Below are 57,457 nucleotides of genomic sequence, written 5' to 3' on the forward strand. Positions count from 1 at the left end.
CGCACTAGTAACTATTAAGCCTTCACGATATTTTTGTAATAATTCTTTGTTAATACAAGGACGAGAAAAAATCCCCTTACCTTGGACACCTTGCAGGTGAGAAATGGTAGTTAATTTAACTAAATTTTTGTAACCTTTAGTATTTTTGGCTAAAACAACTTGATGATATTTAGGACGACGTTCTTGTTTTTCGATATCGCCGTTAATGATGTACATCTCGTTGCCAATGATAGGCTTAATATTCTTACTGCGGCAAATTTTCAGCAATTCTACAGCACCATACATTACACCATGATCTGTGACAGCGATCGCACTCATTCCCAACGCGATCGCTCTGTCAATCAAATCTGGTAGCTGACTTGCACCATCGAGCAAGCTGTAATCACTGTGTATATGTAAAGGTACGAAGGACATAGTATTTGCTGTATTAGTCATTAGGTTTTTTGTCAACCCTACACCCCTAAACCCCTACACCCTTATAACGCAAAAAGCCACGTTAGACGAGGCTTAGTTTGCAAATTATGTAGTTATTGTAGCCAATCTTGAGAATTTAATGCTGTTGTGGGCCTTTAGCATCGCATTCTTTATACCAGCACCGTTCTAAAAGTCCAATCCGCCAGATATAGGCAAAACGACGGGGATTTAGTTCTAATTTAGAATCACGGCTAAATAATGGTTGGTTAAGATAAGGCCATAGAGGAAATTTAATTTTTTCGTGTTTATCAGTCATAGTAAGGAACAAAGTAGTATAAAAACTGTTTAGCAATAGTTAATCCTGGGAAAAAATACTGCTTAATACGGATTTTCTTGTTAAAGATGCCATGATCTACATTCAATTGTCCTGGTGGCAATTGCGGAATTTTACGTAAAAATTTCTGTCACATTTGCAAGACTCATAATGAAACTGAAAGTTCCCCAGATGAGTAGTTATACTCGCATCAGTTATCAGTTATTAGGCCTATACTTCTCTACGTTTCCTGCGGGACGCTTACGCGCAGCGTATCGTAAACAGAGGCTGCGCCTTCAGCGTTAGCGTTAGCGTGTCGGAGGCTCTAGCTATGCCGCAGGCTTTACGACAGGCTCAGTAACAGGTGTGGTGTTTCACAAGCGTGATTTTACTCAACACTGTTCACTGTGGACAAATTAATATTGCTCTAATTTTTCCGAATCAGACAATACAGACACAATAGTTATATAAACTCTTAAAAAAATTTACAAAACTATATTTTAGTTAAAGCATTGCTTCAGGAATATCAGGCGATCGCCAACAGTAATAAATTAGATTAATTACTGAGATACAAGTATTTTTGTTTGCAAATCAAGTATAGAGATACTACTTGATTTTCAGGATATATATAATTATGATCACAGTCTTGATCTAGGAAAGCAAGAGCTTCAACATTAAAGTTTGTTATCTAAATAAATCTATTTTTTAATGCAAGTAAGTCGGTGCAATAAAACCAAACTATGTGAAGAAAAGTAAATAAGGCTCAAACTCTTTCTCCCCCTGCTCCCTGCTCCCTGCTCCCTGCCCCCTGCCCCCTGCCTTATTCCAACAATAATTATTTACGCCGACCTACTTATATCAGTTGACGGTTAACTGTTAACCGTCAACAAGTTTATTTACAGCAATTGAAAACGCGCTTGGAAGAAGCGGAGATATTTAGGCTCATAAATCATTTGCATTCCACCGAGGCGATCGCGATTGTAATACACCTCGTCTACTGCTTCAGCTGTTAAATCCATGTGAGCTTGGGTATAAACACGGCGGGGAATTGTCAGGCGCACGAGTTCTAAATCAGGATAATAATGGTCGCCTGTATCTTTATTGCGTCCGGCGGAAACAATACCTCGTTCCATTGCCCGAATACCAGCTTCTAGATATAACTCTGCGGCTAGTCGTTGGGCGGGAAATTGGTCTTGGGGGATGTGGGGTAAAAAGCGTTTGGCATCTAAATAAATTGCATGACCACCTATTGGCATCACAATGGGAATATTCCAATCTAAGAGCTTCTGTCCAAGATATTCAACTTGTCCAATACGGGCGCGGATGTGATCATCTTTTACTGATTCTTCAATACCTCTAGCCATAGCTTCCATATCGCGTCCAGCCATACCACCATAGGTATGTAAGCCTTCGTAGATGACTACGCGGTTACGGGCTTCTTCATAGATATCAGGATCGTTGACTGCTAGCCAACCACCAATATTAACTAGAGCATCTTTTTTGCCGCTCATTGTGCAACCGTCGGTGTAAGAGCAGAACTCCCGTAAGATAGTTGCAATGGATTGATCTTGATAATCAGGTTCTCGCTGTTGGATAAAGTAAGCATTTTCTACTGCACGGGTAGCATCTAAAATTACCCGAATGCCATTGTTTTGAGCTATTTGGAACACTTCCCGCATATTAGCCATAGAAACCGGCTGTCCCCCAGCCATATTCACAGTGCCAGCCACACTAATGTAAGGAATGCGTCCCGCACCAACTTGTCGAATTAAGTCTGTGAGTTTTTCTAAGTCAACATTTCCCTTGAAAGGATGCAAAGATTTAGGATCATGGGCTTCATCAATAATCACATCGATAAATGTACCGCCTGCTAATTCTTGATGTAGCTTAGTTGTGGTGAAATACATATTACCGGGTATATAGTCACCCGGTCTGATGAGAATTTGAGACAGAATGTTTTCTGCACCCCGTCCTTGATGGGTGGGGACAATATACCGATAACCGTAATATTTCTGAATATTTGCTTCTAAGTGATAAAAGTTTTTACTACCAGCGTAGGCTTCATCACCCATCATCATCCCTGCCCACTGGTAGTCACTCATGGCAGATGTGCCACTATCAGTGAGTAAATCTATGTAGACATCTTCCGAACGTAATAGAAAAGTATTGTAACCAGCTTCTGCGATCGCTTGCTCGCGTTCAGCACGAGAAGTCATTTTTAATGGTTCAATTACTTTAATTTTGTATGGTTCTGCCCAGGAACGGCGACGGCGCGGTGAATTGTGCTTAACTTCATTCATAGATTACCCCTGATTGGAACTGGCTACTTTTTGCATACTATTGTGGTAGCTAGAATCTCCAGTGGCAATATTGTTACAAATATTAGGCAACGGTCAGAGAAATCTATGGGTTAAAAATAAAACTTAAATCCAAAACAAACCCAGGTAATACATCTTCACCAGAAAGCTGTGGCGGTTGCTCTACAGAAAAATTAATGGTTTCTACCTCAACACCAGGGCGATAAATTTCTACTAACGGCGTTTGGGGGTCAATCAACCAACCCAAGCAAACGCCATTATCCCTATACTCTTGCATTTTTGCCCGTAATGTGTTTAAAGAATCAGTTGCAGAGCGCAACTCAATTACAAAATCTGGACACAGTGGGGGAAAGCGTCGCCTTTGTTCACTAGTCAAAGCCTCCCAGCGTTCTGTTTTCACCCAAGCAACATCCGGCGAACGAAAAGCACCATTAGGTAAACGAAACTCAGTTGAGGAGTCAAATACTTTACCCAGTTTTGTTTGACGATTCCACAAACCAACTTGTAGATTCAGATCCGAATTTCTAATCCCGCTTTCACCGCCAGTTGGGGGCATAATGATTAATTCTCCTGCTGCTGTAAGTTCTATGCGCCATTCATCATTGGCTATGCACAGTTGATAAAACTGCTCATCTGTCAGACCTACGGCTGGGGGAATGTTGAGAGTAAAAGTTTCCATAGGTATTTTGCCAATAGGGTTTATTTTATATTTTGGCAATAACACACCAGTATTTTACAAATCAAAGATGAATCCTCATATATTTGGATTCCTTTGAGAAATCTGGATCTCGTGCTTCTCAGTTATGATCAAAACAGAACCAACTCCAGCACAGATCATAATTATTCGCTGAAATTGGTGTAGGTCAACTATGGTTATGGCAGTTGTGGCAATTAATACCCTGATTTCATTAATTTTGCTATACGTAGCTTGGCAACTATGGCGATTAAGACAAAAAATAGCATTTATAGGCGATCGCCTCACAGACTACGAACGCTGTACCTATGACCTACTATATAAAGCACCAGCCAGCATCTACCTAGGACAAAACAGCATTCAGCAGTTACGCCAAAGTAACCAAGCTCTACAAGCCCAAATTCAACAAATCAGACAAATTATCAGCATACTTTTACTCATACAACGAACTTGGCAGCGATATTTTCGTAGAATAGATTTCAACTCTAGAAAATAAGATGTCAAGTACGGTCACAATAGATTAATTAGATAAAGCCATTTAGGTCTTACAAGTACAGCAAACCCACCTAAAATGGGTTTAAGGAGAAAAATAGTAAAAATGTCTAACAACCGTTCTGGAGTATTTATTGGCGGATTGATGCTAGGAGCTACTATCGGTGCTTTAGCAGGATTGCTGACAGCTCCACGCACAGGACGCGAAACTCGTAAACTTTTGAAAAAATCTGCGGATGCAATTCCTGAATTAGCGGAAGATTTATCAACAAGTGTCCAAATCCAAGCCGACCGTCTTTCTACCAACGCCTTACGCAACTGGGACGACACTTTAGAGAGACTGCGAGAAGCTATAGCGGCTGGTATAGATGCTAGTCAACGTGAAACTCAAGTTTTAAAACGTCAACCAGCTACCCCAAATTCAGACTCTGTTAGCCAAGAATTGGAACGCTCATAATTCTGACATTCAAATAATATAGATAGAAGTTGCCGTTGCCATGAAGCATAAGAGTAGAGGAGACAAGGTAGACAAGGTAGACAAGGTAGAAATATTTACTCCCATACCCCATTCCCCATGCCCAATGCCCAATGCCCAATGCCCCATGCCCTAATATTTTTGAATTTTGAATTTTGAATTTTGAATTATCGTGATTGACCCCCTGTTTTGGTTGGGATTTTCTATTCTTTTAGTCGCCGTTAGTCTGACGGCTGTTTTAGTAACGGCAATACCAGCGTTGCAAGAATTAGCAAGAGCGGCTCGTAGTGCCGAAAAACTATTTGATATGCTCTCGCGGGAATTGCCCCCTACCTTAGAAGCCATCCGCGCTACAGGCGTAGAAATTACGGATTTGACTGATGATGTGAGTCAAGGTATCAAAAGTGCATCTCAAGTTGTCAAACAAGTAGATCAAAGTCTAGATAGTGCCAAAAAACAAGCCCAAAACCTACAAGTAAGTACACGTAGTATTGTGGTGGGAGTAAAAACTGCTTGGAAAACTTTCACCCGTCAAAAAATCGCCAAGCGCACAATTGAACGTTTATCAATATCTGAACAATCTTCCCTATCACTCAGGGAAAGAGAAACACTCAAGTCAGAAACCCGCCGCCAGAAAGTAGAAACCTACCGCATTCATGAGAGCTACAATGCTGTTTCTACTAACCAGAACAATCTTGAGGATGAAGAATACTAACAGGCTAGTACCGCTACGCGGAAGTCAAAACTATCTCTGGTCTGTGCGTTCGCGCCAGTGTCCCACTCAACACTCATTACTCATTACTCATTACTCATTACTCATTACTCACAAAGAAGCTTTGCTTTCTTCCCCAAGATTAGAGTAAAGTAAACAAGTGTAACAAAACATCACTTTTCTCATATTCTTTTAAAGCAACTTGTTCACCCCTACTGTTGATATTTGTATAAAAACGTCCATGCAGTCTTGTTTTTGGCGAAAAGTCTTAGTATCTATTACAGTATTTTTCTTAGCTGGGTCACTCTGGGTTATGCACTCCCCCCCAGCGTTGGCTTACGACAACCCGGAATTGTTGCCTGATTATTTCACACCAGTTGTAGACTTAGCTAAATCTCTTCCTGACCCCCAAGAAAAAAAGTTAGTCGAAGAAATTGAGCAATTTGAGACTGATACTGGTTGGAAATTGCGGGTATTGACTCAGTATGACCGCACTCCTGGTAGAGCAGTAATTAATTACTGGGGTTTGGATGATAAAAGTATTTTGTTAGTTGCTGACTCCCGTGGTGGGAACATTCTCAGCTTTAGTGTGGGCGATGCAGTTTATGAACTTCTCCCCCGTACTTTCTGGATAGAACTACAAACTCGTTTTGGGAATTTGTATTTTGTGCGGGAAGAAGGAGAAGACCAAGCAATTTTACAAGCTTTAGATTCAGTCAAAGGCTGTTTACTTAAGGGGGGTTGTACCGTTGTTCCAGGGCTACCCAGGGAACAGTGGATTTTAACTTTAATTACCTCGGTTATTGGTGGGATTATTTGTGGATTTGCTGCCCAACCTCGCACTGAAGGGCAAGTGTTTGCTTGGCAATGGGCGTTAATTTTCTCGCCTTTGTGGGGTATCTTATTTATTGCTTTCGGTATTGGCCCCGTAGTAACACGTACTAGTGATTGGTTGCCTTTAGTGAGAAATATTTCCGGTTTTCTGATTGGGGCTTTGGTTGCTTATCTGTCGCCTGTTTTCAGTCGTCCATCTTCTAGTGCGGAGTCTTGAGAGTAATGAGTAATGAGTAATGAGTAATGAGTAATGAGTAATGAGTAAGTAATTCTTTAATACTTCTCTACGTTCCCTGCGGGACGCTTACGCGTAGCTTGCTTTTCCAGAGGAGTACGCGGAGCGTGTCGTAGATAGGGGCTGCGCCTTAAGGGCAGCTATGGCACAGGCTTTACAGCAAGGTCAGTACAAGTTTTAAATTTTGAATTGATTAGTCAAGCTCTATTTTAAGCGATCGCACTAGCTGATAAGCTGAAGGCTAGTCTCTCAGAATTAAATCGCAATGGAATGGCACGTGACTGATGCTCAAAGTCTAGCAATCATTGATAGTGAAATTGGTGATCATGTTTTCTCGCCGGCAGAATATGAAATTGTGCGGCGGGTAATCTATGCTACGGCTGACTTTGAGTATAAATCTTTAATTCGATTTTCTGAGCGGGCTTTGCAAGCTGGGGCGGCGGCATTAGCAGCACGTACTCCTATTGTGGTGGATGTGCTAATGGTGCAAACAGGTATTAGTTACCCAATTCAAAATACTTTTGCTAACCCAGTTTATTGCAGTACAGATACCTCCACCCGTCCCCAAATCGAAAAAACTCGTGCAGCTTGGGGTATTGAAACTCTGGCTAAACGGTATCCAGAGGGTATATTTATTGTTGGTCAAGCTCAAACAGCATTCACAACACTAGTAGATTTAATCGAAGCCGAGGAAATTCACCCCGCTTTGTTAATTGCTACTCCAGTCGGATTTGTAGATGTAGATCATGCTAAAAGACGGTTGCAAGATTCCCTAGTTCCCAACATCACCATTGATAGCTGTAAAGGTAATGCAGTGGTGGCAGCTGCGATCGCTGACGGGTTGATAGACTTAGCATGGCAGGCCTATGGGCAGAATAGTCAGTAGTAGAGAAGGCGGGGGGCAGGGGGCAGGGGGCAGAGAGCAAGGGGAGACAAGGGAGACAAGGGAGACAAGGGGAAGAATTTTAGATTTTAGATTTTGCGGAAAGTCTGTAGCTTGCTACTCTCCGAGAACGCTACGCGAACCCGCAGGGTGCGGAGGTTTCCTCCGTACAGAACTTTCCAAGACGGATTTTAGATTGAAATCCAATCCAAAATTGAATTGCCCAATGCCCAATGCCCATTTTGGAATTTTTAGATACCTGCTCCATCTAAAAATTGCTGTATTGCTTTATCTCTAAGGCTACATATAGGGGCAGAATTTAGTTGTAAGGTTTCACCATCCTTAACTACATAACTGATTAACACAGGAGTTTTATCAGTAGATGGTTGACGCTGTAGGGTTTGGATTTGTTCTTCCAAAGCTTCAATTCTATTGACTAAAGCGCGAATTACTTCCGCTTCTGAGTCTGGTAAGTTGTTGTGTTCTAGAGGTGCAACCCGCACTCCTGAACGATAGACAATACGGCCGGGTATACCTACCACAGTGCAATCTGAAGGTACATCTCGCAACACAACAGACCCAGCACCAATGCGGACATTATTACCGATGAGAATATTGCCTAATACCTTAGCACCAGCCCCAACAACGACATTTTCGCCCAAGGTGGGGTGACGTTTACCGCTTTCTTTACCAGTTCCCCCCAAGGTGACACCTTGATAAATCAGGGCATAATCACCGATAATAGCTGTCTCCCCAATCACTACTCCCATACCGTGGTCAATAAATACACCCTGTCCGATGGTTGCGCCTGGGTGAATTTCGATACCAGTCAAAAACCGAGCTAGATGAGAAATCAGACGAGGGAGAAAAGGCAGGCCAATACTGTGCAGCCCGTGGGCAACCCGATGAAACATCAGGGCTTGTAAACCGGGGTAACAAAACAAGACCTCTAGCCAGTTACGAGCAGCCGGGTCACGTTCAAAGATGATACGAAAATCAGCACGTAGTCTAGACAGCATCGAGATAGTACCCTCGGAAAGTACAACAAGCTACCCTCCTATCATATCGTTCTAGATGTCTACTCTTATCAAGTTTTTGGGTATGGGGCATTGGGCATGGGGCATGGGGCATTGGGCATTGGGCTAACTATTTCTCCCTTGTCTCCCTTGTCTTCCTTCTCTCCCTTGTCTCCCTTGTCTTCCTTCTCTCCCTTGTCTCCCCTTGCTCCCTGCCCCCTGCCCCCTACCCCTAATCCCCACCCCCTTGCCCTAAAGAGGGCGATCGCGTCACAATAAGAAATAAAATTGCTTAATTTCTCTTCACAATGGCGTTAACGCAGTTTAATCAAACAACTTCTTCTCCGTATCTACTGCCAGAATTACCAAGGTATAATTATGATTTGGTGATTGTCGGTGGTGGAATTGTCGGCTTAACTTTGGCGGCGGCTTTAAAAGATTCTGGCTTAAATATTCTGCTCATTGAGGCTAAAGTCACATCAATGGGTGTCAGCAAAGGTCAAGCTTATGCAGTGCATATGCTCTCAGCACTGATATATAAAGGTATTGGCATTTGGGACGAAATTCTGCCGAAAATCGCTAAATATCGCCAAGTCCGGTTATCTGATGCTGATTATCCTGATGTGGTGGAGTTTGAAACCCAAGATATCAGTCAAGACATACCAGAATTAGGTTATGTGGCAGAACATCAAGCACTGCTCGAACCTCTACAAAAGTTTGTGCAGAATTGCGAAAATGTGACTTATCTTTGTCCGGCTGAGGTGGTGAGTACCAAATATCAGCAGAATGAGGTAGTAATTAATATTAAAATTGGTGAGCGAGTCAAAATAGTTAAGAGTAAATTATTGGTAGCGGCGGATGGTTCACGATCGCCAATTCGTCAAGCGGCTGGGATTAAAACTCACGGTTGGAAGTATTGGCAATCTTGCATTGTGGCTTTTGTCAAACCGGAAAAACCCCACAACGATACAGCCTACGAAAGATTTTGGCCGAGTGGCCCCTTTGCGATTTTACCCTTACCAGGCAACCGTTGCCGCATCGTCTGGACAGCACCCCATGCTGAAGCTCAAGCTTTGTGTGCTTTAAATGATGAACAATTTTTACAAGAACTCAGCCGCCGATTTGGGGAGCAGATGGGCAAGTTAGAATTATTAGGCGATCGCTTCGTATTTCAAGTACAACTAATGCAGAGCGATCGTTATGTCCTTCCCCGCTTGGCTTTAGTAGGTGATGCTGCCCACAATTGTCATCCCGTCGGCGGACAAGGGCTAAATTTAGGTATTCGTGATGTAGCAGCTTTAGCCCAAGTTATCCAAACAGCTCATCAAGCCGGGGAAGATATCGGTAATCTCAAGGTACTCAAGCGTTACGAAGGTTGGCGACAAAAAGAAAATCTGACAATCTTAGGCTTTACTGATTTGTTAGATCGAATGTTTTCCAATCAGTTTCCGCCGGTGGTGTTTGCGCGTCGTTTGGGTTTATGGTTGATGCAGCGTGTACCGGTGCTGAAAGTCTTTATGCTCAAATTAATGATTGGGTTAAAGGGTAAGACTCCAGAGTTAGCAAGACGTTAAACTGAGATTTTGAGAAATATGACCGATCAAGAACTGTTAAACCGAATCAGTGTTAACCCTAAAGTCATGGTTGGGAAACCTGTCATTAAAGGAACACGCCTTACAGTTGAATACATTCTAAATCTCTTAGCACATGGCACAACAGTAACAGAGATTTTGGCAGAATATGAAGGCTTAGTGGAAGCAGACATCAGAGCTTGTCTTTTATTTGCATCTCGCACGCTTGAAAGTTCTGCTTTTATGCCACTACCTATGGAGGTATAGTCATCCATTTTGATCTTTGAATTGATTTTTGTAGGCTCAAAGGAGGAATACTAAAAGTAGGAGTGCCATAGCATAGATGCGGTTTTTAGTAGATGAAAATACGGGTGTAGCAGTCGCGCGTTGGCTACGTAGTCAAGGACACGAGGTTTTTTCAGTTTATGAGGAAGCGCGAGGAATTGATGATGAGCAAATTATTCAAAAAGCAGCTGATGAAAACTGGATATTAATCACAAGCGACAAAGATTTCGGTGAAAAAGTTTATCGAGAACAGCGATCACATCGAGGTATTATTTTGCTGCGTCTTGAAAATCAACACTCCCCTAACAAAATTGATACTTTACAACGACTGTTAGAAAAATATTCTGAGCAACTATCCGACAACTTTGTTGTAGTAACTGAACAAGGAGTTCGATTTGCCAGATGACAATCCTGATCTCTAACTGAATTAACATGACATACAGAGGATAAATATCAGCAGGAAATTCTCAAATTATGGCTTATACAACAAGTTACAATTACATCTCACAAGGTAGGTAGAAACCCCACCTCTTCTGGGTAGCTGTCTTTAATTTTGAATTTTGAATTTTGAATTTTGAATTGATTCATCCCTTGGGCGATCGCTATCATCGACAAATTGCGCTAACATCGATAATCTGACAGATTTTTCCTAAAATAAGAAATCTCTAGTGAAGAGGTGATTACACTCATGGCAAGTAATGCTAGAGTTTCAGGAAATTCATCGGCACTGTTCAGCGAGTACCCATGCTGAAGAAACTACAACAAAAACATATTACTTTGATTGCTGGCGCAGCACTATTTGCCTTTTCTGCTGGGGCAATGGTGTCAGCACCGCAGATTGGTAAATCTTTGGGGCAATGGCTCAATCTTTCCCAAACTCAGGTAGATTCATCTGATGCCAGTAAACTCAAGTCATCTGTGTTTCCGTTAATATCACAATCTCCAGCAGAAAGAGCTAGCAAATTAGCAGAGATTGCCCAAAATGGCCAAGCACTCGACAAACAACGGGCGCGCTACTTGTTGGCGAGTGATTATATAGAGACAAAACAGGGACAAAAAGCTCTGGAACTTTTACAAGGACTAGAAAAAGATTACCCTGTGCTTGCACCTTACATTTTACTTAAACAAGCGCAAGTAGAAGATTTGGTAGGTGCAGATGGTAAAGCTTCTGACTTGAGACAAAAGGTACTTAAACAATATCCCCAGGAAGCGGCGGCGGTGAAAGCTAAGTACCTAATTGCTCAACCACAACTACATGATAAAGCGATCGCGCAATTTCCTTCTCATCCTCTCACCTGGGAAATTATTAGGAAGCGTTTGCAAGAAAATCCCAATCAGCCCAAATTACAGTTAATTTTGGCTCAATATGCCTCTCATCAGCCGGGAATTGTGGGAGTATTAGATCAGCTCGTCAAACAACCGAATCTCAAAGCGGCAGACTGGGATCTAATTGGGACTGCATACTGGGAAAATAATCAATTTACCAAGGCGGCAAGTGCTTACGCTAATGCCCCCAAAACTGCCCGTAACCTTTACCGTCAGGCGCGGGGATTGCAAGTAGGGGGAAAGGATAGAGAAAAAGCGATCGCCGTCTATAATCAACTCATACAGCAATTCCCGGAAGCAGAGGAAACCGGGGTAGGGTTATTACGTCTGGCGGAAATGGCTAATCCTAAAAAGAATGCTATACCCTATCTTGACCGCGTAATCGTCAAGTTTCCCAGGGAAGCCAGTCAAGCCTTAGTTAAAAAAGCCGAAATTCTCGAATCTCTTGGGGATGAGAAATCAGCCCAACAAACTTGGCAGCAATTGCTGAGTCAGTATGGTAAGTCTGATGAAGCCGCAGAATATCGTTGGAAGATTGCCCAAGCTAAAGCTAAAGCTCAAGATTATGCCACAGCCTGGAAATGGGCTACACCAATTGTTACCGAAAACCCCAACAGTATTTTAGCTCCCAGAGCCGGGTTTTGGGTGGGTAAATGGGCTAATAAACTCGGTAAAGAACAAGAAGCCAAAGCCGCCTATGAGTATGTAGTTGGTAATTTTCCTTACTCTTATTATGCTTGGCGATCAGCGAATATGTTGGGGTTGAATGTGGGTGACTTTACTAATGTTCGCCAACTCCAGCCAGAAATTGTTCCCCGGCAACGTCCCGTTCCTACAGCCGGTTCAGACACCTTTAAGGAACTGTATCTATTGGGACAAGATAGGGATGCTTGGTTGCAATGGGAAACAGAATATGTGAATAAACAACAGCCAACAGTGGGCGAACAATTTACCGAAGGGTTGATGCGACTTGCACGGGGCGAAAATCTCTCCGGGATTAATTTCATTTCTAAATTAGAAGACAGAGAAACCCCAGAAGAACAAGCCCAGTATCAGGAATTGAGTAAACAGATTATCTACTGGCAAGCCCGTTATCCCTTTCCCTATATGCAAATCATAGAGAAATGGTCATCACAACGGCAACTCAATCCTTTATTGGTGACAGCCTTGATGCGTCAAGAGTCACGGTTTGAGCCAAAAATTAAATCTGTAGCTGGGGCAACGGGTTTAATGCAGGTGATGCCCGATACAGGTAAATGGATAGCGTCAAAAATTCAAGTAGATAACAAAACCCTGAATTTAGAAAACCCCAATGATAATATTATGCTGGGGACATGGTATTTAAATTATACCCATGAGCGATATAACAATAATTCCATGTTAGCGATCGCTAGTTACAATGCAGGCCCCGGCAACGTTTCCCGATGGTTGCAAACTCTCCCCAATCAAGATCCAGATGAGTTTGTGGAAACTATTCCTTTTAATGAAACTAGAGATTACGTCCGCCAAGTATTTGGTAACTACTGGAATTATCTGCGACTTTATAACCCAGAGATTTCCCAACTGGTGGCTAGATATTCAGCCCAGCATCCCAAGCTACCGGGGGCTGGGGAGTAGGTAGGGGTGTAGGGGTGTAGGGGTTTAGGGGTGTAGGGGTTTAGGGGTGTAGGGGTTTAGGGGTGTAGGGGTTTAGGGGTTTAGGGGTTTAGGGGTGTAGGGGTAGTGAAACGATGATTCTCTTGTTAGTCTGAGAGTCATTACTCACTGCTTGGTAACAACCTACACTTGTGGGGGTGAGAATCTACCCGAATCAGCTAATTTTTTGGTTAATGTTACGCGAAGGAAGAAAAATCTAAATTGGGTGGTATATCTTGAATACGTCCTGGCCCGATCGCTTGTAATGCTTCTCTTAAAGAAATATCACCTGTGTATAATGCCCGTCCGACAATTACCCCTGTCACTCCTTGGGGTTCTAAGGCTAACAAACTTAATAAATCAGTGACAGAACTCACTCCCCCAGAGGCAATGACTGGAATAGAAATTGCCCCTGCGAGTTCCCGCAATGCTTCCAAATTTGGCCCTTCTAAAGTGCCATCACGGTGAATGTCAGTGTAAATAATGGCGGCTGCACCGAGTTCTTGCATTTGTACAGCCAGTTGGGTAGCTAAAACCTGTGAAGTTTCTAACCAACCACGAGTTGCTACTAGTCCGTTACGGGCATCAATACCAATAATAATTTTTTCGGGAAACTGTTGACAAAGTGTTTGTACTAACTGCGGTTGTTCTACGGCGACAGTACCAAGAATTGCCCATTGTACACCGAGGTTAAACACTTGTTGCACACTAGCTTCGTCACGTAAACCGCCACCAATTTCAATTGGTACAGAAATAGCTTGAGCGATCGCTTCTATTGCTGCTAGGTTTACTACTTTACCAGCTTTTGCGCCATCTAAATCTACGATATGCAATCTAGTTGCACCTTGATCTGCCCATTGTTTAGCCACATCAACAGGATTCTCGCTAAAAACCTGTGAGCGATCGTAGTCTCCCTGATATAGTCGCACACAGCGACCATCTAATAAATCAATAGCTGGAATTACATCCATATAAATCTTCCCTGGTTAATTAATTATTGGGCATGGGGCATGGGGCATTGGGAATTGGGCATTGGGCATTGGGTAATTAGGAATAAATTCTCTCCCTTGTCTCCCTTGTCTCCCTTGTCTCCCTTGTCTCCCTTGTCTCCCTTGTCTCCCTTGTCTCCCTTGTCTCCCCCTGCACCCTGCCCCCTGCCCCCTGCCCCCTACACCCCTACCTACTCCCCAGTCCCCTGTCCCTGTAACTGCTTAACTGCTTGCCGAAAACCCAGCACAATCAAAATATTAGAAAGTGTCAAAAAAACTTCCGCGCCACCGTGTAGCCAATCTATGTTAGCTAAAGCCTCGTGGTAATGGATTTTGGCATAAATCCCGGCTGGAATTGTCACCGCGACAAAAACCAGAGTGCCGTAAAATCCATACAATGCTAAACGGGGTAGTTGTTGACTGCGGGTGATAAACCACAAGAAACCCAAGTAAGGAAACAGTGAGAGTGCAAAAAGGGTGTCTTTAGATATCATCGCTCTGATTTAATAGATTTTGACTCAAAAGAATTATTAGCTGTCTTGGTAAGTCGTGAAGAACGCCAAATCCACACCGCCGCAGCGCAAAGGGTAAAATTACCAACTACAGTCATGGTAGCTTGCAAGGTTACTAACCATTCTAGCGATTGGGGATTATCGAAATAATGCCATGTACAAGCACACATGGCACTAACTAAAGCCGGTAACATCCCTAGAGATAACCCGAACCAACTGCGGTTGCCCGTGAGTTCGCCATAAGTCCAGATTAACCAAATCGCGGCCATCCACTCAATAACACTAGAAATATGAATAATCCAAGTCGGAATTGAAAGAGCGTGCATAGAAGTTCAAAATTCAAAATACTCTTAGAGGGGGGTAGGGGGCAGGGGGCAGGGGGCAGGGGGCAGGGGGCAGGGGTGTAGGGGTGTAGGGGTGTAGGGGTGTAGGGGAAATAAGTTTTACCTTGTCTACCTTGTCTACCTTGTCTACCTTGTCTCCTTCATTTACCCATACCTCCTTTCATCTTCCCATAGGCTAATTAAAGTTTTTGTAGCAAGATGACTGAGATTGCATCAATTGTTGAGAAAAAGTTGATAACCTTAAATCCAACGGCCAAAATTTGCAATGGGAAAGATGCGATCGCTATTATCTGGGTATTACGGTAAAGGGAACGGTGGTGATGAAGCTTTATTAGCCACACTTGTGCAAATGCTACCATCTCATGTGACACCTGTGGTGCTTTCTGGTAATCCAGAGGAAACCCGCGATCGCTATAATGTAGAAGCCTACAATCGCATGGCTATTGTTCCTGTGCTGCAAGCTTTACGCTCCTGTGATGCTTTGATTTGGGGTGGTGGTAGTTTAATTCAGGATGTCACCAGTACCATCAGCCCTTTTTATTATGGGGGATTGATGGGGTTAGCTCAGAAAATGGGCTTAAAAACTATTGCTTGGGGGCAGGGTATTGGCCCTTTAGTACGTCCCCAAACCCGGTGGCTGGCAAAGCATAATTTTGCTGGTTGTACTCAAGTTAGTGTACGCGATCGCGCCAGTTCTGCTTTATTATCTGATTGGCAGATTCCCCATATTCTCGCACCTGATCCCGTTTGGGCTTTAGCATCTCACCCTGTACCAGAACTTGAGGATTTACCTACCCCTAGAGTTGCTGTAACTTTGAGGCAACATCCCCAATTAACTCCCACCCGCCTGCATAATTTAACTCGTGCTTTGGTGGATTTCCAAAAAGCAACTCAGGCTTTCATTTTATTGCTGCCATTTCAAAAAAGCGAAGATTTAGGCATTGCTCAAGCCATACAGCCACACCTTGCAGATGTCAGCCAAATTTTATGCTTTGAAGATCCACAAAAATTAAAAGGTGTGTTTCGTGGTGTAGAGATGGCAATTGGAATGCGACTGCACAGTTTAATTATGGCTGCTGCCGAAGGATGTCGCTGTTTTGCCCTCAGTTATGATCCCAAGGTAAATCATCTCATGGAAGATTTGTCAATACCTGGCTGGGATTTAGCAACTTTACCAGATGATTTCAGTTTCATTAGTCAAACGTGGGTCAAATATTACACAAATGGTCAGCAGCTTTCAACAACAAAAATTCAATCTTTAATAGATGGCGCATTGAAGCATCGTGATTTGTTGCATCAAACCTTGTCTTAATAATTCGTAATACCCGTAGGGTATTACGAATTACGTAAAGCCTGCGGCATAGCTGCGCTTAGAGCGTAGCGGGGCGTACCCCTCTGGGGAAGGAAGCTACGCGTTAGCGTCTGTCTTCGACACGCTGCGCGAACGGAGAGAAGTCCATTACGAATTACGAATTACGAATTACGAATTATTCAATCTGAATTGTCTCAGGGCCAGTAGCTTTACCATTATGAGATTGAGTCATAGAACTGTTAGCTCCGGCTTGTTTATCTAACCAGCTTTTAACAGGATCATCTGCAAGGTTGAGCCGTAGCAAGCCAGAGAAGAATCCCCCAAAAAATGAAGCGGGGTGTTGACTCAGTTGCTTAAGTATTGGTGACAATTCATCTATAAACATTTCAGAGTCTCCTGCAATTTTTGCGAAAATTAGTATTTATTTACTAATCGTAACGTGTAAATTTGGGCATGGGGCATGGGGCATTGGGCATTGGGCATTGGGCATTGGGCATTGGGTATTGGGCATGGGAGTAAATATTTCTCCCTTGTCTCCCCCTGCCCCCTGCACCCTGCCCCCAGTCCCCAGTCCCCAGTCCCTTAATTCGGACTTTGTTCAGGCATCATGCACTTATCAGAGTCACAGCCTGCGGGGCCGACTTCCATTAAATCGCCGAAGTCGTAACGACTTAAGACGGTGTAGAAATCATCGGTTTTGCGGCGTGCGGCTACGGCTTGCAGCATTTGTTCGTACTCCTGTTTAGAGATTGGCTCAAATGGCAAACGGGGGAAGGTTTGATGATCATCAAATCTCGCCAGTAGTGCCGCACTCATGTAACCTTCATCATTGTGAATTGCTTCCCAAATGCGAGTTCCTAATGCTTCTACTTCGTGTTCTCTTAACTCGATGGTGGCAGAGGTGTTGTGAGTAACGTAGAATTTCTGTACTTGCATATAGAAATCCATTTGCGCGATCGCATTAAATTTGCTGATATCAATGACATCAGCACCAGGTAAATCAGCCCAAGATACAGCCACAGGGATTTCCACTAGCCATTCAGTGACTCTAGGATCAAAGGGATCATTAAGCAAATTCCCCTGCTCATCTTTGTCTGACTGGGAAGGAATAATACTGTAACCATATTCCAGACAAGCCAACGCCACAGGATCATTTTTCCGGCAAGTGATGCGGCGGATAAAGCGTTGGGCTTTGGGGGGATGCCATCCGGGACTTGCACCAGTTAACAGGGATTTTGTGCCACTGGGTTGTACTGTTGTGCAACGATTCGGGCGTTTGAGATGATGGCGATCGCAATAATCCCACACCACACGCTGCACAATTTCTTTCCAAGAAGTTAAGTATTCTGCTTCCCGATGTTTAAACGCCAATCCTTGGGGTGTTTCTGGTCTGCCAGCTTCCCACCACCGCAACCAATCCACACCAAAAGCATGGACAAAGAAATCAAATAAACCGGTGAAAGAAACCCCAACAATTGGGTCTAATTCCCGACTATATTGATAGCGTGGTTCTTGGAATTGATGATTTAAAAGTGACGCTACAGATAACGCCCCAGCCGTGAAAGCTTCCTCTTGTTCTTTATGGTTAAATGGATCAATTTGATTCAGGTGAATTTCTGATAGATTACAGTTACCAGTTAAAGTATTACCGAAAACACCTTTATGGTACTCCGGCTCATTAAAGCAGTAAGTATCATGTAATCCTGGTAATTGTTCAACACTTTTGACAACTTGCCATTTACCTTTATATTTGGCATTTGTGCCTTTGCTGACATCCAAACGCTGACAAGGAATTTCACCACATTCAGTTATTTGCAAGTAGTACAAATCTCTACTTCTGATGCCATAATTTGTGACTGACCCTTTATGCGCGCAAAGATTCACAGATGAACGAATACCGCATTTAGTTAGTAATAGCTGAACTCGATATGCTCGCTCATAATCAGAAATATATATTCTGATGCCGTTACTACTTGTATTTGAGCCATCTGTATCTGCTAAACCAGCGATAAAATGCAATATGGCTTGTCTGTTCCAACTAGCAATTACATTAAGTGCTTCTGGGTTAGTTTTTAGGCTTTTTAAGAATCCTCCAGAGAAACCTAAATCTGTGACATCTGTGAACGCAGGTGAATAACCATAATCTCTAATAGGAGATTTATTGCCTGCGAGATTCAAAGCGACTTTATCTTGATACAGCCTAATCTTGGCATGATTTTTTTGATCTGTTGTGCCATCTCCTACAGCTAGCCCTAAAGTGTAGGCATAATTGCGATCGATATCTAAACCGTCTTCATACTGAATTTTGAATGGTTCAGTGTGGATAGCATAACGACTGGTATCCATCAAATCTTTAGTTTGGACTTCTTTATAACTCTTGCTGAATCTATCTTTGACAAAGAAGCGGTGATACTCAGTTGCATCTAAATATGAACCGTCTCCGAAGCGCACACGATAGAGAATCCGAGAACTACCAGTTTTAAATGGTTGCACTTGACTCCAGTTTTTACCGTTCCAAATGCTAATTTGACATCCCACTACATCCTGAATTTTGTGCATTCCATCTTGAGTGATCAGTAAGGTATCACCACTTACGCAGTGAAAATCACTACCCAAGATTTCTCCGCATGGATTTAGACCAAACCTTGCTATACGGTGTTCTAGCTCTTTTGCATCAATTTCAGGGTGTCGTTTTTGTAACCAGTCTTTAGCTGTTCCCTGTTCGTAAGCTTTGATGAAATCAGCTTTCAAAGCTTGTGTAGTTAACAAATCACAGTTAGCTCTAGCAACAGCTTCACCAGCCCACTGAATTGCACCCTCACCACTGTAATATTGCTTACGTACAGCATTAATACATTCTTCTAGGGTTGGCTTACGGTGAAATACCCTGGTGTGGTTGGCCATGCGTAAAGCATCGCGCTCAGGATCTATACGCCAGTTGCCATTTTCATCTTGTTGCCAGAGGTTATCTTTGGCAGTTGCACCTTGTTCATCATCAGATATGAACTGGCGCATTCCGGCACTGTTATGCGTTAAGTATCCATCACAGTAGAAACAGTGGGCTTCTTCCACTTCAATATCATAAGTTTGGACATGATCGTAACTGCCCAAACCTTTAACAGTGACAGGAATATCGAGAGAAATATCCGCCTCAGCAATGTAACGTTCATAATTGGCATCTACAGTCCGAGAACCTTGAAAACCCATCTCCCGCATTTCGCTGTAGGTGTAAGCTTCCCGCATGATTGCACCAGGAACGGTGAAACCATACATCTTCAAACCTTGGCGTAGTTCACCTTTAGCTGAGTGGGGTGCAATGAGGCTGTTGTAACGCTCCTTGAGTGCGGGAATTGTCAAGTTGTACTTAACTTGCCAACTGGAATTTTGTGGATAAGTTGTAGTAAGTCTGCCAGCAATACCCAAGCTGGATAGAACTACACTTACTTGTCTGATAAATAACCGATAAACTGAGGTCACTAAATGAGGAGGTCGGTTATTGACACCGCCATCGCTGTCCATTAAACCCGCCAGATAAGCGGCTCGGATATCTACAGCACCTTGCAAAATGAAGCTAGGCACTGTTAAGGGAACATTGGGCTGTTTGATGTAACGATGGAAATACTCAGCTAGGCGAATAGATGAACAGATGGATTTGGCGGTGTTTTCGCCTTTGGTGACGCTGTGAACAGCACTCAAGCCAAATAAAGCTAAAGCAGCTTCAATTTTGGCTTGTATTCTACTTGTGAGTTCTGCATCCAAGCTGTTCATTGACCACTCAACACGACCATAGGGTTTATCGTATTTATTGCGACCAAGAGCTACATAACCATCACCATGAGTAAACCCAATGAGCCAAGCTACCTCCGCAGTGAGTTCGGGAACAACGAAAGTTTTAGCTGTGCGACTTTGAGAGGGTCGAGATTCAGTAAAATCAGGCGGTAAGTGAGTAACTGTACCTGGTAAAACTTGCTTGTTGTGCAGTAGGCGATCGCCTGCTACTAAACTATTAAAGTATTTCCAAACAATGCCCCCCTTAGCATCTGCTAGCACTGCTTGGCGATGGTTTAATGTTGCTCTGGGGTATGTAGCATTGGTTTCAAGTTCGTAGACATCTTGCCAGCCTTGGTCAAATTTATCTACAACTCGCCGAAATCCTAAAGGTGTTTGTACCAAGTCACCCACTTGTACATCCCGAATGGGAACTAAACCTTGGGATGTATGAACTAAAGCATCTTGTGGGAGACAACGGCGGATATTGCCTGCAACAATTGTTACAGCAGCTTCGTCAATCAACAGACAGCATTCAACAGAAGTTAATTGTCTACCGACAGCTTTGTTGAGAATGGCGGCACAACGCTGATATAGTCCAGGTAATTTCACAGGATTCGCTACACCACCGAAACCTTTGAGGGTTTCCCCAGCTTGGCGGACATCGCTGACATCAACTATTACTTGTACTTCATCCGTAAATCTTTCATCAGTTGATAACTCTAATAAGGTTTGGTAAGATCCCACCCAACCTTCCCGGCTATCTCCAACATGGATAGTAACTGTGTTCCCTTCTATATGGGTTTGTGTATATTCACGACGTAATTCTTTAGTTGTATCCCCAACATTTCCCTGCACAGTCACATGGAGACGGTTACGGATAGGAGGCAGTTGATTAATATACTGCGGTTCTATGACTGCCCCCGTACCACAGCCCATCATGGCGAGGTTCATCATTAACCCGAAGGCGTTCCAGTCTCGCAGGTTGGTGGAGGTACAGTTATACGCACCGGAGAAGTTTTTGGGCTTAGAGATCCAATCTGTGCCACCTACCCAAAGCCAACGCCCACTGGGTAAGGCTTGCAATTTGCGCTGGGTTTTTTCTAAAATGGCGGCTTCTTCTGGTGTGAGTTTACCTAACTCGATTAAACCTTGGATAGTGCGATCGCACACTTCATCCCAAGTTTCTCTCAAACCCGCCTCTGTGCGACGGCTATAAGTTCTAAAAAATACAGGATTGGCGGCTGGTGCAGTTTCGGGAAACTTTGCACCCTGACGTTTAATTTCCAGCTCTCGAACCATATCAAAAGTGTTGTTGCTTGTGAACAGATTACGACTATACGCCAAGTCGATAGAGGAAAAAAGCTTGAAAATTTTTCCACTTTACGCTATGCAATGACTGTACAAATTGCCACATATATTTATGATGTATAATGGCTTTTCCTACTCAGAAAGTTTTTATACTGAGTAGCAATTCTTGACAGTATTTAAGTCGTAGAATCATGGGCATGGAGAAAATTTAGCTTGTCTCAGAGAGCAATTCCAGTCAAAAATTAGGACACTTACCAAAGTAGATTGAACCCAAAGATTGCCAAGTGTTGCACTTTGCGCTTAATCTTGGTTTGGATAAATTGCAACAAAACTTCATCATGTCCCTAGCTCCTTGGAGAACTCCTTTAGCCCATGCTCTCCACCGCAACCGTAGCCTTGTATACGCCCGTTATCTGCAATTAGCCACAGTTAAAGCTAACGGTCATCCTGCTAATCGTACCGTAGTCTTTCGTGGTTTTTTAGCAGATACCAACCTGCTAAAATTTATTACTGATAGCCGTAGCGATAAAATCGAGGAAATACAACACCAACCCTGGGCAGAAGTTTGTTGGTATTTTCCTAAAACCAGAGAACAATTTCGCATCACTGGTAAATTAACTGTAGTTGGTAGTGATCAATCTCATCCTCATCTGCAAGTAGCCCGAATTGCTATGTGGGAAGAATTAAGCGATGCGGCGCGTTTACAATTTGCTTGGCCACATCCTCGCCAACCTAAAGCAGAACCAGCAGTTTTTGAGCCACCACCACCTGATCCTCGTCAACCACTAGCTAATTTTTGCTTATTATTACTAGATCCTGTAAAAGTAGACCATTTAGAATTACGTGGTGAACCCCAAAATCGTCATTTCTATAATTGTGATGCAAATCAAGTATGGTCTACCAAAGACATTAATCCATAGTCTTTTTCCTACATCCTTACAGCCTTACCCCATTTTTCTACCTAAATTACCTAAATGTATGAACTGTTACACTCATTTATTGAGCAAATTTTTCCCCAATGCCAAATTGACTTAAAACCGGTTGAACCTCTTTTAGAGTCAAGAAAAGTTCATCAAGAAGAATTTTTATTTCGAGAGGGTGAAATTTGTGATTTCGTTGGGTTGACACTCAAAGGTTGTTTGAGAACCTTCTTCTTCAGAGAAGACAAAGAACTGACATTATTTTTTCACCCTGAGCAACACACATGGGGCGACTATGAGAGTTTACGAAGACGACAACCAGCTTGTTTTTCATGTCAGGCGATCGCGGACTCGGAGGTACTCATCATCAATAAACAAGTGATTGAGATGTTAGAAAATTTACCAGATGGTCAGAAATTACTCAGGCTGGTTGTGGAAGATTTGGCTTTTCAATTGCGGGATCAGTTGCTTTCCCTATATCGAGATTCCCCTGAGCAGCGTTATCTTAATTTCTTGAAAACCGAGCCAAAACTCTTACAGCGCATTCCACAATATTATCTGGCCTCCCATCTTGGCATTGAGCCAGAATCCCTGAGTCGCTTGAAGCGAAGAGTTTTTCACAAGAGAATCTCTTAACCCAAGTCAATGCAAATTCTGAGTCTGCATAGTAGAGTCACAAAAAGACACTTTTATTGCAGAGAAACATTATGTTACTAGAACAGAACAAGGTAATTGTGCTGAAATTCTATCAAGCTTTTGACCAACAAGATATTGAGCAAGCACAAGCATTGATGTCTCCCGATATTGTCAGCCGAGGGTTGAATGCAGTCCCCCTCAAAGGCACAGATGCGGTTATCCAGTATGGCAGGATGATGTTTACTGCCATACTGGATGGTTGCCATACCTTTGAAGAAGTGATTGCTGAAGGCGATAAAGTGGTTACTCGCGGAGTCTTCATTGGCACACATCACGGAGAGTTGATGGGTATTCCATCCACAGGTAAACAAGTCAAATTTTCAGTTGTTCACAGCGATCGCGTTGTCAACGGTAAGATTGTAGAACATTGGGGGCAAGGTGACACTTTTGCCTTGATGCAACAGTTGGGTGTAATTAAATACCCAATGATGTAACTGATAGGTGGAACAGCTAACAATACGGTTTAGTTGAGAGTTATTGCTGTAGATGATTGATCTTTGAAGACACGATTTATCACGTTTCTACTAGCTATGTGGAAATATATTGCAGTCACTCACCACATTTGTAGTGATGATTTCCACGTCCAGAGCTTCACTTCAAATGATAATCAGACTATGATTTGAGAAAATATTATGATGTCTGCATATGTCGGAACTACTACGGAATGTTATCGAAAAATTAGGCATTAATATTGAACTTTTATTACAAAACTTAGATCCTTTAGCTAATATTAGAAGTCTCGATAACTTAGAAAGACAGATTATTTGTTATGCTTTATTAGCCTATTCTCGTCCACAAATAGCTCAACAGTTAAATTTATCTGAACAACAAATTAAAGACAAACTGACTCATTATATTTATCCAAAACTAGCTGAGTTAATGGGTGTTGAGCAAACAGAAATAGCTGGAAATTGGGTAAAGATTATCAATTTTTTACTTGACCCTCATCAAGTTTATAAACTGCATCCCAATCCACAACTCAACAGCGATAATTTTCAAGCTAGCTTTGGTAGGCAATCTTTCCTTTATCCACCTAATCAAGAAATTGTTAAACTCCAAACAGAAGCAACAAAGTTTTACCAACTAGGGCTTTACTATCAAGCATTGCAATATTTTTTGATGGCGTGGCGTAAAGAAATAGAGCTTTATGGTAATGGGAATCCAGAACTGTTAATTTATATCAATAATTCTCTGATTGAAGATAAAAGAAATATTTTAGAGAACAAAAATATTAAAATCTACACCGTAGCAGTAGTTTGCCCATTTTATCATAACCAAGGTAACGTAGCAGCCGAAATATTAAGAGGAGTAGCCCAAATACAATTGCAGGTGAATTGGGGAAGTTTTAAAAGCCTTGGTATAGGTAAAGAAATAGATTTAAGTAGTATTCAACCGCATATAGTTTCTACTCTCATTTCTAGTCAAATATTATTACAAGTGTTAATTGTTAATGACCCCAATAATTTATATACTCCTTATAATCAAACAGCAGAGAAGTTGGCGGAACTAGCACCAAATTTAAACTTAATGGCTATCATCGGTCATTATTCTAGTGAAATGACTAAAAATGCTTTTCAATTTTATGCACAGAGAGGTTTAGTCTTAGTTAATGCTAGTAGCACATCTAATGAATTAGCTGATTTATCTGTTGTATCGTTTTATAGATTAACTACTCCCGATGAAAGTAGTGCTAAAAGCTTGGTTGATTATTTAGGTGAGAAAATTGCTGTTCACGAAAAATCAAAAATTGCGATTATATATAATCAAAATAGTCTTTATTGTCAGTCTTATAAACATAGCATTAAAAAATATCTAGAAGCATATCAAGATAAGTTACTATTTCTAGAAGAATGTGGATATATCAATGAATCTTACTATAAATTTCAAAAATATATAGAAAAAATTCAAGCAGCAGGGGTTGATATAATTATTATCATTCCTGATGGTGGTCTTGAACCTAATTCTTTAAATAATGCTGGATTAATAAGTAGATTAAATCTGAATAAATGTCTGATAGCTGGAACGGCTACATTTTATCAGGAAACTGTTTTGCATTGGATTCATGAGCAAAGCCAGTATCAAAATATTAATCAAAATCATCCGCAAATTGTCGCTTGTATTCCCTGGCATTGGGATAGCCAAGAAAATGGCTGTAATAGTAATAATATGATTGCTCAGTCTTTTTGTAAGTTAGGTACTCAATTATGGGGTGAAGGTAATCTGAATTGGCGGGGTGCTACGGCTTTTGATGCAGTTTTAATTATTTTGAAAGTCATAGAACAGTGTAAAAGTGAAAGTAGCCAAGCTTTGCTCAAAGATATGGATAAATATTTCAAACAGCAGCAAAGAGGAGTGAGGGGAGTTACGGGAAATATTCAATTTGAAAAAACAGGCGATCGCCTTAATCCTCCAACGGAAATAGTTGCTGTAAAATGGAGTTTGGCGCAGCAAAAATGGCAATGGACAATTTAAACACAGAGGAACGCAGAGGTAAACGCAAAGTGACGCTGAGAATCTAACTCTTTTTCTCTGTGTCTCTGCGCCTCTGCGTGAGAGAAAGCAATATTTTTGTCTACGCTTGTTGTCAAAATATACCACACTTGAAGTAGAACTATACCAAACATACCTGCTACTCTACTTTTAGTTGATAGATCAAATTGAACTATGCTAAAAGTTTTTGCTGATAGAGGTGGTACATTTACAGATATTGTTGCTGTCACTGATGAGCCAAAAATTATAGATAGACTCGCAAAACATCAGGAACGATTTTTAATTGTGCCTGTAGCGAATAAATCATGGGTAATAGTCTATAAACTATTGTCTGAAAATCCTGAACAATATCAAGATGCAGTTATTCAAGGGATTCGAGATATTATCGGTTTAAACAATAATCAACTTATTCCCAAGGCAGCTATAGAAGTAATCAAAATGGGAACAACAGTGGCTACAAATGCACTGTTAGAAAGACAAGGGGATAGAGTAGTTTTAATTATTACTAAAGGTTTTAAAGATGCGTTACGAATAGGCTACCAAAATCGTCCTGATATTTTTGCGCGTCATATTATTTTACCAACGATGTTGTATGAGCAGGTAATTGAAGTAGAAGAACGCTATGATGCTCATGGTAATGAATTAAAAGCTGTAAATACTGCACAGGTAAAACAAGATTTACAAGCAGTTTATCATACAGGAGTTCGTAGTTGTGCAATTGTATTTATGCACAGCGATCGCTATCCCCAACATGAGCAACAAGTAGCAGCAATTGCTCAAGAAATTGGCTTTACACAAATTTCGATATCTCACCAAGTTAGCCCTTTAATGAAATTGGTTAGTCGTGGCGATACAACAGTTGTCGATGCTTATTTAACTCCGATTTTGCGCCGCTATGTTAACCAAGTAGCCAGTCAGTTACCGGGAGTAAGATTAATGTTTATGAAATCTGATGGTGGGTTAACTGATGCCGCACAATTTCAGGGTAAAGATAGTATTTTGAGTGGCCCGGCTGGTGGTATTGTCGGCGCAGTTCAAACTAGTAAAAGAGCAGGTTTTAATTTAATTATTACCTTTGATATGGGGGGAACAAGTACAGATGTTGCCCATTTTAAAGGCGAGTATGAACGCCAATTAGATTCCGAAATTGCTGGGGCGAGAATGCGCGTTCCTGTATTATCAATTAATACTATTGCGGCTGGTGGTGGCTCAATTCTGTTTTTTGATGGTTCTAGTTATCGTGTGGGGCCAAAGTCGGCTGGTTCAAATCCTGGCCCTGCTTGTTATCGCCGGGGTGGCCCTTTAACGGTGACAGATGCTAATGTCATGTTAGGTAAAATTCACCCCCAATATTTCCCATCTGTGTTTGGTATTGATGGCAATTTATCGTTAGATAAAAATGTTGTTTTAGAGAAATTTCAGCAGTTAGCACAAGAGATTTCCTCTGTTACAGGTAATTATCGGCCACCGGAAGAAGTCGCAGCAGGATTTATGGCAATTGCTGTAGAAAATATGGCTAATGCTATTAAAAAAATTAGTCTACAACGTGGTTATGATGTGACTAAATATGTGCTTTGTTGTTTCGGTGGTGCAGGCGCGCAAGTTGCTTGTTTAATTGCTGACACTTTAGGGATGGAACAGATATTTCTACATCCTTATGCTGGGGTACTTTCCGCCTATGGTATGGGATTAGCTGATGTGAGAGCTACTAGAGTCGGCGGAGTAGAACAGCCTTTAAATCAAGCATTGATTCCTCAAGTAATGCAGTTAATAAAGTCTTTAGAAACTGAAGCCAGAAGGGAATTTAATCATAATGAAAGTAGTCTGGAAGCCGAAGTAATTCAAAAACTGAATCTGAAATATGAGGGAACTGATTCTACTTTAAGTATTAAGTTTGATGTAGATTTAAGTGTCATGGAAACAGAATTTGCAGATAAGCATATGTCTCGCTATGGTTTCCTTCAGCCAGACAAACCCTTAATTGTGGAATCAATTTCTGTAGAAGTAATTCAGAAAATGGATACACCTGAAGAACCTTTAATAACTCGGACTCGCAGTTTACTATCAACCCCTCAACCTCTAGAAATAGTCAAGATGTTTAGTGCCGAAAAATGGCATGATACACCAGTTTATCGTAGAGAAGATTTACAGCCAGGAGATTGTATAAATGGTGCGGCTATCATTGTCGAAAAAATTACCACCATCGTAGTTGAACCTAACTGGCAAGCCAGATTAAATGAGTGTAATCACTTAGTTTTACGACGATGTGTCAACTATGAATAAATGAGTAATGAGTAATGAGTAATGAGTAATGAGTAAATTTAGCGATCGCTATTTTGCTATTTTACATTGCGTCTGAGAAATCATCCCACACATTCATAACCTTGGAGGAATATGTTAAGAAGACTCCAGAATTTAGGGCCGGGATTAATCGTTAGTGCTGCCTTTATCGGCCCTGGAACAGTTACCACTGCGACTATTGCCGGCTCAAAGTATGGTTTTGCCCTATTATGGGCAGTTGTATTTTCCACCATTGCAACTATAGTTCTGCAAGAAATGTCTGGCAGGTTGGGTGTAGTCACGAGACAGGGACTTGGTGAAGCTTTGAGAGCCACCAAAAACCCGATTTTGCGGTTATTGGCGATTATTTTAATCATTGCCGCTATTTTTGTGGGTAATGCCGCTTTTGAGACTGGGAATATTGCAGGTGCAGCCATTGGTTTAGAAACACTGGGGGGGATATCCTTTCAGATATGGGCGGGAATTATTGGTATTTTGGCTTTCTTGTTGTTAGCATTGGGTGCTTACAAACTGATTGAAAAAGTTTTGATTGCAACTGTGAGTTTGATGGGGGTTGTGTTTTTATTAACAGCAATTTCTGCTCGTCCCGATATAGGTGCATTACTTCAAGGAATGGTAGTACCGAAATTACCTCATGATTCATTGCTAACAGTTATTGCTTTAATTGGTACTACGATTGTTCCTTATAACTTGTTTCTTCATGCTAGTTCTGTGCACCAAAAATGGCCGTCAATCATTCCTACAGAAATAGCCGTGGCAGAATCACGATTTGACACCATCATTTCTATTTCCTTGGGTGGACTAATTACCTTAGCGATCGCAGTTACATCTGCTGCTACCTTTGCTACTCAAAATATTAACATCAATGACATCCAAACGATGACCAAGCAACTAGAACCCCTCTTAGGTGCGGCGGCGCGGTATTTTTTCGCATTAGGATTTTTTGCGGCTGGTTTGTCTAGCACTATTACTGCACCCTTAGCCACAGCTTACGCTATCTGCGGCGCATTGGGTTGGAAGCCAGATTTCCATAGCAGCCGATTTCGGACAGTCTGGATTTTAGTGTTAGTGATTGGTACTGTATTCGCTATCACTGGAAAACGTCCCGTAGAATCTATTATTTTCGCTCAAGCTGCCAATGGTTTGCTATTGCCTGTTGTCGCCACATTTCTGCTCATCGTTGTCAACCAAGATAATTTATTAGACGACTTCCGTAATGATGCGATCGCTAATATTTTAGGCTTTAGTGTCGTCTTGATTGCTACTTTTCTAGGTATCTTCCAAATCTTCAAAGCAGTGGGTATTTTCTAGAAAATCAATTACCCCACTTACTGAATATTTTCCTTTCTCTCCCTCCCCCTCTGCTCCCCTGCTCCCTTCTCTCCCTTGTCTCCTACTGCTCCCTTCCTAGTCTGCTGAGGTACAAATCTCTGCGTACCTCTGCGCTTTACTCCGCGTTCCTCTGCGTTTCAAAATATTATCTGTACCTCACTTAACTAGAAATGGCTATAAAAAGATTATTCTTGTTGATGAAAGTACTTTGTAATTAAGCTGAAGATAAACTTTATGTCACCTTATCTTTATCCAATTATTGCAACCTCAGAAATAGAAAGTCAATTCTTAGAATTAGCGGAACAATGGCGACGCGAAACAGGAATGCTTTCAGTTATTTCCAAAATCTCAATGCACCCTGCATATCAAAGAATAATTGGCATGGGACAACCTGTTGTACCTTTGATTATGCGCGAACTTGAGAGTGAACCAGATCATTGGTTTTGGGCATTAAGTGCAATTACAGGCGCAAATCCTGTTAAACCAGAACAGCGTGGTAAACTCCAGCAAATGGCTGAAGCTTGGATTGAATGGGGAAGAGCAAATGGGTACAGATGGTAAGTTGGAAGGCTATAAACAAAACAAGTTTCCCAACTTATCACTCACAGCGTATGTCGTAACCAGCAAGCAAAGTGTATCATACAATTGTTTTGCTTGGGCTGCGGGTGAGGATGACCGTTGGTGGAGTCCAATAGATCCAGATAATATTTATTACTGGGTAGAAGGTGTAGCCGCAGAATTAACTATCTCTGCTTTTATTCAAGCTTACCAAAGCTTAGGGTATGAATTGTGTGATAACTCAGAGTGGGAATTAGGTTTTGAGAAGATAGCAATATATGCTACCTCTGATGGTGAACCAACCCACGCCGCTAGACAATTGTCTAACGGGAAATGGACTAGTAAACTAGGAAGATGGGAAGATATTGAACATGAATTGGAAGGTTTAATAGGTGAAATGTATGGTTCTGTACAGCAAATTTTAAAACGTCCAATTTCTATGTAGGTATGATTTAATCTTTTATCTGTTGAGGAGTCCAGGTAATCACCTATTCTATTTAAGTTCGTAGTAAGGACTGAAGTCCTTATATATTCTCAGCACTAAAGTGCTTACTACAAACTTGATAATTTCTTCTCTATCAATCACCGAAATATCCTAAATTATTTTGTTAGCAATGTGAAGACTTGCAAGACAAGATATCTGAAAACTTTTACCCCAGTCCCTATCTAATGCTGTTTTCAAAGCTGTAAACAAAGCCTGACGCTGCTGTGTTTCTAAAGCAATATATACAGATAATGTACTCAATAAAGCAAGATAATCCTCAATAGTGTAAGTTAATTCATATCCAAAACTTTCAAAAATTAAATTATTGAATAAACCTGAATCAATAATAGTTTTACCAATATTAATCAAGTCCCTTTCGTGATTTTCTCGACTTTCGTATGGTGATACAGATACAGCTTGATTTTGATAAACTGCTCGCAAAATCTGACAAATTTCCTCTTGGGGTTGCAATGGAATATTCCACAATAAAATTAGATTACCATCCTGTTTTAATGCCTGAGCAGATTTAAAACATCTAATTTCTGGTGACATCCAATGAAAAGAAGTTGCTGCCACTACAGCGTTAAATTTCTCAGTTTCTATTGGCCATTCTTCAAAGGTAGTATTAATAATCTCAACCCGGGGATAATCAATACAATTATGTCGTGCTAGCTCACAAGCTGCCAAACTAGGTTCAATACATACCATTGTAAATCCCCTGTCTGCAAAAGCTGTGGTTGCTGTTCCGGGGCCACATCCCAATTCTAAAATCTTGGCATCTGGAGGTAAGTTTGCTAACTCTACAGCACGAGTAATGATTTTTTCAGGGTAGCGTGGTCTTGCTTTGTTATAAGCATCTGCTACTGGACTATACCACTTTTTTCTCTGCTCTGGTGTGGATAAATCTCTATAGGGATTTTCTTTTGCTTCCGAGTCTTGCATTTTCAATGGGTAATTAATGATTCGGCAGTTATATTTTACAATTTTTCTCACATTCCATGAGGTAAAAAGCAAAATGTTCACTACATCAAAACCTGATCCTGTACGGTTAGAAATTTTCAAGAATCTTTATCAGTTTATCGCTGAACAAATGGGAATTGTCCTGCAAAATACGGCTGCATCAGTCAATATTAAAGAACGTTTAGATTTTTCCTGTGCGATTTTCGATGCTTCTGGATTATTAGTAGCTAATGCCCCTCATATTCCTGTACATTTAGGCTCAATGAGTGAAAGTGTTCGCAGTTTAATTAATGATCAAGGTGACAGTATTCAACCAGGAAATGTTTATTTATCAAATAATCCCTATAACGGTGGCACTCACCTCCCCGATGTCACAGCTATTACTCCTGTATTTTTAGCAAGTGATGAACATCCCCTGTTTTATGTCGCTTCTCGTGGACATCAAGCTGATATCGGCGGAATTACCCCTGGCTCTATGCCTCCCCATAGTCAAACTGTAGAGGAAGAAGGCATTTTATTTGATAATTTTCTCTTAGTAGAACAGGGACAATTCCGAGAAAATGCTGTCAGAGAATTACTATTAAATCATATTTATCCGGCTCGTAATCCTAACCAAAATATTGCTGATTTTCAGGCACAAATTGCAGCTAATGAAAGGGGAGTTCAGGAGTTAGTTAAGATGGTGTCTCAATATGGACTATCAACAGTCCAAGCTTATATGAAATTTGTCCAAGACAATGCCGAAGAGTCGGTGAGAAAAGCTATTGATGTGTTAAAAGATGGTTCGTTTATATATGAAATGGATAGCGGTGCTAAAATACAAGTGCAGGTGACAATTAATCGAGAAAATCGCAGTGCTAAAATTGATTTTACTGGCACATCTCCTCAATTAAAGAGTAACTTTAATGCTCCTAAAGCGGTGACTCAAGCAGCAGTTTTATATGTGTTTCGGACTTTAGTTAATGATATTATTCCTCTGAATGCGGGGTGTTTGAAACCTTTAGAAATTATGATTCCTGAAGGTTGTATGTTAAACCCAACCTATCCAGCCGCCGTAGTTGCGGGTAATGTGGAAACTTCCCAAGCTGTTGTCGATGCTTTATATGGTGCTTTGGGTGTGATGGCAGCTTCTCAAGGAACAATGAATAATTTTACCTTTGGGAGCGATCGCTATCAATATTATGAAACTATCTGCGGCGGTTCTGGTGCAGGAACTAATTTTCATGGTACTGATGCAGTTCATACTCACATGACTAATTCTCGCTTAACTGACCCAGAAGTTTTAGAAACCCGCTATCCTGTTTTGTTAGAAAGTTTTAGTCTGCGCCTTGATAGTGGTGGTAAAGGTAAATATCATGGCGGTAATGGGGTAATTCGTCGTCTGCGCTTTTTAGAGGCGATGAGTGCTAATATTCTTTCTAATCATCGGGTTGTACCTCCTTTTGGCTTAAATGGTGGTGAACCTGGAAAGGTGGGATGCAACTGGGTAGAGCGTGCCAATGCTATAAAAGAGGATTTAGGTAGTACGGCGACGGTAGAAATGAATCCTGGGGATGTGTTAGTTATTGCTACTCCGGGAGGGGGAGGGTTTGGTAATTCGTAATGGGCTAACGCCCCGCTCCGCTAACGTAATTCGTAATAGCCTACGGCAAGGCTTGCGCCTACGTAATACCGCTACGCGGAAGCAAGCTACGTAATTCGTAATCACACATCTTGCACCTCGGTTAAAAACCGGGTTTCTGAACGAAAGATTAAGGTTTTAAGCTGAGGGATTTGCAAGAAACCCGGTTTTTTAGGGCTTGTTGAATAATTCATACTTTTGATAGTTGACTCAGGGTAAAAACTATCTACAAATTTTCTACCTGCAAAGTTTTTTATTAAAAATCCTGTGGAGGTAAATCCACAGGATAGATAATGTTAACTGTTTGATTAATATAATTCTGTTTTGATTTTTATCTTACCTACGGCTCTACCCACCTTCTCCCACTCTCTTGCAGTTTCAGTGTGTTGGTAGTCGGTTCTCAAATATTCAGCTTTTTCATAACAAACTTGAGACAATATTCTTAGCACATCCACGACACTCATGCTATCAAGCATCGCTTTGATGTCCTCTTTGTCGTACATATTCCGCGCTCCACCTGATGAAATCTAGATAAACCAGTTGAAGATAGTGATGATTTTCACTACATCCAACTGTGATAATAGCTGGATTACTCATATCTTTACATATTTCAATGGCATGAAATAAAAATTGTGCCAAATATAGCTATATATATATTGGTATTATGTCTAAATTTATAGTTTAATCTAAATACAGTGTCCTACCCTATTAATGGCAACTTAAGACTCATCAAGCTCATGCTTACTGCAACAAGATAAGAAAATTAGATGAATGCTGACTCTTTTTTCCAACAGGGACTCTATACAGATTTGCCAAGGGAGTATCAAGGAACGATCGCTAATAATACCGCATCGGGCAAACAACCACCAGAGTATGCCATAGCTTATCTCAAACAAGGGATGATTTTGTGTAATGAACTCCAAGATTATCAAGGAGCGATCGCAGATTTAACTCGTGCCATTAAAATTAATCATAATTTAGCTGAAGCCTATTACTATCGAGGATTCGCCCGTTATTGTGTGGGTGACTATGCAGGCGCGATCGCTGATTATGATCAAGTATTACAGCTTAACCCTACTATTACAGCATCATACTACTATCGGGGTAAAGCTTACTTCGCTAAAGGCGAATACACTCAAACGATCGCTGACTATATGCACACCATAGCAGTCAATCCCCAGTTAGCTAGTGATATTAACATAGATTTGGCTCACGCCTATTACTATCGAGGTGTCGCTTGTAGTGAGCAAGGAGATAATCAAGGAGCGATATCAGATTTTCAGGAAGCTTTGCAATGGCATCCCTATTTAGCAGCAGTATACAGTAGTCGCGGTAATGTCTACTATAATCTAGGGGAATATCGCCAGGCGATCGCTGATCATGACCGTACTATCCAACTTGATCCTACTATAGTAGAGGCTTATCAAAATCGCGGTAACGCCTACTATGCTCTAGGAAATTATGCAGCCGCTATTGCCGATTACAACCGCACACTAGAATTAAACCCAAATTTTGCCACAACCTACTACAATCGGGGTGTGATTCTCTCCCGCCTCAAAGAATATGATTTAGCCTTAGAAGATTTAAACCAAGCTATTCGTTTCAACCCAGAAGACGCGCAAGCCTATGCAGAAAGGGGTTTGATTCGAGCCGCCAAACAAGACTATCAAGGCGCAATTGCTGACTATAGCCAAGCATTACAAATTAATCCTGAGTTAGCTTTAGTATACGGTTTCCGTAGTAATATACGCCGCCAAATCGGCGATTATCCCGGCGCATTGTCAGATAGTAATCAATTATTAGCACTATCTCCCCAATTTGCAGAAGCATACTGTGATCGCGCTACCACTCGCCGTCATTTAGGAGACTATCAAGGTGCGATCGCCGACTATAATCAAGCATTACAAATCAATCCCAACTTAGTAGAAGCATACTACGGACGCGCCATCGTCCATGAAACTTTAAAAGACTTTCTCGGAGCAATAGCAGATAACACCCAAGCTATCAAATTAGCCCCTGATTTTGCTCCCTCCTATTGTAATCGTGGTAACGCCCGTCGCCAGTTGGGAGATCATCGCGGCGCACTCACCGACTACAACCAAGCCTTAGCCATCAACCCCCAATTAGTCGAAGCTTATCATAACCGGGGTGCTTGGTATTATGATCAACAAGATTACCAAGGTGCGATCGCAGACTACACCCAAGCCTTAAAAATTAATCCCCAATCTGCCCTATTCTATAGCCAGCGCGCCCATGCCTACTATGCCCTACATCAATATCATCAAGCCATAGCAGATTACACTCAAGCGATCACCATTGATCCTCATGATGCCGAAGACTGGTATAATCGAGGCCGTAGCCATGCTCACCTCGGCAACCATCCAGAAGCCTTAGCCGATTTAAATCAAGCCCTAGAGCATCACCCTTATTGGGCTTCAGCTTACCTGCTACGAGCAGAGATTCGCCGTAATTTAGGCGATAGGGAAGGCGCGATGAGAGATTTAAAGAAATCTGCTGATATTTATAATCATGAGGGTAATAGACAATACCATCAACAAATTTTAGCAATGATGGCAGCATTAAAGTAATTCGTAATTCGTAATTCGTAATTCGTAATACTTTGTAGTTAGGCTATTGACATACTTCACTGCTCCTTTAAGACGGTGAGGTATATCAAAAACCATGTCTAAGGCTTCTGTAAAGTAAAAAATTGAATGAAAGAGCAAGATCCAATTTATGAAAATATACCATTGGCTGGGGTACGAATCGTTTTGGTAGAACCAGCCGGGCCATTAAATGTAGGTGCAACTGCCCGTGTAATGAAGAATTTCGGGTTAGAGCATTTAGTATTAGTTAATCCCCAATGCGATCGCCTATCATCAGAAGCGATGAAAATGGCTGTTCATGCCAAAAATATTTTAGAGTCGGCGGTAGTGGTAGATTCCCTACTAGAAGCCTTGCAAGGATGCGTTAGTGTCATAGCTACCACCGGACGCGATCATGATTTTCCAGTCCCCTTAGAGAACCCTAGAACAGCCTTACCGTGGCTATTAGCACCAACCAACCAACCCGCAGCCCTCATTTTTGGCAGAGAAGACAGAGGATTAAGCAATGAAGAATTAAATTATGCCCACAGATTCCTCCGCATTCCCAGTAGTGCCAATTATCCATCCTTAAACTTAGCTAGTGCGGTAGGTATTTGCTGTTATGAACTAGCACAAGCAGCACAATTAGACGCAACGCCCACCCTCACAACCACAGAACTAGCTCCATTAGAATTAGTCGAGGCATACTATCAGCAGTTAGAATCATTACTTTTAGATATTGGTTATTTATATCCCCACACAGCAACCAGCCGCATGGAAAAATTCCGCCAACTATATAATCGCGCCCATCTGCAAACAAATGAAGTAGCAATGTTACGCGGTTTACTGCGACAGGTAGAATGGGCAATTAATAACCAAAGGGATGAGTAGGGGTGTGGGGGTGTAGGGGTAGGCTGTTGACTCTGTACCTTTTTTGGGATTTTGTCCATGCAAAAAATGTGCGTAGTTACGATGGCTGAAACTGTGTTTTGAGAAGGCTTTGAGGCACAAATTAAACATCGCGTACAAAATTACTAAAAACCGCCCAAATTTCAACAAAGTCAACAGCCTAGTGTAGGGGGCAGGGGAGACAAGGGAGACAAGGTAGACAAGGGAGACAAGGTAGAAATATTTACCCCAATGCCCCATTCCCCATTCCCCATTCCCCATTCCCCATTCCCCATTCCCCATTCCCCATTCCCCATTCCCAATAAAAATTTTAAAATTGACACAATTATTTCCCAAATTGTTGAATATGACATAAACTAAACACAAAAATGCTACTAAGTAGTATTTATGGAACTGGGTACGCCAGAATATATAAACCAGGGATAAGGGAATAGGGACTAGAGGCTAGTAAAATTTTCCTTCTGCCTCCCCGCAGTCGCTCCACTTGGGGAAACCCCAAGACTGCGCTGCTCTCTGCCTCCTGCCTTAAACAACAATTATGATTGAGTCACAAGGAGTGGCAGTGTCAGAGTCAGGTGAAAAACTTAGAACTTTTTCGGGGCGACAACCTGTAAACCGTCGCCAGCGATCGCATAAAGTTCAAAAAGCTGAATCAAAAAAAGTTAAAATTGCTCATCAGCCCCGTGTTACCACAGGTACAGCAGTAGTAACACGGGTAGATAATAATTCTATTTTGCCTCCCCCTATTGCTCCTCGGACGAAAAAGTCCAAGCAGGGGTTAATGATGCCTACTGTCGTCAAACCTATACCTACAGCAACTAAGTACAAGCCAACCCCCTCTAGAAATGTCAAGGTAAAAACCATCAGAGTGCAGAAACAGCCCTCACCAAAAATGGGTAGACGAGTATCAAAAAAAACGCGTTTAAAACCAATGGCTAGAGCTATTTTGTACGCGATTCGTTTATTGATTGTGGGAGTTGGCATTGGTGCTATTGTAGGTACAGTATTATCAGTTTTAGACCCTGCCAACCATACTGCTCCCACAACTCCAACTGCATCTAATACTACTGGACAAGTGCAACCAAAACCTGCCACTACCAACTCATCAACTGGCTTGTACCTCTCTCAAGAAATTCCGACATTGAAAAATGCTGTGCAAGAGTTGGCAGCAGCTAATCCCAATCTTACCCCTGGAGTCTTCTTGGTAGATTTAGACAATGGGGGATACGTAAATCTTAATGGTGATAACAGCTTGCCTGCGGCTAGTACCATTAAAGTACCAATTTTAATTGCCTTTTTCCAAGATGTAGACGCTGGTAAAATTCGCCTAGACGAAATGCTTACCATGCAGCGAGAAATGATGGTGGGTGGCTCAGGAAATCTACAATACAAACCAGCCGGAACACAGTATGCGGCTTTAGAAGTGGCAACTAAAATGATTACCATCAGTGACAACACCGCCACTAATATGCTGATTGCCCGACTCGGAGGAATAGAAGCAGTTAATCAGCGTTTCCAGAGTTGGGGACTTAGCAGTACAGCCATTCGCAACCCCCTGCCAGATTTGCAAGGCACAAACACCACCAGCCCCAAAGAATTGGGGACTTTGCTGTCTATGGTCAGTCAGGGTAAATTAGTTAGTATGCGATCGCGTGATCAAATCCTCGATATCATGCGCCGTACAGAACGAGATCATCTCCTACCTTCCGGTTTAGATCAAGGAGCGCGCATATATCACAAAACAGGCGATATCGGTACTGTATTAGCAGATACAGGTATTATTGATACACCTACCGGCAAGCGTTATATAGCAGCCGTCATGGTACAACGCCCTAATAATGATCCTCGTGCCGAAAAACTCATTAGCACCATCTCTCGCGCCGCCTACCAAGAATTTAGCCAAAGACCTCCCACACCTAACAATACCACCAGTGCCATCCCCACAACAGGTTATCAATCGCCAATAATCTCTGCACCCCCACCAACCATCCCCACGAGTGGATATCAATCCCCTGTGGTAAATCCACAATATTATCCGCCCAGATAACTGTAAAGTAAGGATGTAAGGAACAAATTAAGTCAACCAATTTTAGATTTTAGATTTGTGATATGTCCTCAACTACCCCCACAATTCAATTTTTTGCTGGCATTTATGAAGAACTGAGTAACGTTAGTTTACGGCGGGAAGTCCGCACTGGTAAACGCATCGTCATGATGACGTTTGAAAAAATGCAAGCATTGGAAAGATTCAACAGTTTTACAAAACAATCATTAAACGCCTTACTTTTAACTGATGAAGAAGGTGAAATTAATATTACCCCGTCTTCAACTCGATTCATCTTTGGGGGTGATGAAGGTGATGAACTCAGGGGAGTAGAGTGCAAATTTGAAGTCGAACGCGATGATCATTGGGAAAGATTCATGCGTTTTATGCACCGTTATGCTGATGCTAATGGTATGGAATATGGGGAGAGATGAGTAATTATTTAGCTATTGCAACTGTCACTGCAACTCTGCAAAGAACCTTGCAGGGGAGTATCCAAACAGATGTAGATGGTGCTAGGGTAACAACTGTTAGACCCGATCGCCTTAGTAGTGGTTCACCAGAAGCTGGTGTAAATATTTATCTGTACGATATTTTAATGAATCCAGCTTGGCGGAGTGCTGATTTAAGACAACGCCATTCAGATGAAAAATATACTAAGCGATCGCAAACTGGTTTGGATCTCTACTACTTACTAACTTGCTACGGTAATGATGTGGAGTTAGAACCACAAAGGTTAATGGGTAGCATTATTCGCACCTTTAATAGCCAATCCCAGATTACCCAAGAGATGATTCGGGAGACAGTCACAGATTCAACATTGACATTTTTGGCAGATTCTGATCTAACTCAACAAGTAGAGACAATTTCCATCACTCCCGTTGATTTAAATGTCGAAGAAATATCAAAAATTTGGTCAGTATTTTTTCAAACTCCATATTCTTTATCTATAGCCTACAAAACTAGTATCGTCTTAATTGATGCTGGCACAATCCGCAAAAAACCCTTACCTGTACGCAATCTTCAGCGTCATATTACACCATACCAACCAGCGATCGCTCAAATCAAAGTTGAAGAAGAATTATCTCAAATTTGGCAAACACAGTTAGCTGCAACCCCGTTGATTTTAGCTACCAGTACCTTATTAATTAAAGGCGATAAATTAAGCGCAGATATCACTCAGGTGCGTATCGGTGATGTGACGGTAACACCCCAAAAAGTTACAGATAAGCAAATTACTGTTAATCTCGCCTCCATCCCCATAGCATCCTTACGCGCCGGGATGCAGGCTGTACAAGTCATTCATCCCCAGCAACGAGTTAGTTCCAATGTTGTACCTATACTGTTACGTCCAACTATTACAGAAATTACAGTATCTCATTTACAGGGTAGAGGGAATGATCTGCGATCGGCTGATATCACCGTAGAAGTTAATTTCACAGTTGATCAATCCCAGCCAGCAACTTTAATCCTCACAGAACTCTCTCTTACACAATTTACAGGATATTCCTACGAGCAAACCAAAAACCGTCGGAATCATTCTCACACACTCACCTTTGCAGTCAAAGACTGTGCGCCAGGAACTTATCTAGCACGCCTGGTTATAGACGGTGCGGAAAGTTTGTTAACAGTTGATACAGATCCTCATAGCCCGACTTTTGAGCAATATATCGCACCTGTTGTAGTTATTAATTGAGTAATGAGTAATGAGTAATGAGTGATGAGTAATGAGTGATGAGTAATGAGTGATGAGTAATGAGTAATGAGTAATGAGTAATGAGTAATGAGTAATGAGTAATGAGTAATGAGTGATGAGTAATGAGTAATAGGTAATATAGCATTTATACCATTTCTCTAAATCCCGGCTACAGATCATTCTTCCCCTGCCCCCTGCCCCCTTGCAGTCTTAATTATAATTTTACTCATCCATGAAAATTAAGCGGAGGGGATCTAAATGTACATACCAGGGGAAAGGCTCATCTTTGATACTCAGCCATTTTTCTTTGAATAATTCTGCTTGCAAATCGTATTCCTGGGAATGATTGCTAGGAGCATGAAGCTTTAAAAATAGTGTGATGCGGTGGGGTGTTTCACTGGTTCGTACTAACCAGCAAGGAAAGGTGTTGGTTTGGTTTGGGTCTTTGGTAAGTATAAGATGATGGGCGCGGATGCCAACATGGGTGATTTGTGGGGAAATTTGTTCTCTCACTTGCAATCGACAACCCCAATTAATTGCTTCTATCTCTTGCGATGAGTGAATAATTGCATCAGAAAAATTCTTGCATCCAGTGATTTGGGCAACATTTACTGTAGCGGGATGCTCAAATATATCGTATTTAGAACCATGATGAACTATTCTACCATGTTCCATCACCAATAAATTAGGACAAAGACGATAAGCTTCTTCCATATTATGGGTGACAAATAAAGTTACACCTGGGTATTTAGCTAGAGTTGTGGTCATTTGTTGTTCTAGTTGACTACGCAGATGTGTATCGAGTGCGGAGAAAGGCTCATCTAGTAGTAAAGCTTCTGGTTGACTGGCTAAAGCTCTGGCTAAGGCTACTCGCTGTTGCTGTCCGCCGGAAAGTTGATGTGGGTATCGCTCTCCTAATCCTTGTAACTGCATTGCTATGAGTAACTCTTCAATTTGCGATCGCATTTTCCCATTGGCAATTCCTGGAGGCAAGCCAAAAGCAATATTTTGCGCCACTGTCATATTCGGAAATAGAGCATAATTCTGCACTAAAAAACCAATCTGGCGATCGCGGCTAGGTAAATTAATTCCTTTTTCTGAATCAAATAATACTCTATCGTTTAAAACTATCCGCCCCCGTGTAGGTGTCTCAATCCCCGCAATACAGCGCAGAATCATACTCTTACCCGCCCCTGAACCCCCCAACAATCCCAAAGGTTGTTCATCGCTACTAAATCTCACCTTGAGGCTAAAACTCGCTAATCGTTTCTCAATATCAACAAACAGCTTTACCTCCCCCTGCCCCCTCTGCACCTCTACCTCTGCTCCCCTGCTCCCCTGCCCCCTCTGCTCTCCTGCTCCCCCGCTCCCCTGCTTCCGCCTACGTCCCCTCCATTCCTGCCAAAAGTTGACAGCAATAATCCCTGATAGGGAAACAATCATAATTACAACTGACCAAAACCAAGCTTCATCCGTCGCCCCGGCTTCCACTGCAAAATAAATCGCCATTGGAATTGTCTGGGTTTGTCCAGGAATATTACCAGCCAACATCAATGTTGCACCAAACTCACCCAAGGCACGGGCAAAGGACAAAGATGTACCTGCTAAAATCCCCGGAAAGGCTAGGGGTAAACTGATACGCCAAAAGATAGTAGACTCTTTTGCTCCCAGGGTTCTAGCTACTTGCAGCAGATTACCATCAATCTGTTCAAATGCCCCCAAGGCAGTTTTATACATTAATGGGAAAGAGACAACTGTAGCGGCGATCGCTGCCCCATACCAAGTAAATACTATACTCAAATCAAAAGGCTGCATCAGTTTCCCTATCGGGCCATTTTTGCCGAAAAACAGCAGCAGCAAAAAACCCACAACCGTAGGAGGTAAAATCAAAGGAGCAACAAATATCCCCTCAATCAAAGCTTTGCCCTTGCCACGATATCCCAACATCCAATAAGCAGCCCCAATTCCTAAAAAGAAAGTGATAAATGTGGCAAATAAAGAAGTCTTGAGTGATATCCACAAGGGTGAAAAATCCATTGGCATGATGATTTTCGGCAAGAGCTAATGTGCAACTATTGACTTTGGCATATTTGAGTATGGTCTGGGCTACTCAAAACCAGCCTAATTAAGATTCCTGATTCTTTGATTAATTAAAATTATACCAACTTTTTTATAAAAAAGTTGGTATATAACAAGAAATTACCGAAAATTTGGGGTTAACATCATCTAGCGAAGGAAATTAGCGTACTTTACGAATTAAAAATACAGTCGCCAATATTGGCTGGGTTTGCCATAATTAATGATCTAATCAGTAAATTATCTATGGCTGCTCAATAATGACAGATAACCCAGTCAAAATTCACCTGCTTGCTGGTATCCAGGGTTTGACGTTGTTGGTTTTCTATACAGAAGACTGTTGGCAGTTTCGAGTTTTAACTCTGGATGGTGCTGTTTTTGGAGAAAGAAAAGTCTATTACAGTACCCACGCCGCAGAAAAAGCTGCATGGGAATGGATTCATCAAAACTTCTATGGTTGAGTACTTTTGCTGATTTAACAGGGTGCGATCGCCATTTTTCAATTATAGGTTTTTGTTTCTCAACTTTGTTACCAAACGTGCCACAATTGGTAATCAGATAGCTTTTACAAGTTTTAGCAATATCTTCAATGAAAACCTACGACTGGATTGTAGTTGGCGGTGGAATTACAGGTGCTACACTCGCCTACGAATTAGTCAAACTAGGCTTGAGTGTACTGCTATTAGAAAAAGACACTATCCCCCAAAATGCGACTCGTTACAGTTATGGTGGGTTGGCTTATTGGTCAGGAAGTACGCCATTCACTCGTCAATTATGCCAAGAAGCGATCGCAATTTATCAAAATCTAGCTCAAGAGTTAGACGCTGATATTGAGTTACGAGAATTAGACTTACTACTAACTATTGATGCCGATAGCAACCCCCAAACAACGGCTGCATCCTATGCCAATTGTTTCACTCCCCCCCATCTAATCAGTGTTGAAGCCGCTTGTGAATTAGAACCATTACTCAACCAAAAAGCAATTTCCGGTGCTTTAACTGTCAAACACGGACACATCCACCCCCAAAAAACAGCACAAGCTTACACTCAAGCTTTTTTACGTCATGGTGGTGAAATGCACATCACCGAAGTATTACAAGTCAAATCAGGTACTGTCACAACTACTTCTACAACCTATTCCTGTGAGAATGTAGTTGTCTGTGCTGGTGGGTTTAGCCGTCACCTATTAAAAGCAGCAGGTATTGACATCAAACTGTATTTTACCCATGCAGAAGTAATAGAAACACCACCTGCTGATGTCGAGTTAAAAACTTTAGTCATGCCAGCTAATCTGCAAAGATTTAAATTAGAAGCTGCATCTACAAAAGATGATCAATTGTGGGATGAACTAGATAATCAACCAGCACCACCGATATTAGATGCTGGTGCAATTCAGTTTCAAGATGGGAGTTTACGCCTCGGACAAATCAGTCGCGTACTAACAAACCCTTACGCAAATATCAATTCAACCACAAGCGAAAATTGGTTAAGACAAAGTATTACCAAAATTTTACCTAAATTGGGTAATTTATCAGGAAATTGGCATCATTGCTTAGTAGCATTTAGTAGTAATAGTCTGCCTGTAATTGGCGCGATTCCAGGAAATGAGGGTATTCATATTTTTTCTGGCTTTAGCAACCCTTTAGTTTTTGTTCCTCCTTTAGCCAAGCGATTTGCTAAATTTATCAAGGGACAAGAACAGGCAATAATAATGCAATGAATCAATTCAAACCTTTAGGAATTTAGATCAACTATGCTCCATACTCATTCTGCACTAACATCTATGTCATTGCAACCACCTTCAGTATTAGAGATAGAATATTAACAACATCTAGTATGTCTAAGTAGTCATCATGAACTGTGTACACCAGAACACATGAAAAAGTCTTTCCCTTACACCCCTATACCCTTACACCCCTACACCCCCTTTTTAAAGTCAGAACAGGGTAAATAATTAAAGGTTTGTAGTGAGAACTTTAGTTCTCAAATCAGGACTAAAGTCCTTACTACGAACTCAATCTTAGGTCTTTTTACATTACTTAACGTAGTTTGTTCTTTCGGTTCGTTTTACTTAGCCTTGAGTTTAGTCACTAATTAGCGGAGTTAACGACAATGAGTAAGTTAATTATTTTTGGTTTAATTGTGGTTTATGTAGGTGGTGTTTGGAAATTTTGGAATGGTTTTAGCAGAACTAATTTTGGTCAATCCTTACCCAACCGAATTAGTTTATCTTTGCTATGGCCTGTTTTATTTATTGCTAATAAATCCTATCGTAGTAACTTCAGAAAGGCTCTGAAGGGTTAGCTAAAAAGTTTCACAATACTTCATGTTAAAAAACCCCAATTTATTCAAGAAATTGGGGTTTTAATGTAATTACTAATTCGTAATACCCTACGGGAAGCAAGCTACGTAATTCGTAATTACTAATTAATCGACAAATTCACGAACAGCTTATTAACGTCTATTATTGCGCCAGATGTGGACTGCTGTACCTGCGGCTGCACCATTGACGGCATTATTTAGTGGTTTGTTGCATCTACCTCTACCACCAATCACTGCTCCAGCCAACGTACTAGCACCAGCCGCTACTAAAGCATCCTGTCCTATATTACGGCGACGGGGATTATTTCGTAAACCATTAGCACCATTAACCGCCGCACCTGCTACTGCACCCTTAGCAGCGTTTCTTAATACATTACATCCAGTCAGAACTCCCGTCACCGCCGCAGCACCAGCACCAACTAAAGTATCTTCTACAACTTTTTTATCAGCAACAGCAGGTTGTACTGATAGCAAACTGACACTAGCTATACTTGCAGCCATAAAGCTGGGTAGAAATGCGCGTTTGAGATTTTCTTTCATAGGGTTCACCTTGTAAAAAACATCTACACTCACAGCCAAATCATTTGATTTTTTCGTTGCAGATGTAGTAGATGTTGTTGTTTTGATTTTAGCTAACTGTAACTGAGCTATTACGCTTTGAAATTACACACTCATTAATTAAGGTTGTTAACTATTAACCGTCAATAGCCAACAGAAAACACTATATCTCATCATGACATTCACAAAATAACAAGTTCATCTACTTGCAGCTATATTTTTTAATATTTGTTTAAAGAATAATAGGTTATTTGTGGACAATAATAAAACTGGCACATATTGGACTGATATTTGATTTTTGAACAGATGTCTAAGGTCTGTTAGAGAGAGCATAAACCAACTCGCTCAAAGGTTTCGGTGCGTTACGGCTTATACCAATTCTCTATGAAGTTGCGCCAAATAAATGATGTAGAGACGTTGCATGCAACGTCTCTACAGTACAGAATAAAGGTTTTTTTTATGTGTCAGTCTAATTTGGGTATGGGTTTTAAAACGCTTGAATCCACTCTTTTACAGAGTATTCAGTCCAAATACCATTTTGCCAGTAGGGGTCATTTTCAATTAATTGGCACACAGTCGCCTCGTCTTCGGCTTCGTAAAGTCCAAAGACTTTGGTGACATCTTTGGTAGGGCCAATTGTAATTAGCACACCAGATTCCTTTTGTTTAGCTAAACCCGCTAAGTGTGCATCACGGTAAGGTGCGCGTTTTTCTAGAACGTCTTCACAGTAAGAACCCCACATTACATATTTGGACATGATGACTTGAGATGAATTAACTACCTGTTGTCATCTTATGAGAAAATGGAATTTGGGCAAACCGGCTATTTTTTTATCTATTTATTTTTCTTAGTTTTTGTTTAGTCCATCGCTTGAATTTGCTGATTCGCTGCATACTGTGCCTGTACCATTGCCTGCTTTAATGATTGCTGTCCTAATAAAGCACTGATAAACTGGTTATCAAAATTGTTAACAATGGGGGCTGGATGTTTGCCAATTTGCCAAGGTGTAGCATAATTAACACCAGCAACCAAAGGCGACCTTAAGACATCTTGATCATATCCCAATTTCTCTGCTACTGACTTACGTGTAGGTAAAGCAAAACCTGTTCCTGTCCATTTCTGCATTCCCGCTTTACCTGTGAGATAAGAAATCAATTCCCACGCTTGGACTTTATGTTTTGATTGCTTATTCATCACATAGGCAACAGTAAAAACCATTGTCCCTTTTTTTTCATTAATCTTGGGTACTTCTGCGGTAGCAAATTCCAGTTGCGGAAAGGTTTCTTGCAGGTAAGGAATAGCCCAATTACCTTCAATGACCATTGCTACTTTACCCTGACCAAACATTTCACTACCTGAGTTTGTGCCGACATCGGATTTTTGGGCTGAGGAACGGTCTTGGCGGTATTGGTCGATAACTAGCTCTAACCCCTGTAAAGCTTGCTGACTAGCAAATGCGGCGTAACCGTTGGAGTCAATAATTTGTCCGCCAAAAGCTTTGATTTTATAAGCCTGACGTGCTAATTCTGGCATTTCTCCAAAGCCGTATCTGTTGAGTTTACCGGTTAATTGCTGGGAGTAGGCGCGTAGTTCCTGCCAGTTTTTTGGCGGAGTGTTTAACCCAACCGCAGCAAAGGCTTTTGTGTTATAGAACAGTGCCAAAGTGGAATAGTCTTTGGGTACCCCGTAAATAGAGTTTTGATATTTAAAGCTGTTTAATAAAGTTGGTTCAAAGTCTGCTAAGTCAAATTCTGGGGTAATGTAATTATTTAAGGGTTCTAAGACATTCTGACTCATCAAGAAAGGAGCTTCGATCGCATCCAGATAAAAAACATCAGGTGCAGCTTCCCCAACTAAGCGAGTTTTGATCACGTCCATGTATTGGTCAGGAATTACTTCATATTTGACCTGAATTTGGGGATATTGGGCTGCAAAATCTTGCAGAACTTGTTTTAATAATTTTTGCTCTACAGGCGAACCACCCCAGCCACTGAGTTTGATGGTGACATGGTTGGGTTTGGGTAGATGATGACAACTAATAATTGTAATGGCAATGGAGATCGCTACTCCCAACCATCGCCACCAGTTTTTTCTCATCACAGTCAAGTAAAGGGTAACAGGGAACTATCTTCCACCTTAATACCAATTCAAATTAAGGTTTGTAGTAAGGACTTTAGTCCTTAACTTGAGGGCTTTAGCCCTCTCTTCTCTAGGAGACGCTTACAGCGAACGAGACGCTGCGCGTAGCTTGCTTCCCCGGAGGGGTACACTACGAACTCCGCAAAGTTGGCTTGGTGAAGTACTAGGTGCGTTACGCTGTCGCTAACACACCCTAACTAATATTTAACTCATCTGAACTTTTGTTAAGCGCAACACCAGCCAACATTCAGATCAATAAGTAAATTGTTAAGTTAACTAAATTTTTATTTATATATTCCGAACTTTTATGGAGAAATGCAAGGTAAAATATCGAAAATTGTCACCAAAGCTTCCGAGTGCATACTAAATGCCTGAAGCTGAACTCACGCTAGGGTGCGTTACCCATAAATAATGTCTATGGATTCGGTTCAAGTTGAAACAGCTTCATCTCTGGTTCTGGAACTTCCCCAGATTTCTCAACTTCCAACTCCCCTCACTCCTCCTCCTAGCTCAACATCTAGCACCCGATTTCAAAAGAATGGGATTCGCACTAGTTTAAGAGCCTCAACTACGGATGCAGTGTTTGCGGCTGTATTTTCCCTGGCGACTAGCGGGATTTTATTAAGTAACTTTTTGGTGGAATTAGATGCTAGTCCAGTGATATTTGGGATGATTTCCTCAATCCCTATGCTGGTAAATCTAATTCAGCCGTTAGGTGCTTACTTATCAGAGCGCACTACCAGCAGATTTCAATATGCGCTGTGGACGTTTGGGATTGGTAGACTGCTGTGGCTGATTTTATTAATGGGGGTTGTGGCTTTTAGTTGGGGATGGGTGAACTCCCTACAATTAGAAATACTGACTCTGTTGATTGTCTTAGCTAGCCATCTGTTAGGCGGACTCGGAAGCGCGTCTTGGCTGAGTTGGTTGGCGATGATTGTTCCCCGAAAGTTGCGTGGCAGGTATTTTGGTATACGCAATAGTGCATCTAGTTTGACTAATTTAGTCTGTGTACCTTTAGCCGGTTTGTTGATTTCCCGGTGGTATGGCGGCACTCTCCAAGGTTATGGTGTGGTGTTATTTATCAGTATTATCTTTGGTATCCTTAGTATAGGATGTCAGTATTTCAAACTAGATATTAATCCCAAAGTCCAAAATTCTATTGTTCAGTTTCCGCGCCTGAAACCTGAAAAATCTGTACCGACAACCATATCCCCACCCGCAGACACTACAGACAATATCTGGAAAAACTCTAACTTTTTGATGTTTCTGTTTTATTCTGCCTTATGGATGCTATCTGTGCATCTGAGCGCGCCATTTTTTAACCTGTATATGCTGGATACACTGCATTTAAACGTTAGCTGGGTGACGCTTTATGGTAGCTTGCAAGCCGGAGCGAATATGCTGCTGATGATATTGTGGGGCAAGTTAGCAGACAAAATTGGCAATCGTTTAATTTTGATTTTTATTGGTGTTTTAGTAGCGGTAACACCATTTTTATGGCTAGGGATAGATACTAATAACTGGGATTTGTGGTTGTGGTTGCCACTGCTGCATATTTTAACAGGTGGTACGTGGGCAGCTATTGACTTGTGTAACAACAATATACAGCTAGAAATTGCCCCAATAAAAAACCAGTCACTTTATTTTGCGATCGCATCTGCTGTGGCTGGCTTTAGTGGTGCTTTAGGCACAACTATTGGGAGTTTCATTGCCCAATTCGCTCAACATGGCGGTTTATTGGGACTATTTGCCCTCTCTGGGATGTTGCGCCTAGTAGCGTTGATTCCGTTAGTTTTTGTCAAAGAGTGATCAATTGGGAATCGGGAATGGGGCATTGGGCATTGGGAATGGGGCATTGGGCATTGGGCATTGGGGTAAAAATTTTTCCCTTGTCTCCCTTGTCTCCCCTGTCTCCCTGCTCCCTGCCCCCCTGCCCCCTGCTCCCTGCCCCCTGCTCCTCCACTCACTCCGCAGCTGTGGTACTAAGAGTCATCGTTTCCCACAGCACCATAGGGGGGGCTGTGGGAACGGGTTGATGTAAGGCGATGAGTTTGCCTAGGGTGTTCTTTAATTGGGTACGAGGTACGATTTCATCAACGAAGCCGTGTTTGAGTAAGTCTTCGGCTGTTTGGAAATCATCGGGTAATTTTTCTCTGAGGGTTTGCTCAATCACTCGGCGACCGGCGAAACCGATGGTGGCTTTAGGTTCTGCTAAAATAATGTCTCCCAACATGGCAAAGCTGGCTGTTACGCCGCCTGTGGTGGGATTGGTTAATACAGGAATATAGAGTAATCTGGCATCACGGTGACGTTCTAAGGCGGCGGAAATTTTCGCCATTTGCATCAGAGAGAGCATACCTTCTTGCATTCTCGCTCCCCCAGAGGTGCAAACAATGACGACTGGGTAACGTCGTTGGGTGGCTTGTTCAATGAGGCGGGTAATTTTTTCACCCACAACAGAACCCATGCTACCGCCCATGAAGCGGAAATCCATCACGGCTAGCCCGACGGGTAAACCGTTGATTTGCCCTAAACCGGTTTTAACTGCGTCGAGTAGTCCTAGTTTATCTTCCATTTCCCGCAGGCGATCGCTATAAGCTTTGCGATCGCGGAATTGCAAAGGATCTGTCGGGCGGAGATTTTCATCGATTGGCCGCCAAGTGTTTTGATCTATCAATTGACGGATGCGTTCATCAGTATCTACCCGATTATGATGTCCACATTCAACGCAGACCATTTGATTAGCTAAAAGGTCTTTGGTATAGGTTAACACACCACATTTAGGGCATTTATGCCATAGCCCGTCAGCAATCTCACGCTCTTGGCGTTCGGGGTTGGTTGCTCCTGATTTACGGCGATTTGCAAACCAGTCAAATAGAGACTTTAAACCGCGTGATTCTTCGTTGTTTGCCATTTTTATCTTATTCAAGTGGGTACGAGGTCGAAAATAAGTCAAGCAGTCAAGATAATTAAATTATCATTAGTCTTGAGTAATTTTATGGACTATTGATTATTAGCCTTTCACTGTTGACTACATCGCCAAATTACGCTTCTAAGCAATTCAGACCTAAATTTGCATCTTTGGTTGCCAGCTTAACGAAAATACTGATGCCAATACAAGTCTTTGTTTCATGTGATGTTGTAAATGTATCGGCAAAATTAAAGACGCTATCATACCAACCCCCCAACAGGATGCTTATCCTCAACCCCCAGCTTGAAGTATTGCCCCCAAGATTGCAATGTGTGTTGCCAGTTGATGAGCATTCAGCATTTACCAACAGGTACTTCTCAATTAGAGGGTGATACTAGTCACAAGCTGATATTACCAAAATGTCAAGGGTAAATGGGGTAATCAAGGCTACAGTCGGGGAAAATTTAGTTGGTATTGGTATTGGGAATGGGGCAGGGAGCAGGGGGGCAGGGGGGCAGGGGGACAAGGGAGACAAGGGAAGGGGGACAAGGAAGGCAGGGGAGAAAAACTAATGGTTCGGCACTCAGCACTAGAAGAACAATTTCAGGTAAGCGGATAAGACAGCTTCGCCGCCGAAGAGGGTGAGGAATGCGCCGGAGGCTAGGAAGGGGCCGAAGGGGATTTTTTGTCCCCATTTGCGTTTTGAGAGCAGAATTGCACTGATTCCTACAATTGCGCCTAGACTGCAAGCGATAAATCCTGCTAACAGTAAATACTTCCAACCTAACCACGCTCCCATCATGGCGGCTAGTTTGGCATCTCCTGCCCCCATTGCTTCTTTTTGTAGGAAAATACCGAGAATGGCGATCGCATCAAATAACCATAACCCTAATACAGCCCCCACTATCCCCATCATTAAATGTTTGACTACCCCGGCAATACTGGGTTCAGTTATATATCCCACTACCACCTGAAAAATAATGCCCAACACTAACCCGGACTTAGTGAGGGGGTTCGGTAACGTCATCGTATCTAAATCAATCAGGGATAAGGCTAATAACCAACTACAAAAAACCCAGTATCCGATTGTTTGGATTGAGACATTAAATATAAAAAATATGAGGAGAAATATTAGCCCTGTTACCGCTTCTACCACTGGGTAACGGAGAGAAATCTGGCTTTTACAATAACGACATCGACCTTTTAACCACAGCCAACCCAGCACAGGCACATTATCATAAGCTTTTAGCTGGTTTAAGCAATGGGGACAACGGGAAGGCGGCCAAAGAATTGATAATCCCGCAGGTAATCGATAAACTACAACATTGATAAAGCTGCCAATAGATGCACCCAAGGCGAAAACAATCACACTCGCCAGGGCTACCATCAAAGTATCCATATAGTTATTTGTCACGAGTCTTGAGTCAGTTGTCGTTTATCTTTCCCTTTTTGTCGAGAGTAAGTTAATTTTGACTATTGACTATTGACTTTTGACAAAAAATACCGAATTGGGATAGGTAGTATTGTTTTGAGATTCTGGAATAGGCTCAGAATCTAGGCTTTTAATCCAAAATCCAAAATCCAAAATTGGTATAACTAATACATATGAGATTCAATTTGGCTCAAGGGTACAAAACATTCTTGAGGTAAAAGAACTGGTTGATTAGTAAATATGACTTTACCGCGATGAGTTACCCGATTGATAGCCACTCCTGAAGGCTGGCCAGCTATTTCAGGATGTACTTCACAATGGGTATAGTAAATTTGCCCCGCAGCTCTGATTACGGCAGGATCAATCAAAGGAGACTGGCTTCTGGGGGCTGTAGTAAATTGAGCTTTTCCCTGTTCTTGTCGTAAAGCGTACACTATATTGCTGCGTAGTTGCTAGATTTGCTTCTAGTTTAGCTGAATCTTTTCATAAGAGTTGCCAATTTGGCCAATTGGGCTGGAAAATTTTTTCAGGTTGGAGTGTAGGGGTAGGCTTTCGAGGGCAGGTTTTTGACACTTAGACCCAAAAATAGTGGTTTTAGGGTATGGAGGTGCAGGAATGGTTGAAAGTCTGATTATTTCATGTGCTTGAAAGTTCTCACTGATTACTTCCTGAAAAACTTACGAATTACGAATTAAAAAAAATGGTTGTCTTAAAACGTCGCTTAGGTTTAGAACAAGAGTTTTTTTTAGTAGATGAAGCCGGTGAAATTAGTTCCCGTGCAGATGAGTTTTTAGAGACTTGTCACCACCTAGCCGCCACCGAAAACATTAACCCTAATTACTTTGTGCCTGAGTTCGTCAAGTGTATGGTGGAGATTAACACACCGCCAGCTTATACAGGTACAGAATTAGCACAACTATATATTAAAAATGTGAAATTAGCGATCGCTGCCGGTCAAAAAATGGGTTTGCGTCTGTATCCTTTGTCAAGCTACCCACTGCATATTATGCCCGTCATGCGTGACAAGCCAAATTATCATATCCAAGCTCGGACTGTAGGCTATGACAGGTTTCTACACGCTGGCAAATGTACAGGGACACACATACATTTAGAAGTACCGCCAGGAGTAATTGATCCTCGTGTAGCAGTCTCCTATAACTCAACACCAACAGAGCGAGAAGAATTACTCAATATCTATAATTTGGCAACAGCTTTAGACTCAGCCTTAATTTCCCTAGCACGGGCGTGTCCCTTTTATGAAGGAGAAGCCATCGGACTAGCTGCCCACACGATTCGTTATCGAGGCAGTGAAACCTTTGGTTGGGAGGGAGTCTATACCCATTTGCAACCCGTGGGCGGACTGATGCCCTATGCTGAGAGTGTGGAGGCTTTAGTAGAGCAGCAATTTGCCCGTTATTATGCTTGGTTAGAGGCATTAGATCAAGCCGGCATTGAGCGTCACCGGTTTTTAGAAGCTGGCGGTAGTTTACTCAAATCAGCATGGAATCCCGTTAGACTCAACAAGCTGGGTACTGTGGAAGTAAGATGTATTGATAGTAACTTTCCCTCGGTGATTATAGCTATGATTGTTCTCTTAGAACAAGCTGCCCATCGAGTCAGAAATGAACAACTACAAGTTAAACCTACAAAAGCTGTGCATACATTAGAACTGAGTGAAAATTACCTTTATGTTCCCGATTTTGAATATTTAAATGGTGAATTATTGTATGCTGCGGCAACAGAAGGAGTAAAAAATCCGCAAGTTAAAGCTTACGTTGATTCTGTATTAGAGTTTGCCATTACAGATGGGGGGGAAAATACGCAATATTTAGCCAAATTGAGAGCAGACTTAGATAATTATCAAAGTATAGAAACAGAGATTTTGCAAAAATTTACCCCAGCAACTGCGGAATTATCACGGGATGAAGGCTTGCGTTTAGTGCGGGAGTGTTGCAGCCAGTTAGAAGCAGAAGTTTCATTATTTAATTCGTAAGTAGAACGACTTGAAAAAACCAAACTATGTAAAGTAATGTAAAAAAATTGAATTTAGTTCGTAGTAAGGACTTTAGTCCTTAAGAGAGGACTAAAGTCCTCACTACAAACCTTTAATTATTTACACCGTTCTACTTAATTCGTAATTCGTAATTCGTAATACTCGCAAAGGGAGAAGCAAGCTACGTAATTCAGTAATTCAGTAGGGTGTGTTACGGCTGTGTCAGGATTTGAAAGTGTCAGATATTGATATTTAGCCGTAACGCACCGCTATTATACGGTGCGTTACGCGTTGCTTGAACGCACCCTACTACTACTTTATAAATAGCCTCTAATTCAATTTTTGAGAAAATCAATTACTACCTGAGATACTTGTTCAGGTATTTGATTCATCATACAAATTGTTCCCTGTTCAAATTCAACTACTTGAGCATGAGGAATTGCTTGTGAAAGAAAATAGCGATCGCTAAATTTTGCTAAACTTAATCTTTCAAATTCTTGCATATCATCCAGTCCCCAAATAATTAAAGTTGGACACTTAATAGCACGAAATCTTTCTGGTGCATCTAGACAGTAATGGCCTACAGCCCAAACTGCGTATAAAGGATGACCAAAGCATTTTAAGTCATCTAAAACCCAACGGTGATTTAATTCAGGAGAGCCGACATATCGAGAACGGGCTAACCATCTTTCCATGAGATGTCTGCCATCTGCTTGGATTTGAAAACCTTCCTCAAATCTTTTAAATAGCTCGGCTTGTCCTCCTTCACCGAAACCAGCGACGTTACCTAAAATCAGTTTATCAACGCGATCGCTATAACTTGCGGCTATTTCTCCCGCCACGAAAGCACCTGTATGATTACCGAGAATACTAGTTTTTTCTATACCTAGTTCATCTAAAAGTGCGATCGCTGTTTTTGCGTAGTCAGCAATAGTATACATTCTCGGTGGTTTATCAGAATCACCAAACCCCATAAAATCCATTGCAATGACTCGCCTGTGTTCAGCCAAAATAGGCATCAGTTCCCGATATTCATCACTACTGCGGGGGTTCATGTGCAGCAACAACAGAGATTCACCCTCGCCACCGATGCGATAAAGAATCTGGCCATCATCAGTGTCTAAAAAAGCACGTTTAATCTTTTGTTTCATGCTCACAACTACGAATTACGAATTACGAATTACGAATTACCGCCAGTTCTTTCTTCCCAGAAACTCTTGGCGACATCTTCAGAATCTCCCTCGCCTGTGCCGGGGTGGCAACTTCTCGCCCCAGGGTATGCGCCATATTCACAACTTTTTCTACTAAATTGCCGTTGTGGGGCTGTCCAAAACGGACATAGGGATCATCACCCAGTCCAATGCCAACATGACCTCCCATCGTAATAGCCCAAGCTGCCAAAGCCATCACGTCGCCATTCCAACACATCACTAACCATTGCTCACCTGCGGGAATAGAATCTACTGCTGCTTGTAAGTTGGGGAGTGTTGGTAAAAAGCCGGTGGGCATAGTTTCCCCTGTGAAGACGAACTCCCAAAAAGTATTGTGTGAGAGTAGCCCCATTTCTTGGAAACATCGGGCTGTGCGAATTTGTCCCATATCCCAACAGACTGTACTGACAAAGATGTCGTTTTCTCGGAGTATTTTTAATACTTCCTGGATGTAAGCGCGAGAACTAATGTGTACTTGGTCATAGGTGTAAAATTGTTTAGCCTGGGGATTCCAAAAGTCTATATTGAGTGAGCCAAATTCTAAAGGAACCATATCAACGCCCAGGGCAGGATCATTGTTTGCCGCTAGTATGTGTTTAACGCGATCGCTAACTAGGCTTTCTTTAGTAACGTAATTCAGTGTAGGATTGATAATTAAATCCGTGTTTTCACGGATGCCTTGAATAGCTTCTAGATAAACTTCTACATCATTAATCCACTCACCAGTAACTCGATCTCGTCCATGCCAATGAAAGATAGATGCTCCCGCTTCCCAAGCGCGCACAGCTTCTTGAATTATCTCCTCTGGAGTATGTGGGCAATGAGGGTTATCTTTGCGGAAATCAGAATCGTTACTGCGACACTCTATAATCAGTGGTAGTTCCCCGTTCATAGTTTTATGCCTATATATTAGGTAATTTTATATTTGTGTTTGCTGCTGCCTTTGCCCTACTTTGTCCCTATAGAAAGTTAAACATTTTCCTGTCAATTTCGGCTAGTCATTTAGGCAGATTTTGCTCAGGAATTAAGCTTACTTCTTCTTAAATAAATGCCAGTAGGCGAACCTAAAACTTCTCCATTATCATAAATCAAATTTCCCCGTAAAAAGGTACTTTTGACTTTTCCTGTTAACTCCATCCCTGCAAAGGGTGTGTAACCTTGCTGTGATTCTGAATTACTAGCGTTAACTACAAAACTTTCATGGGGATTTAGTAATACTAAATCTGCATCATAACCAATAGCAATATCTCCTTTTGTTAATAATCCAAATCTCCGTGATGGATTCCACGAGAGCAATTGAGCCATGTGGTTGTAAGACATTCCCCGCTTACTACCTTCACTAAATACACCAGAAAGTAAATATTCTGTGCCACCAAAACCAGACTTAGCTAACCAAATATTATTGGGGTTTTTTGCATTAATTTTTTGTTCCGCCGCACAACAAGCATGATCACTAACTATCCAATCTACTTGATGGTTGAGTACCGCTTGCCATAAGTATTCCACATCAGCACGGGGACGAATTGGGGGGTTAACTTTCGCCAAAATTCCGTTAGGAGTATCAACATCTAATAATAAATGACCAACGGTAACTTCTCGCCGGAAATTAATATGAGGAAAAGCAGTTTGCATCGTCAAAGCTGCTGCCATTGCTTTTTGGGAACTCAGATGCAATAAATTGATATTTGCACAGTTAGTTTCATGTGCCAAATAAGATGCAATACAAATTGCTAACCCTTCAGAATGGGGAGGACGTGCTGCACTATAAGCGTGTAGTCCACTCAGGCTAGCATCATTTTCAACTATCTTGGTGTAGGCGTTAAGAATTTCGGCAACTTCGCAATGTAAACTTAAGCTAATAGTGTCTTGTGCTTGTGGGTATTTCTCTCTTAACTTTGCCAACCCCCGCATAATAAATTCAAAATGAGCAAAATCATATCTTTCTGATTTATTAATCATTAAAAATAAGTTTTGTTGGTCAGAAAGACCATGTAAACCATAGCCACCATAAAACATAAAAATTTTAAATGAGGTAATGCCGTGTGTTTCAAACAGCATTGGCATTTCATCAATATGCTGGCTGCTAATGGGGGCGATATGATAACTGTAATCAACAAAAAAATTGCCTTGAGATAATGCTAATACTTCCGGGAAAAATTCTTGGTATGAACCGCCTTTGTTGAGATAATACTTTCCTGTACGGATGTAATTGAGGCTAGTTGTTACTCCCCCCATTGCGGCGGCTTTGCTTTCTGTGACTGCATCTTGGTCGAGGGGTTGGTAAATACCGATGTGCATATGAGCATCTACGACCCCAGGAAAGCCTAAGAGGTTTTTGGCATCAAATACTTGTTTAGCTGTGTCTGGGTTAATATTAGGGGCAATCTGGGAAAATTTCCCATCCTTGATTCCCAAATCAAGGAGTTCGACACCATCGTTATGGGGACGAACTACCCGCACATTTTTGATAATTTTATCTAATATAGGAGGTTCAGACATAGTAGACCTCGCAGTGAAAAAGCAGGGGAGTGTGGGGAGTGTGGGGAGCAGAGGAAGCCGAGGAGAAAAACTAATAACTCTCCCCACTCAGCACTCAGCACTCCTCACTCAGCACTTTTAAGCTAGTCAGTATTTTCAACATCCTACAGGAAGGCTAGCTAAAATATATGACTATGTAACAGTTGTTTATCGAATTATTTTTAGGATCTAAGTCAATGTCAACTTTTAATGAGTATCATCTTAATCCTGAAACATTTCCATTTCTCAAGCCATTTCAA

General features: G+C 41.7%; 57 protein-coding genes (2 of these 57 running past the window's edge). 33 read left to right on the plus strand and 24 right to left on the minus strand.

Going from position 1 to position 57,457, the window contains the following annotated elements; genetic code table 11:
- The 4 genes from dnaE to ACPZ3T_RS21530 form a co-directional block, all read right to left on the minus strand.
- Positions 1 to 414, minus strand: partial view of a DNA polymerase III subunit alpha gene (gene dnaE / locus ACPZ3T_RS21515; RefSeq protein ID WP_490277314.1) — the 5' portion only. 3,450 nt of this gene lie to the left of the window's left edge; only the first 414 of its 3,864 coding nucleotides appear in the window; it begins with the start codon at positions 412 to 414; its stop codon lies beyond the left edge, outside the window.
- A 136-nt stretch (positions 415 to 550) separates the two neighbouring features.
- Positions 551 to 730 (minus strand): hypothetical protein, encoded by a 180-nt coding sequence (locus ACPZ3T_RS21520; protein WP_490271487.1) that lies wholly within the window; start codon positions 728 to 730, stop codon positions 551 to 553.
- Between the two features lie 893 nt (positions 731 to 1,623).
- Entirely contained in the window at positions 1,624 to 3,027 is a 1,404-nt protein-coding gene (locus ACPZ3T_RS21525) for a tyrosine phenol-lyase (RefSeq protein WP_490271488.1), read from the minus strand.
- A 103-nt stretch (positions 3,028 to 3,130) separates the two neighbouring features.
- Complete coding sequence (locus tag ACPZ3T_RS21530) at positions 3,131 to 3,724, minus strand: Uma2 family endonuclease (RefSeq protein ID WP_490271489.1); 594 nt, start codon at positions 3,722 to 3,724, stop codon at positions 3,131 to 3,133.
- A gap of 190 nt (positions 3,725 to 3,914) precedes the next feature.
- Between ACPZ3T_RS21530 and ACPZ3T_RS21535 the strand changes: the two genes are divergently transcribed.
- The 6 genes from ACPZ3T_RS21535 to ACPZ3T_RS21560 all read left to right on the plus strand — a co-directional run bounded on the left by ACPZ3T_RS21535 (position 3,915) and on the right by ACPZ3T_RS21560 (position 7,373).
- Complete coding sequence (locus ACPZ3T_RS21535; protein ID WP_490271490.1) at positions 3,915 to 4,235, plus strand: hypothetical protein; 321 nt, start codon at positions 3,915 to 3,917, stop codon at positions 4,233 to 4,235.
- 102 nt (positions 4,236 to 4,337) lie between these two features.
- Positions 4,338 to 4,688 (plus strand): YtxH domain-containing protein, encoded by a 351-nt coding sequence (locus tag ACPZ3T_RS21540; RefSeq protein WP_490271491.1) that lies wholly within the window; start codon positions 4,338 to 4,340, stop codon positions 4,686 to 4,688.
- A gap of 40 nt (positions 4,689 to 4,728) precedes the next feature.
- The gene (locus ACPZ3T_RS21545) at positions 4,729 to 4,842 is read left to right on the plus strand and encodes a histidine kinase (protein ID WP_490271492.1); all 114 of its coding nucleotides are present in this window, start codon (positions 4,729 to 4,731) and stop codon (positions 4,840 to 4,842) included.
- A 36-nt stretch (positions 4,843 to 4,878) separates the two neighbouring features.
- A complete protein-coding gene (locus ACPZ3T_RS21550; RefSeq protein WP_490271493.1) occupies positions 4,879 to 5,421 on the plus strand; it encodes a DUF948 domain-containing protein in 543 nt (180 codons plus the stop codon).
- 238 nt (positions 5,422 to 5,659) lie between these two features.
- Positions 5,660 to 6,469 (plus strand): TPM domain-containing protein, encoded by an 810-nt coding sequence (locus ACPZ3T_RS21555; protein WP_490271494.1) that lies wholly within the window; start codon positions 5,660 to 5,662, stop codon positions 6,467 to 6,469.
- Positions 6,470 to 6,752: 283 nt separating this feature from the next.
- Positions 6,753 to 7,373, plus strand: coding sequence for a precorrin-8X methylmutase (locus tag ACPZ3T_RS21560; RefSeq protein ID WP_490271495.1), 621 nt, complete (start codon positions 6,753 to 6,755; stop codon positions 7,371 to 7,373).
- A gap of 248 nt (positions 7,374 to 7,621) precedes the next feature.
- Here the strand turns inward: ACPZ3T_RS21560 and cysE are convergent, their stop codons facing one another.
- Positions 7,622 to 8,389, minus strand: a complete 768-nt coding sequence (cysE, locus tag ACPZ3T_RS21565) for a serine O-acetyltransferase (protein WP_490271496.1) — start codon at positions 8,387 to 8,389, stop codon at positions 7,622 to 7,624.
- A gap of 305 nt (positions 8,390 to 8,694) precedes the next feature.
- Here cysE and ACPZ3T_RS21570 point away from each other — a divergent pair, with 305 nt between their 5' ends.
- The 4 genes from ACPZ3T_RS21570 (at position 8,695) to ACPZ3T_RS21585 (ending at position 13,185) form a co-directional block, all read left to right on the plus strand.
- Complete coding sequence (locus ACPZ3T_RS21570; RefSeq protein WP_490271497.1) at positions 8,695 to 9,960, plus strand: FAD-dependent hydroxylase; 1,266 nt, start codon at positions 8,695 to 8,697, stop codon at positions 9,958 to 9,960.
- A gap of 18 nt (positions 9,961 to 9,978) precedes the next feature.
- A complete protein-coding gene (locus ACPZ3T_RS21575) occupies positions 9,979 to 10,224 on the plus strand; it encodes a DUF433 domain-containing protein (protein ID WP_490271498.1) in 246 nt (81 codons plus the stop codon).
- 76 nt (positions 10,225 to 10,300) lie between these two features.
- Positions 10,301 to 10,648 carry a DUF5615 family PIN-like protein gene (locus tag ACPZ3T_RS21580; RefSeq protein ID WP_490271499.1) on the plus strand — a complete coding sequence of 116 codons (348 nt, stop codon included), beginning with the start codon at positions 10,301 to 10,303 and terminating at the stop codon, positions 10,646 to 10,648.
- Positions 10,649 to 10,986: 338 nt separating this feature from the next.
- Positions 10,987 to 13,185 (plus strand): lytic transglycosylase domain-containing protein, encoded by a 2,199-nt coding sequence (locus tag ACPZ3T_RS21585; protein ID WP_490271500.1) that lies wholly within the window; start codon positions 10,987 to 10,989, stop codon positions 13,183 to 13,185.
- 215 nt (positions 13,186 to 13,400) lie between these two features.
- Here ACPZ3T_RS21585 and hisA read toward each other — a convergent pair whose 3' ends face one another.
- The 3 genes from hisA to ACPZ3T_RS21600 all read right to left on the minus strand — a co-directional run bounded on the left by hisA (position 13,401) and on the right by ACPZ3T_RS21600 (position 15,030).
- The gene (gene hisA, locus ACPZ3T_RS21590) at positions 13,401 to 14,174 is read right to left on the minus strand and encodes a 1-(5-phosphoribosyl)-5-[(5-phosphoribosylamino)methylideneamino]imidazole-4-carboxamide isomerase (protein ID WP_490271501.1); all 774 of its coding nucleotides are present in this window, start codon (positions 14,172 to 14,174) and stop codon (positions 13,401 to 13,403) included.
- 209 nt (positions 14,175 to 14,383) lie between these two features.
- Entirely contained in the window at positions 14,384 to 14,686 is a 303-nt protein-coding gene (locus tag ACPZ3T_RS21595) for a DUF3593 domain-containing protein (protein ID WP_490271502.1), read from the minus strand.
- Entirely contained in the window at positions 14,683 to 15,030 is a 348-nt protein-coding gene (locus tag ACPZ3T_RS21600; protein WP_490271503.1) for a DUF2499 domain-containing protein, read from the minus strand. The genes ACPZ3T_RS21595 and ACPZ3T_RS21600 overlap by 4 nt, the downstream gene beginning before the upstream one ends.
- A 292-nt stretch (positions 15,031 to 15,322) precedes the next feature.
- On the opposite strand from ACPZ3T_RS21600, the gene csaB reads away from it, so the two are divergent.
- Entirely contained in the window at positions 15,323 to 16,360 is a 1,038-nt protein-coding gene (csaB, locus tag ACPZ3T_RS21605) for a polysaccharide pyruvyl transferase CsaB (RefSeq protein WP_490271504.1), read from the plus strand.
- A gap of 175 nt (positions 16,361 to 16,535) precedes the next feature.
- Here csaB and ACPZ3T_RS21610 read toward each other — a convergent pair whose 3' ends face one another.
- From ACPZ3T_RS21610 to nrdJ, 3 genes are read right to left on the minus strand one after another with little or no spacing between them, the layout of a single operon-like run.
- Entirely contained in the window at positions 16,536 to 16,745 is a 210-nt protein-coding gene (locus ACPZ3T_RS21610) for a ssl0294 family protein (protein WP_490271505.1), read from the minus strand.
- A gap of 36 nt (positions 16,746 to 16,781) precedes the next feature.
- Positions 16,782 to 16,913 (minus strand): histidine kinase, encoded by a 132-nt coding sequence (locus ACPZ3T_RS21615; RefSeq protein WP_490271506.1) that lies wholly within the window; start codon positions 16,911 to 16,913, stop codon positions 16,782 to 16,784.
- Between the two features lie 29 nt (positions 16,914 to 16,942).
- A complete protein-coding gene (gene nrdJ / locus ACPZ3T_RS21620; RefSeq protein WP_490271507.1) occupies positions 16,943 to 21,430 on the minus strand; it encodes a ribonucleoside-triphosphate reductase, adenosylcobalamin-dependent in 4,488 nt (1,495 codons plus the stop codon).
- Positions 21,431 to 21,777: 347 nt separating this feature from the next.
- Between nrdJ and ACPZ3T_RS21625 the strand changes: the two genes are divergently transcribed.
- From ACPZ3T_RS21625 to ACPZ3T_RS21660, 8 genes are all read left to right on the plus strand, one after another.
- On the plus strand, positions 21,778 to 22,359 hold the full coding sequence (locus ACPZ3T_RS21625; RefSeq protein ID WP_490277315.1) for an Npun_F5749 family FMN-dependent PPOX-type flavoprotein: 582 nt from the start codon (positions 21,778 to 21,780) through the stop codon (positions 22,357 to 22,359).
- Positions 22,360 to 22,413: 54 nt separating this feature from the next.
- Positions 22,414 to 22,995: a Crp/Fnr family transcriptional regulator gene (locus tag ACPZ3T_RS21630; RefSeq protein WP_490271508.1), complete on the plus strand. Its 582-nt coding sequence runs from the start codon at positions 22,414 to 22,416 to the stop codon at positions 22,993 to 22,995.
- 71 nt (positions 22,996 to 23,066) lie between these two features.
- Complete coding sequence (locus ACPZ3T_RS21635; RefSeq protein ID WP_490271509.1) at positions 23,067 to 23,489, plus strand: ester cyclase; 423 nt, start codon at positions 23,067 to 23,069, stop codon at positions 23,487 to 23,489.
- Positions 23,490 to 23,700: 211 nt separating this feature from the next.
- Positions 23,701 to 25,527 carry an ABC transporter substrate-binding protein gene (locus tag ACPZ3T_RS21640; RefSeq protein WP_490271510.1) on the plus strand — a complete coding sequence of 609 codons (1,827 nt, stop codon included), beginning with the start codon at positions 23,701 to 23,703 and terminating at the stop codon, positions 25,525 to 25,527.
- 192 nt (positions 25,528 to 25,719) lie between these two features.
- On the plus strand, positions 25,720 to 27,828 hold the full coding sequence (locus ACPZ3T_RS21645) for a hydantoinase/oxoprolinase family protein (RefSeq protein WP_490271511.1): 2,109 nt from the start codon (positions 25,720 to 25,722) through the stop codon (positions 27,826 to 27,828).
- 111 nt (positions 27,829 to 27,939) lie between these two features.
- Entirely contained in the window at positions 27,940 to 29,157 is a 1,218-nt protein-coding gene (locus tag ACPZ3T_RS21650) for an Nramp family divalent metal transporter (RefSeq protein WP_490271512.1), read from the plus strand.
- Between the two features lie 255 nt (positions 29,158 to 29,412).
- Complete coding sequence (locus tag ACPZ3T_RS21655; protein WP_490271513.1) at positions 29,413 to 29,739, plus strand: hypothetical protein; 327 nt, start codon at positions 29,413 to 29,415, stop codon at positions 29,737 to 29,739.
- Positions 29,723 to 30,181, plus strand: coding sequence for a DUF7689 domain-containing protein (locus tag ACPZ3T_RS21660; protein ID WP_490271514.1), 459 nt, complete (start codon positions 29,723 to 29,725; stop codon positions 30,179 to 30,181). Before ACPZ3T_RS21655 ends, ACPZ3T_RS21660 begins: the two co-directional genes overlap by 17 nt.
- A 150-nt stretch (positions 30,182 to 30,331) precedes the next feature.
- On the opposite strand, the gene ACPZ3T_RS21665 is transcribed toward ACPZ3T_RS21660, so the two are convergent.
- Positions 30,332 to 31,162, minus strand: a complete 831-nt coding sequence (locus ACPZ3T_RS21665; protein WP_490271515.1) for a class I SAM-dependent methyltransferase — start codon at positions 31,160 to 31,162, stop codon at positions 30,332 to 30,334.
- 73 nt (positions 31,163 to 31,235) lie between these two features.
- Between ACPZ3T_RS21665 and ACPZ3T_RS21670 the strand changes: the two genes are divergently transcribed.
- On the plus strand, positions 31,236 to 32,783 hold the full coding sequence (locus tag ACPZ3T_RS21670) for a hydantoinase B/oxoprolinase family protein (protein ID WP_490271516.1): 1,548 nt from the start codon (positions 31,236 to 31,238) through the stop codon (positions 32,781 to 32,783).
- 326 nt (positions 32,784 to 33,109) lie between these two features.
- On the opposite strand, the gene ACPZ3T_RS21675 is transcribed toward ACPZ3T_RS21670, so the two are convergent.
- Entirely contained in the window at positions 33,110 to 33,304 is a 195-nt protein-coding gene (locus tag ACPZ3T_RS21675) for a hypothetical protein (RefSeq protein WP_490271517.1), read from the minus strand.
- 264 nt (positions 33,305 to 33,568) lie between these two features.
- Between ACPZ3T_RS21675 and ACPZ3T_RS21680 the strand changes: the two genes are divergently transcribed.
- The 6 genes from ACPZ3T_RS21680 (at position 33,569) to ACPZ3T_RS21705 (ending at position 40,035) form a co-directional block, all read left to right on the plus strand.
- The gene (locus tag ACPZ3T_RS21680) at positions 33,569 to 35,389 is read left to right on the plus strand and encodes a tetratricopeptide repeat protein (protein ID WP_490271518.1); all 1,821 of its coding nucleotides are present in this window, start codon (positions 33,569 to 33,571) and stop codon (positions 35,387 to 35,389) included.
- 156 nt (positions 35,390 to 35,545) lie between these two features.
- The gene (locus ACPZ3T_RS21685; protein WP_490277316.1) at positions 35,546 to 36,277 is read left to right on the plus strand and encodes an RNA methyltransferase; all 732 of its coding nucleotides are present in this window, start codon (positions 35,546 to 35,548) and stop codon (positions 36,275 to 36,277) included.
- Positions 36,278 to 36,526: 249 nt separating this feature from the next.
- Positions 36,527 to 36,655: a hypothetical protein gene (locus tag ACPZ3T_RS21690; protein ID WP_490271519.1), complete on the plus strand. Its 129-nt coding sequence runs from the start codon at positions 36,527 to 36,529 to the stop codon at positions 36,653 to 36,655.
- A 178-nt stretch (positions 36,656 to 36,833) separates the two neighbouring features.
- Positions 36,834 to 38,342, plus strand: a complete 1,509-nt coding sequence (locus tag ACPZ3T_RS21695) for a serine hydrolase (RefSeq protein ID WP_490271520.1) — start codon at positions 36,834 to 36,836, stop codon at positions 38,340 to 38,342.
- Positions 38,343 to 38,404: 62 nt separating this feature from the next.
- A complete protein-coding gene (gene psb28 / locus ACPZ3T_RS21700; protein ID WP_490271521.1) occupies positions 38,405 to 38,773 on the plus strand; it encodes a photosystem II reaction center protein Psb28 in 369 nt (122 codons plus the stop codon).
- Complete coding sequence (locus ACPZ3T_RS21705) at positions 38,770 to 40,035, plus strand: Pvc16 family protein (RefSeq protein ID WP_490271522.1); 1,266 nt, start codon at positions 38,770 to 38,772, stop codon at positions 40,033 to 40,035. The genes psb28 and ACPZ3T_RS21705 overlap by 4 nt, the downstream gene beginning before the upstream one ends.
- A 222-nt stretch (positions 40,036 to 40,257) precedes the next feature.
- Here the strand turns inward: ACPZ3T_RS21705 and modB are convergent, their stop codons facing one another.
- Positions 40,258 to 42,078 carry a molybdate ABC transporter permease subunit gene (gene modB, locus ACPZ3T_RS21710; RefSeq protein ID WP_490271523.1) on the minus strand — a complete coding sequence of 607 codons (1,821 nt, stop codon included), beginning with the start codon at positions 42,076 to 42,078 and terminating at the stop codon, positions 40,258 to 40,260.
- A 293-nt stretch (positions 42,079 to 42,371) separates the two neighbouring features.
- Between modB and ACPZ3T_RS21715 the strand changes: the two genes are divergently transcribed.
- From ACPZ3T_RS21715 to ACPZ3T_RS21725, 3 genes are all read left to right on the plus strand, one after another.
- Positions 42,372 to 42,572 (plus strand): hypothetical protein, encoded by a 201-nt coding sequence (locus ACPZ3T_RS21715; protein ID WP_490271524.1) that lies wholly within the window; start codon positions 42,372 to 42,374, stop codon positions 42,570 to 42,572.
- A 128-nt stretch (positions 42,573 to 42,700) separates the two neighbouring features.
- Positions 42,701 to 43,831, plus strand: a complete 1,131-nt coding sequence (locus ACPZ3T_RS21720) for an NAD(P)/FAD-dependent oxidoreductase (RefSeq protein ID WP_490271525.1) — start codon at positions 42,701 to 42,703, stop codon at positions 43,829 to 43,831.
- A gap of 392 nt (positions 43,832 to 44,223) precedes the next feature.
- Positions 44,224 to 44,415 (plus strand): hypothetical protein, encoded by a 192-nt coding sequence (locus ACPZ3T_RS21725; RefSeq protein ID WP_490271526.1) that lies wholly within the window; start codon positions 44,224 to 44,226, stop codon positions 44,413 to 44,415.
- 150 nt (positions 44,416 to 44,565) lie between these two features.
- Here ACPZ3T_RS21725 and ACPZ3T_RS21730 read toward each other — a convergent pair whose 3' ends face one another.
- The 3 genes from ACPZ3T_RS21730 to ACPZ3T_RS21740 all read right to left on the minus strand — a co-directional run bounded on the left by ACPZ3T_RS21730 (position 44,566) and on the right by ACPZ3T_RS21740 (position 47,088).
- Positions 44,566 to 44,973: a hypothetical protein gene (locus ACPZ3T_RS21730; RefSeq protein ID WP_490271527.1), complete on the minus strand. Its 408-nt coding sequence runs from the start codon at positions 44,971 to 44,973 to the stop codon at positions 44,566 to 44,568.
- Between the two features lie 505 nt (positions 44,974 to 45,478).
- On the minus strand, positions 45,479 to 45,748 hold the full coding sequence (locus tag ACPZ3T_RS21735; RefSeq protein ID WP_490271528.1) for a YciI family protein: 270 nt from the start codon (positions 45,746 to 45,748) through the stop codon (positions 45,479 to 45,481).
- A 101-nt stretch (positions 45,749 to 45,849) separates the two neighbouring features.
- Positions 45,850 to 47,088 carry an ABC transporter substrate-binding protein gene (locus ACPZ3T_RS21740; RefSeq protein WP_490271529.1) on the minus strand — a complete coding sequence of 413 codons (1,239 nt, stop codon included), beginning with the start codon at positions 47,086 to 47,088 and terminating at the stop codon, positions 45,850 to 45,852.
- 459 nt (positions 47,089 to 47,547) lie between these two features.
- On the opposite strand from ACPZ3T_RS21740, the gene ACPZ3T_RS21745 reads away from it, so the two are divergent.
- Entirely contained in the window at positions 47,548 to 48,942 is a 1,395-nt protein-coding gene (locus ACPZ3T_RS21745) for an MFS transporter (RefSeq protein ID WP_490271530.1), read from the plus strand.
- Here ACPZ3T_RS21745 and ACPZ3T_RS21750 read toward each other — a convergent pair.
- A complete protein-coding gene (locus ACPZ3T_RS21750; RefSeq protein WP_490271531.1) occupies positions 48,932 to 49,096 on the minus strand; it encodes a hypothetical protein in 165 nt (54 codons plus the stop codon). The genes ACPZ3T_RS21745 and ACPZ3T_RS21750 overlap by 11 nt on opposite strands.
- Positions 49,097 to 50,047, minus strand: coding sequence for an acetyl-CoA carboxylase, carboxyltransferase subunit beta (gene accD / locus ACPZ3T_RS21755; protein WP_490271532.1), 951 nt, complete (start codon positions 50,045 to 50,047; stop codon positions 49,097 to 49,099). It abuts the gene before it with no gap.
- 416 nt (positions 50,048 to 50,463) lie between these two features.
- Between accD and ACPZ3T_RS21760 the strand changes: the two genes are divergently transcribed.
- Entirely contained in the window at positions 50,464 to 50,616 is a 153-nt protein-coding gene (locus ACPZ3T_RS21760; protein ID WP_490271533.1) for a hypothetical protein, read from the plus strand.
- Between the two features lie 17 nt (positions 50,617 to 50,633).
- On the opposite strand, the gene ACPZ3T_RS21765 is transcribed toward ACPZ3T_RS21760, so the two are convergent.
- Together ACPZ3T_RS21765 and ACPZ3T_RS21770 are read right to left on the minus strand one after the other, a co-directional pair.
- Complete coding sequence (locus tag ACPZ3T_RS21765) at positions 50,634 to 51,443, minus strand: prepilin peptidase (protein ID WP_490277318.1); 810 nt, start codon at positions 51,441 to 51,443, stop codon at positions 50,634 to 50,636.
- A 197-nt stretch (positions 51,444 to 51,640) separates the two neighbouring features.
- The gene (locus ACPZ3T_RS21770) at positions 51,641 to 51,910 is read right to left on the minus strand and encodes a hypothetical protein (protein ID WP_490271534.1); all 270 of its coding nucleotides are present in this window, start codon (positions 51,908 to 51,910) and stop codon (positions 51,641 to 51,643) included.
- 266 nt (positions 51,911 to 52,176) lie between these two features.
- Between ACPZ3T_RS21770 and ACPZ3T_RS21775 the strand changes: the two genes are divergently transcribed.
- On the plus strand, positions 52,177 to 53,469 hold the full coding sequence (locus ACPZ3T_RS21775; RefSeq protein WP_490271535.1) for a glutamate-cysteine ligase family protein: 1,293 nt from the start codon (positions 52,177 to 52,179) through the stop codon (positions 53,467 to 53,469).
- Between the two features lie 335 nt (positions 53,470 to 53,804).
- Here ACPZ3T_RS21775 and ACPZ3T_RS21780 read toward each other — a convergent pair whose 3' ends face one another.
- The 3 genes from ACPZ3T_RS21780 to ACPZ3T_RS21790 all read right to left on the minus strand — a co-directional run bounded on the left by ACPZ3T_RS21780 (position 53,805) and on the right by ACPZ3T_RS21790 (position 57,179).
- The gene (locus ACPZ3T_RS21780) at positions 53,805 to 54,620 is read right to left on the minus strand and encodes an alpha/beta fold hydrolase (RefSeq protein ID WP_490271536.1); all 816 of its coding nucleotides are present in this window, start codon (positions 54,618 to 54,620) and stop codon (positions 53,805 to 53,807) included.
- Positions 54,621 to 54,642: 22 nt separating this feature from the next.
- Positions 54,643 to 55,572 (minus strand): beta-keto acid cleavage family enzyme, encoded by a 930-nt coding sequence (locus ACPZ3T_RS21785; protein WP_490271537.1) that lies wholly within the window; start codon positions 55,570 to 55,572, stop codon positions 54,643 to 54,645.
- 125 nt (positions 55,573 to 55,697) lie between these two features.
- Positions 55,698 to 57,179, minus strand: a complete 1,482-nt coding sequence (locus ACPZ3T_RS21790; RefSeq protein WP_490271538.1) for an amidohydrolase family protein — start codon at positions 57,177 to 57,179, stop codon at positions 55,698 to 55,700.
- Positions 57,180 to 57,394: 215 nt separating this feature from the next.
- Here ACPZ3T_RS21790 and ACPZ3T_RS21795 point away from each other — a divergent pair, with 215 nt between their 5' ends.
- Positions 57,395 to 57,457: the 5' end (the start) of an aspartyl/asparaginyl beta-hydroxylase domain-containing protein gene (locus tag ACPZ3T_RS21795; RefSeq protein ID WP_490271539.1), read on the plus strand. Its footprint extends 732 nt past the window's final position; only the first 63 of its 795 coding nucleotides appear in the window; the start codon lies at positions 57,395 to 57,397; the stop codon falls past the right edge of the window.

It is taken from the genome of Aliinostoc maniaoense (assembly GCF_058172895.1).

Excerpts from the sequence above, each read along its gene's own strand:
- ACPZ3T_RS21520 (WP_490271487.1), bottom strand. The coding sequence starts at position 730 with ATGACTGATAAACACGAAAAAATTAAATTTCCTCTATGGCCTTATCTT.
- ACPZ3T_RS21525 (WP_490271488.1), bottom strand. The coding sequence starts at position 3,027 with ATGAATGAAGTTAAGCACAATTCACCGCGCCGTCGCCGTTCCTGGGCA.
- ACPZ3T_RS21530 (WP_490271489.1), bottom strand. The coding sequence starts at position 3,724 with ATGGAAACTTTTACTCTCAACATTCCCCCAGCCGTAGGTCTGACAGAT.
- ACPZ3T_RS21535 (WP_490271490.1), top strand. The coding sequence starts at position 3,915 with ATGGTTATGGCAGTTGTGGCAATTAATACCCTGATTTCATTAATTTTG.
- ACPZ3T_RS21540 (WP_490271491.1), top strand. The coding sequence starts at position 4,338 with ATGTCTAACAACCGTTCTGGAGTATTTATTGGCGGATTGATGCTAGGA.
- ACPZ3T_RS21545 (WP_490271492.1), top strand. The coding sequence starts at position 4,729 with ATGAAGCATAAGAGTAGAGGAGACAAGGTAGACAAGGTAGACAAGGTA.
- ACPZ3T_RS21555 (WP_490271494.1), top strand. The coding sequence starts at position 5,660 with ATGCAGTCTTGTTTTTGGCGAAAAGTCTTAGTATCTATTACAGTATTT.
- ACPZ3T_RS21560 (WP_490271495.1), top strand. The coding sequence starts at position 6,753 with ATGGAATGGCACGTGACTGATGCTCAAAGTCTAGCAATCATTGATAGT.
- cysE (WP_490271496.1), bottom strand. The coding sequence starts at position 8,389 with ATGCTGTCTAGACTACGTGCTGATTTTCGTATCATCTTTGAACGTGAC.
- ACPZ3T_RS21570 (WP_490271497.1), top strand. The coding sequence starts at position 8,695 with ATGGCGTTAACGCAGTTTAATCAAACAACTTCTTCTCCGTATCTACTG.
- ACPZ3T_RS21575 (WP_490271498.1), top strand. The coding sequence starts at position 9,979 with ATGACCGATCAAGAACTGTTAAACCGAATCAGTGTTAACCCTAAAGTC.
- ACPZ3T_RS21580 (WP_490271499.1), top strand. The coding sequence starts at position 10,301 with ATGCGGTTTTTAGTAGATGAAAATACGGGTGTAGCAGTCGCGCGTTGG.
- ACPZ3T_RS21585 (WP_490271500.1), top strand. The coding sequence starts at position 10,987 with ATGCTGAAGAAACTACAACAAAAACATATTACTTTGATTGCTGGCGCA.
- hisA (WP_490271501.1), bottom strand. The coding sequence starts at position 14,174 with ATGGATGTAATTCCAGCTATTGATTTATTAGATGGTCGCTGTGTGCGA.
- ACPZ3T_RS21595 (WP_490271502.1), bottom strand. The coding sequence starts at position 14,686 with ATGATATCTAAAGACACCCTTTTTGCACTCTCACTGTTTCCTTACTTG.
- ACPZ3T_RS21600 (WP_490271503.1), bottom strand. The coding sequence starts at position 15,030 with ATGCACGCTCTTTCAATTCCGACTTGGATTATTCATATTTCTAGTGTT.
- csaB (WP_490271504.1), top strand. The coding sequence starts at position 15,323 with ATGCGATCGCTATTATCTGGGTATTACGGTAAAGGGAACGGTGGTGAT.
- ACPZ3T_RS21610 (WP_490271505.1), bottom strand. The coding sequence starts at position 16,745 with ATGTTTATAGATGAATTGTCACCAATACTTAAGCAACTGAGTCAACAC.
- nrdJ (WP_490271507.1), bottom strand. The coding sequence starts at position 21,430 with ATGGTTCGAGAGCTGGAAATTAAACGTCAGGGTGCAAAGTTTCCCGAA.
- ACPZ3T_RS21625 (WP_490277315.1), top strand. The coding sequence starts at position 21,778 with ATGTCCCTAGCTCCTTGGAGAACTCCTTTAGCCCATGCTCTCCACCGC.
- ACPZ3T_RS21630 (WP_490271508.1), top strand. The coding sequence starts at position 22,414 with ATGTATGAACTGTTACACTCATTTATTGAGCAAATTTTTCCCCAATGC.
- ACPZ3T_RS21635 (WP_490271509.1), top strand. The coding sequence starts at position 23,067 with ATGTTACTAGAACAGAACAAGGTAATTGTGCTGAAATTCTATCAAGCT.
- ACPZ3T_RS21640 (WP_490271510.1), top strand. The coding sequence starts at position 23,701 with ATGTCGGAACTACTACGGAATGTTATCGAAAAATTAGGCATTAATATT.
- ACPZ3T_RS21645 (WP_490271511.1), top strand. The coding sequence starts at position 25,720 with ATGCTAAAAGTTTTTGCTGATAGAGGTGGTACATTTACAGATATTGTT.
- ACPZ3T_RS21650 (WP_490271512.1), top strand. The coding sequence starts at position 27,940 with ATGTTAAGAAGACTCCAGAATTTAGGGCCGGGATTAATCGTTAGTGCT.
- ACPZ3T_RS21655 (WP_490271513.1), top strand. The coding sequence starts at position 29,413 with ATGTCACCTTATCTTTATCCAATTATTGCAACCTCAGAAATAGAAAGT.
- ACPZ3T_RS21660 (WP_490271514.1), top strand. The coding sequence starts at position 29,723 with ATGGGTACAGATGGTAAGTTGGAAGGCTATAAACAAAACAAGTTTCCC.
- ACPZ3T_RS21665 (WP_490271515.1), bottom strand. The coding sequence starts at position 31,162 with ATGCAAGACTCGGAAGCAAAAGAAAATCCCTATAGAGATTTATCCACA.
- ACPZ3T_RS21670 (WP_490271516.1), top strand. The coding sequence starts at position 31,236 with ATGTTCACTACATCAAAACCTGATCCTGTACGGTTAGAAATTTTCAAG.
- ACPZ3T_RS21675 (WP_490271517.1), bottom strand. The coding sequence starts at position 33,304 with ATGTACGACAAAGAGGACATCAAAGCGATGCTTGATAGCATGAGTGTC.
- ACPZ3T_RS21680 (WP_490271518.1), top strand. The coding sequence starts at position 33,569 with ATGAATGCTGACTCTTTTTTCCAACAGGGACTCTATACAGATTTGCCA.
- ACPZ3T_RS21690 (WP_490271519.1), top strand. The coding sequence starts at position 36,527 with ATGCCCCATTCCCCATTCCCCATTCCCCATTCCCCATTCCCCATTCCC.
- ACPZ3T_RS21695 (WP_490271520.1), top strand. The coding sequence starts at position 36,834 with ATGATTGAGTCACAAGGAGTGGCAGTGTCAGAGTCAGGTGAAAAACTT.
- psb28 (WP_490271521.1), top strand. The coding sequence starts at position 38,405 with ATGTCCTCAACTACCCCCACAATTCAATTTTTTGCTGGCATTTATGAA.
- ACPZ3T_RS21705 (WP_490271522.1), top strand. The coding sequence starts at position 38,770 with ATGAGTAATTATTTAGCTATTGCAACTGTCACTGCAACTCTGCAAAGA.
- modB (WP_490271523.1), bottom strand. The coding sequence starts at position 42,078 with ATGCCAATGGATTTTTCACCCTTGTGGATATCACTCAAGACTTCTTTA.
- ACPZ3T_RS21715 (WP_490271524.1), top strand. The coding sequence starts at position 42,372 with ATGACAGATAACCCAGTCAAAATTCACCTGCTTGCTGGTATCCAGGGT.
- ACPZ3T_RS21720 (WP_490271525.1), top strand. The coding sequence starts at position 42,701 with ATGAAAACCTACGACTGGATTGTAGTTGGCGGTGGAATTACAGGTGCT.
- ACPZ3T_RS21725 (WP_490271526.1), top strand. The coding sequence starts at position 44,224 with ATGAGTAAGTTAATTATTTTTGGTTTAATTGTGGTTTATGTAGGTGGT.
- ACPZ3T_RS21730 (WP_490271527.1), bottom strand. The coding sequence starts at position 44,973 with ATGAAAGAAAATCTCAAACGCGCATTTCTACCCAGCTTTATGGCTGCA.
- ACPZ3T_RS21735 (WP_490271528.1), bottom strand. The coding sequence starts at position 45,748 with ATGTCCAAATATGTAATGTGGGGTTCTTACTGTGAAGACGTTCTAGAA.
- ACPZ3T_RS21740 (WP_490271529.1), bottom strand. The coding sequence starts at position 47,088 with ATGAGAAAAAACTGGTGGCGATGGTTGGGAGTAGCGATCTCCATTGCC.
- ACPZ3T_RS21745 (WP_490271530.1), top strand. The coding sequence starts at position 47,548 with ATGGATTCGGTTCAAGTTGAAACAGCTTCATCTCTGGTTCTGGAACTT.
- accD (WP_490271532.1), bottom strand. The coding sequence starts at position 50,047 with ATGGCAAACAACGAAGAATCACGCGGTTTAAAGTCTCTATTTGACTGG.
- ACPZ3T_RS21760 (WP_490271533.1), top strand. The coding sequence starts at position 50,464 with ATGTCAAGGGTAAATGGGGTAATCAAGGCTACAGTCGGGGAAAATTTA.
- ACPZ3T_RS21765 (WP_490277318.1), bottom strand. The coding sequence starts at position 51,443 with ATGGATACTTTGATGGTAGCCCTGGCGAGTGTGATTGTTTTCGCCTTG.
- ACPZ3T_RS21775 (WP_490271535.1), top strand. The coding sequence starts at position 52,177 with ATGGTTGTCTTAAAACGTCGCTTAGGTTTAGAACAAGAGTTTTTTTTA.
- ACPZ3T_RS21780 (WP_490271536.1), bottom strand. The coding sequence starts at position 54,620 with ATGAAACAAAAGATTAAACGTGCTTTTTTAGACACTGATGATGGCCAG.
- ACPZ3T_RS21785 (WP_490271537.1), bottom strand. The coding sequence starts at position 55,572 with ATGAACGGGGAACTACCACTGATTATAGAGTGTCGCAGTAACGATTCT.
- ACPZ3T_RS21790 (WP_490271538.1), bottom strand. The coding sequence starts at position 57,179 with ATGTCTGAACCTCCTATATTAGATAAAATTATCAAAAATGTGCGGGTA.